Source organism: Saccharopolyspora sp. 6M, from assembly GCF_020176775.1.
Classification (GTDB): Bacteria; Actinomycetota; Actinomycetes; order Mycobacteriales; family Pseudonocardiaceae; genus Saccharopolyspora_C; species Saccharopolyspora_C gregorii.
In genome coordinates, this window is the sequence record NZ_JAIUJZ010000075.1 from 1 (window position 1) to 48,776 (window position 48,776).

Sequence of the window (48,776 nt, forward strand, 5' to 3'; positions counted from 1 at the left end):
GGTCGGCCCCGCCCCGTCCGCGGCCCTCGCCCCGGCGGTGGGCCGCCCCGTCCCGGTTGTGAGCACGGAGTCATGAAGCGCACCGACGACATTCCCGCCGACCCGATGGAACGCGCCCGCCTGCTGCGGCGGGTGCACAGCGCGGTGCTCGCCGGGGAGCGCGCGCCGCACGCCCCGCGCCCGGTGGTGTTCGAGTCCTGGCGCCGTTCGCTGGCGGCCAGCGTCGACCCGGACCGCGTCGAACCGCCGATGAGCTTCGACGTGGACCGGCTCGCGGAGATCCGCGCGGCGCACCCGATCGCGGCCTGCGTGCCGCTGCTGCGCCGCACGCTGCTCGACGCCGCCGACGGCACCACGCACATCATGGTGATCACCGACGCGGAGGGGAACATCCTCTGGCGCGAGGGGCATCCGAACGTGTGCCGGGCCGCGGACCGGGTGCGGCTGTCGGAGGGCACCACCTGGTCGGAGACCTCGATGGGCACCAACGCGATGGGCACCACGCTGGCCACCGGGCGTCCGGTGCAGATCCACTCCGCGGAACACCTGGTGCGCCGCTACCACTCGTGGACGTGCGCGGCCTCCCCGGTGCACGACCCGGAGACCGGCCGCATCCTCGGCTCGATCGACATCAGCGGCCCGCTGCACACGATGCACCCGGCGCTGGCGGCGCTGGTCGCGGCGGCGACGACGCTGGTGGAGAGCACGTTGCGGGAGTGGATGGCCCGGCGCGACGAGCGGCTGCGGGAACGGAACATGGGCGCGCTGCGGGCGCTGCGCGGTGAGCCGGGAGCGCTGCTGAGCGCCACCGGGCGGGTGGTCGCCGCCGAGCCGGGCGACCTGGCGCTGCCGGAGCGGGTCGAGCTGGACCGCCCGGAGGGCGCGCTGCTGCTGGGCGGCCGGGAGGCGCGGATCGAGCCGCTGGACGACGGCTACCTGCTGCGGGCTCCCCGGGCCGCCGCCACCGGTGCGCGGTCGTCGACCGCCGCGGGCCGGGACGGGCAGCTCCCGCCGACGCTGCGGCTGCGCTTCCTCACCTCCCGGCCGACCGCGGAACTGCGCGGTCGCGAGGTGTCGCTGAGCCCGCGCCGCGCCGAGCTGCTGGCGGTGCTCGCGCTCTCCCCCGACGGCCTCAACGCCGAGCAGCTGGCGCTGGCCCTGCACGGCGAGCAGGGCAACCCGGTGACCGTGCGCGCCGAGATCCACCGGCTGCGCACCCAGCTGGGCCACGACGTGGTGCAGACGAAGCCGTACCGGATCGCCGCCGAGGTGGACGCGGACTTCCTGCAGCTGCGCGCCGCGCTGCGGGCGGGCCGGCTGGACCCGGCGCTGGAGCTGCACCGAGGAGCGCTGCTGCCGAGCTCGGAGGCACCGGCGGTCCGCGAGGAGCGGGAGGACCTGCTGGCGGGGTTGCGCGGCGCGGTGCTCTCGGCGCGCGACCCGGAACTGCTGTGGCGGCTGGCCGACGGGGCCGCGGGCCGCGACGACATCGAGGTGCACGAGGCGCTGCTGGTGGTGCTGCCCGCGCAGGACTGGCGCCGCCCCACGGTCGCGGCCCGCCTGCACCGGCTGCTGCACGACCCGGCCTGACCGGGGTCGCGCAGCGGGTGCCGCGGCCGCGGGGCGGCGGAGGTCAGCCCGCCTTCGGCTCCAGCACCGACCACCACTCGGCGAGGCTGGGGCGTTCCGCCAGGTCGGCGAAGGTGACCTCGACGCCCTTGGTGCGCCACCGCTCCACCAGGCTCATGATCCGCACCGAGTCGAGGCCCCAGTCCAGCAGGTTCTCCTCGTCGCTGATCTCGGCCGGGTCCTCGTAGAGCAGCTCGGCCACGTCGGCCCGCACGTCGTCGAGGGTCAGCTTCCCGCTCATGTTCTCCTCCTGCACCCGTTCTCCACCGGCTTCGGCGAAGCCCGGTCCGTTCGTCGCGGCGCTCATGCCACCGCGGAAGGCTGCGGCGCCAGCGCGTCGACGAGCCGCTGCGTCGACTCCACCACGGCGCACCGCTTGGCCGCGTACTGCACCGCCATCCGGTGGTCCTCGGCGGAGAAGTCGGCGACGGCGTCGGCGGCCAGGAAGGCCTGCACCTCCTGCTGGAACGCTTCGGCCGCGGTCATCAGGCATCCGATGTGCGCGTAGATGCCGGTGATGATCAGCTGGTCGCGGCCCCAGCCGCGCAGCATCTCCCGCAGCTCGGTGCGCTGGAAGGCGCTGTAGCGCCACTTGGTCAGCCGCACATCGCCGGGTTCCGGCGCGAGCTCGTCGATGATCGCCTCCTGCTCGGCGTCGGCGACGCCGGGGCCCCACCACTCCAGCTGGAGACCGCGCTGCTGCGGGGTCTGCCCGCTGGGCTGGGCGCAGTACACGACGGGAACCCCGGCGGCGCGGGCGCCCGCGGCGAGCCTGCGGATGTTCGGCACCACCTCGGTGAGCGGTTCGGCGTCGGGCTCGAAGACGCCCACGAAGTGCCGCTCCATGTCGTGCACGAGCAGCACGGCCCGGTCCGCGTCCGGCCGCCAGTCCACCCGGTTGGCGGGCAGTTCGTCCTGCCGCGGAACCGGGTACGGCGCGATCGTCGGCAACCCCACCTGTGCGTCCTCCTGTCCTGCTCCACGTCCGGTCCGGGGCCGCCCCGGCCGGGAATCGCCGGGCCGGCCCCGTTCGCGCGGGGCCGCTCGGCCGGTCAACGACGTTCGAGTCCCGGCACCAGGTCGCGCTGGATCGCTTCGCGCAGGTCGCGCTTGCTGACCTTGCCGACGCCGGTCTGCGGGAACGCGTCGACGAACTCGACGCGGTCGGGCACCTTGTAGCCGGCGAGGCCGCGCTGCCGGACGAACTTGATCAGCTCGCGGGCCTTCGGCGCCTCGCCGCGCGCCACCACGAAGGCGCAGGTGCGCTCGCCGAGGTACGGGTCGGGCATGGACACCACGGCGGCGTCGTGCACGGCGGGGTGGGCCAGCAGGTGGTTCTCCACCTCTTCGGCCGCGACCTTCTCGCCACCGCGGTTGATCTGGTCCTTGGCGCGGCCTTCGACGACGATGTTGCCCTCGGCGGTGAACCGCACGACGTCGCCGGTGCGGTAGAAGCCCTCGGGGGTGAACGCCTTGGCGTTGTGCTCCTCGGCCCGGTAGTAGCCGCGGATCGTGTAGGGCCCGCGGGTGAGCAGGTGGCCGGTGCCGCCGGGGGCGACGGGCCGGTCCTCGTCGTCGACGACGAGCACCTCGTCGTCCGGGGAGATCGGTCTGCCCTGGGTGGTGACGATGACGTCCTCGGGGTCGTCGAGCCGGGTGTAGTTGACGAGCCCTTCGGCCATGCCGAACACCTGCTGCAGGGTGGCGCCGAGCACCGGGCGGACCCGGCGCGCGACCTCCTCGCTGCACTTGGCGCCGCCGACCTGCAGCACCTCCAGGCTGGAGAGGTCGTGCGCGGTGTTCGCGGCCGCGTCCAGCCACACCAGCGCCAGCGGCGGGACCGCGGCCAGCAGCGTGACCCGTTCCCGCTCCACCAGTGGGAAGACCTCGTCGGGGCTGGGGCGGCGGGAGAGCACCACCTTGCCGCCGGCCTGCAGGACGCCGAAGGTGCCGGGCGAGCTCATCGGGAAGTTGTGCGCGGCGGGCAGCGCCACCAGGTAGACGGTGTCCGCGGTGACGCCGCAGATCTCGTTGCTGGCGCGGAACGAGTAGGCGTAGTCGTCGTGGGTGCGCGGGATGAGCTTCGGCACCCCGGTGCTGCCGCCGGAGAGCTGGAGGAACGCGATGTCCCCCGGACCTGGACCGTCCACATCGGATGGTTCGGCGTCGATCCCGGACAACGCGGGGAAACCGGACTCCCCCGGGTCGCCCGCGATGAGCACGTGGCGCAGCCCGGGCACCTTCGCCCGCACCTCGGCGGCGAGCGCGCGGTGGTCGAACCCGGCCTCCACGTCGCAGGTGATGTAGGCGGCGGCCTCGGCGAACTCGCAGAAGTAGGCCACTTCGGTCAGCCGGTGCGAGGGCAGCGCGAACACCGGCACCGCGCCGAGGCGGAACAGCGCGAAGCACACCTCGAAGAACTCGGCGATGTTCGGCAGCTGCACCACGACCCGGTCCTGCGCGCCGATGCCGAGCTCGCGCAGCCCGGCCGCGAGCCGGTCGGCGCGGGTGTCGAGCTCGCCGTAGGTCAGCGAGCGCTCGGCGCCCACGACCGCGACCCGGTCGCCGTGCTCGGCGGCGCGGACGCGGAGGATCTCGCCGAAGGTCTCCCCGCGCCAGTACCCGGCTTCGCGGTACCGGGCGGCGTCCTTCTCGGGCCAGGTGGGGCATCCGGGCAGCATCGTCGTTCCTGTTCGTTCGGGGGTCGGCAGGGGCGGCCGGTGGCTACAGCGCGTCCGTCCAGCCCATCGCCGAGAGCGCGGTGCGGAACTTCGCGGAGGTCTCGGCGAGCTCGTCGGCCGGGTCGGAACCTTCGACGATCCCGGCGCCGGCGTAGAAGCGGATCGCGGAGTCCTCGATCTCGGCGCACCTGATCGTGACGACCCATTCTCCGTCGCCGGTGGCGTCGCACCAACCGACCATCCCGGTGTAGTAGCCGCGCTCGAACGGTTCCGCTTCGGCGATGGCGACCCGGGCGTCCTCCGGCGGGGTGCCGCACACGGCGGGCGTCGGGTGCATCGCGACGGCCAGCTGCAGCGAGGTGGTCCCGGGGTCGAGGAGTTCGCCGGTGATCTCGGTGGACAGGTGCCACATGGCGGCGGTGTGCACCACCGAGGGCCCGTCGGGGACGACGAGGTCGCGGCACAGCGGGCGCAGCGCGGCCACCACGGCGTCGACGACGGCGGCGTGCTCCCGGAGGTCCTTCTCGGAGTGCTGCAACTCCTCGGCGCGGCGGCGGTCCTCGTCCGGGTCCGCGCTGCGCGGCCGGGAACCGGCAAGCGGGTTGGAGCGCACCCGGGTGCCGTCCAGCGACACCAGCAGTTCCGGGCTGGCGCCGAGCAGGGTGCGGCCCGTCTCGGCCCGTTCGCCGAAGGAGTCGCGGGTGCCGTCCTGGCCGCGCCGCGGGAGGTCCACGGCGTAGGTGAAACCGCCCGGATCGGTGCCCGCGAGGTTGCGCAGCATCCGCCCCGGATCCACCGGCTCCGATGTGGACAGTTCGAGGGAGCGGGCCAGCACGACCTTGCTCATCTCCTCGTCGCGCAGCCGCTTGAGCACCCGCTCCACCGCGCGCTCGTACTCGGCGGGAGCCGGGACGTGCTTCACCTCGTAGTCCACCCGGGGCGCGTCCGGCGCGGCCACCGGTTCGGACAGCGGCTCGGCGCGGTCCACCGCGGCGGGCAGCACCAGGTGCGCGGGCAGGTTGTCGCCGAACGGCACGGCACCGACCACGACGGGGTTCACCCGGCCGAACTCCTCGGCGTGGCGCAAAAATTCGGCGACCTGGCCGGGGAGCCGGTCGCGTCCCCCGGAGCAGGTAGCCTTCGGCACCACGGCGTCGACGCCGCGCGCCAGCATCGAACCGCGCGGCGAGGCGAAGAAGAACGAGGAACCCGCCGAATACCGGTCGAGCAGGGCGCCCGGGGTGAGGCGCTCGCCGAGATCGTCGGATTCTCCGCGCATGGTGGTATCGCTGTCCGTGGTCATGTGTGCCTTCCGTGGGCGGTGGTCGAGGGGCGGCTCAGGCGCGCAGCGTCGCGCCGCCGTCGACGTACAGATCGTGCATCGTGATGTGCCCGGCCTGATCGGAGAGCAGGAAGACGACCGCCTCCGCGACGTCCTCGGCCGTGGCCAGCTTGCCCAGCGGGATGCCGGTCTTGTAGGTCTCCAGCGATCCGGCGATCACCGGGGCGGGTCCGCGTTCGTCCCACAGCCGGTGCTGCATCGGCGTGTCGGTGGAACCCGGCGAGACCACGTTGCAGCGGATGCCGTGCTCGGCGAGCTCCAGGCCGAGCGACTTGGTGAACAGCGTCGCCGCCGCCTTGGACGCGCCGTAGGCGGCCATGCCCTGGCGCGGGACGCCCGCGGCGTTGGAGCCGACGGTGACGATGGAACCGCGGCCGCGGGGGATCATCCGCTTCGACACCGAGCGGCACAGGTGGAACACGCCGGTGGTGTTCACCGCGAAGGTGCGGTGCCAGTCCGCCTCGTCGATCTCCTGCACGGTGCCGGGGCTCAGGATGCCCGCGACGTTGACCAGCAGATCCACCGGTCCCGCTTCGCGTTCGGCGCGCTCAATCACGGATTCCACGGCCGCGGAGTCGGCGACGTCGGCGGGGCAGGCCAGCACGCGGCGGCCCTTGCCGGTCGCGGTCGAGGCGACTCCGGCGAGTTCCTCGGCGTCGAGGTCGACGGCGACGACGGTCGCCCCCAGCTCCCCGAGCGCGTGCACCACAGCGGTACCGATACCGTGGGCGGCGCCGGTCACCACGGCGACCCGGCCGCTGATGCCACTGCGGTCCATCTCGTCCTTCCCCTCGACTGCTGCCACGACCGGGCGCGCTCTCCTGTACCGAGACCGGCTCAGCCCTGTATGGTTAGGCTAACCTGACCACAGCGAGGTTCGGTAGGGGATGACCATCACACCTCGCACCGCCTTGCCCTCTTGGCTCTCTTGCGAGCGCGCGACCGCCGTCGGTCACCGCGGCGGCTCGCCGAGGACGCCCCGGGCGAAACCGAGGTCCACGACGTCCTGGGGGCGCAGCCGCAACGACTCGGCCAGCTCCGGCACCTGCTCCGGCGGGCGTTTGAGGATCGACGCGGCCGATTCCGGGGCGATGACCGCGAAGTAGGCGTCCGCGGTGATCCACGTCGAGCCGGGCGCGGCCAGCGCCAGCGCTCCCCCGGAACCGCCCTCGCCGATCACGAGCGTGGTGATCGGCACCCGCGCCTCGGCGACCGCGGTGAACAGCTCGCCGATCGCGGGCCCGGCCCCGGCGAGTTCGGCGGCCGCGCCGTTCGCCGCGCCCGGGGTGTCCACCAGCGTCAGCACCGGCAGCCGCAGCCGGTCCGCCAGCCGCACCAGCCGGGCCGCCGTGCGGAAACCGGCCGGGGTGTTGGCGGTACCGGTCTGCGCGGCGTAGGCGACCGGACGGCCCTCGTGCTCGCCGATCCCGCACAGCATCCCCGGATCCGCACCACCCGCCCGGTCGCCGCTGAGCGCGAACCGGCTGGTGAAGAACCGGTCCAGGTAGTCGGTCGCGCGCGGGCGCTCCGCCGCGCGGGCGCGCCGCACCGCCGCCCACCCGCTGCCCGGGGCGGGGCCCGGCCGCGGCGGGACGGGCGGCGCGACGGGTTCCGGGACGGCGCGGCGCGGTTGCAGCAGGTCCACCAGGCCGGGGAGCACCGCGGGCAGCTCGTCCTCCGCCACCAGCCGGTCCACCTGGCCGGCGGCGAACTTCCCGGCCGCGGTGAACGCCGCTCCGGACTCCGCGGCGGGGCGCACCCGGCTGCCGCCGAACGCGACCTCGGCGCCGGGCACCGCGAGCACCACGTCGGCGCCCGCGCCCAGCGCCGCCCACATGCCGCCGGTCGTCGGATCGCGCAGCACCGCCACGTGCGGGAGGCCCGCCCGCCTGGTCCGCGCGCAGGCCCGCGCGATGGTCTGCAGCTGGGCGAGCGCGCGGATCCCCTCCTGCATCCGGCTTCCGCCGGAGGCCACCAGCGAGACCACCGGCAGCCGCAGCTCCCGGGCCCGGTCGAAGGCGTCCACCACCCGCGCCCCGGTCTCCTCCCCGACCGAACCGCCGAGGAAGCCGAACTCGAACGCGACCAGCACGGCGCGACCGGAACCGACCGCGCCGTGCCCGCACAGCACGGATTCGGCCGCTCCGGTGCGCTCGGCGGCCCGGCGCCGCTGCTCGCCGTAGCCGTCCCAGCCCAGCGGGCCGTCCACCGGGCGGGTTCCGGTGCGGCGCGGCGCGAACTCGGTGAAGTCCGCGCACACCGCGGTGATCAGCTCGCGCGCGCCCACCGGATCACCCCAGCGCCTTCTTCATGACCTTGCCCATCTCGTTGCGCGGCAAGGACCCCACGAACCGCACCTCGCGCGGGCGCTTGTGCGGGGTGAGCAGCCGGGCCACGTGCTCGGCGAGCTCGCGGCCGGTCTCGTCCGCGTCCGCGGGCTCCGCGGTCGGCACCACCCAGGCCAGGATCCGCTCGCCCAGGTCCGGATCGGCCTGCCCGGTGACGGCGACCTCGGCGACGACCGGGTGCTCCAGCAACGCGTTCTCGATCTCGCCCGCGCCGATCTTGTAGCCGCCGCTCTTGATGATGTCGGTGGCCTTGCGCCCCACGATCCGCAGGTAGCCGTCGGGCGCGCGGGTGGCGACGTCGCCGGTGCGGAACCAGCCGTCGGCGAACGCGGCGGCGGTGGCGTCCGGCCGGTTCAGGTAGCCGGTGAACAGGTTCCGGCCGCGGACCAGGATCTCGCCGACGGTCTCGTCGTCGCTGACCTCGATGTCGGCGCCCGCGTCGTCGACGAGCTTGATCTCCACCCCGTCGAAGGGCAGGCCGACGTAGCCGGGCCTGCGGTCCCCGGAGGCGCGCACGCCCGAATTCATGATCGTCTCGCTCATGCCGTAGCGCTCCACGACGCGCTGCCCGGTCAGCCGGGAGATCCGCTCGTGCTCCACCGCGGGCAGCGCGGCCGAACCGGACACCAGCAGCCGGGCACGGCCGACCGCCGCCGCCAGCTCCGGATCGCGTTCGGCGTCGTCGGCGAGGCGGTGGTACATCGTCGGCACCCCGAACAGCATCGTCGCCGCGCCGGCCAGCTCCGCGGCCACCGCCGCCGAGGAGAACCGGCCGAGGTGGTGCACGGTCCCGCCGAGCCGCACCGGCCCGAGGGTGCCGAGGATCAGCCCGTGCACGTGGAACAGCGGCAGCGCGTGCACCAGCACGTCCTGCGCGGTCCACTCCCACGCGTCGGCGAGCGCGTCGAGGTTCGCCCGGATGGCCCGCCGCGGCAGCACCACGCCCTTCGGCGGGCCGGTGGTGCCGGAGGTGTAGACGATCAGCGCCGGCTGCTCCTCGTCCGGTTCGGCGGGCAGCTCGCCGCCGGGTGCGAGGTCCACCTCGTGCAGCGGAACCTCGGCCAGCGCCGCCGGGATCTCGAAACCGGGCGCGGCGAGCAGGAGTTCCGGTTCGCTGTCCCCGGCGATGTGCGCGAGCTCCCGCTCCCCCACCTTCGGGTTCACCGGCACCACCGCGGCACCGGCAGCGAGCGCGCCGAGCACCGCCACCGCGGTCTCCAGCTCCGACGTGGCCCACACCGCCACCCGCCGGGCACCGCCGACGCGCTCGGCGACGCCCGCCGCGGCGGCGGCCAGCTCCGGGTAGGTGAGGGCGCGGTCGCCGAAGCGCACCGCCTCCTTCTCCTCCGGCCTGCGCAGCGTCGGGAACAGTTCCATGCCTACCTCCGGTTCCATGTCACCCCAGTCCGGGGACGACGAACACGAGCCACGCCAGCAGCGGGCCCACCGCGACCACCACCCCGCCGTAGACCATCAGGCGGCGGAAGAACACCTCGCGGTCCACGCCCTTGGCGTTGGCGAGCACGATCGCGCCGTTGGTGGAGAACGGGCTGACGTCCACCAGCGTCGCCGACACCGCCAGCGCCGTCACCACGCCGATCGGCCCGATCGTGCCGGTCGCCAGGAACGGCACCGCCAGCGGGATCAGCGCGCCCATCAACCCGACCGAGGAGGCGAATGCCCCCACGACGCCGCCGATGTAGCACAGCAGCAGCGCCGCCAGCAGCGGCAGCCCGACCCCGGCGACGGCGTGGCCCACGTAGTCGATCGTGCCCATCTCCTGCAGCACCCCGACGTAGGTGAGCACGCCGCAGATCAGCAGCACCGTCGGCCAGGTGACCTCGGCGGGCGCGTTCGCGGCGACCTTCGGCGACAGCACGGTCAGCACCACCGCGACCGTCATCGCGACCAGGCCCGCGTCGAGCTCGAACACCAGCGTGCACACCACCAGCGAGGCGAGTCCGAGCAGCGTCAGCATCCGGTCCCGGTCCAGGCGCAGCACCTCCGGTTCGTCGGCGGCGTCGTCCGGCTGCGAACCGGCCCGCGCGGTGCGCAGCCCGCCGAACACGACGAACACCACGCCCGCGATCAGCAGGTTCAGCGCGAAGCTGCCCAGGAACAGCACCAGCGGGCTGCCGGGCAGCGCGTTGTCGGCGACGACCCCGTTGACGATGACGCCGTAGACGCTGATCGGCGAGAAACCGCCTGCCTGCGCGCCGTGCACGACCATCGCCCCCATCAGCAGCGGGTTGATGCCGTGCCGGGCAGCGAGGTTCAGCGCGATCGGCGCGATGATCGCGCAGGCCGCGGGGCTGACCGCGCCGATGGCGGTGAGCAGCGCCGCGATGCCGAACATGACCCACGGGATCACCACGAGCCTGCCGCCGACCAGCCGCACCGCCCAGTGCACCAGCCAGTCGGTGGTGCCGTTGGCGCGGGCGATCGCGAACAGGTAGGTGACGCCGACGAGCACCACGAAGATGTCGCCGGGGAACCCGGCGAAGATGTCGTCGTCGGACAGGCCGCCGACGAGCTTGCCGACGGCGAAGGCCGCGGCGAACGACAGCACCCCCATGTTCACCGACATCGTCGTGGCCAGCACGAAGCAGGCCACGAGCGCGTAGATGGATATCAGCTCGGGCGACACCGTTGTCTCCTCACCGTCCATGCGCCTCGGGTGAGCCCGGACACAGTGGTTCACTGGCTGGACCACTGTGCGCCGACGCCCCCGGGGCGTCAAGACCCGAAGTGGTCCGGCGCGCGGACCACTGGACCGCTTTCCCGGTGCTAACCTGGCCATTCCGCGCCGAAGCGGGAGGGAGGCGCCGGTGTCCGACGCGCTGCGGCCGCTGACCAGGCCGAGGCTCTACGAGCAGGTCGTGCTGCGCCTGCGCGAGCACGTCGCCGCCTCCGGCCTGGACGTGGGCGACCGGTTGCCGCCGGAGCGCGAACTCGCCGAACGGCTCGGGGTCAGCCGCGCCTCCGTGCGCCAGGCCATCGTGGTGCTGGAGGTGCAGGGCCTCGTCGAAGTCCGCCACGGCGGCGGGACCTACCTGGCGCGCCGCGAGCTGGACGGCGAACCGGTGGACGAGCTGGTGGCCCGCCGCGACCGGCTGCCGGACGTGCTCGACGCCCGCGAAGGGCTGGAGACCAAGCTCGCGGAGCTCGCCGCCGAACGCCGCACCACCGCCGACCTCGCCGAGATCGACGCGGCGCTGGCCGACATGCGCGCCCAGGTGGAGCGCGGCGAACTCGGCGGGGAAGGCGACCGCCGGTTCCACGCGGCCGTCACCGCCGCCGCGCACAGCTCGATGCTCGCCGAGTTCATGCGCACCATCGCCACCGAGATCGCCGAGAGCCGCCAGGAATCGCTGCGCCAGCCGCACCGCCCGCCGAAGTCGCTGGCCCAGCACGAGCGCATCGCCGAGGCCATCCGCGCCGGGCAGCCGCGGGCCGCGGCCGCCGCGATGCGCAGGCACCTGCGCACGGTCAGCCGGGTCCGGTTGCTCTCCTGGAACCCGGACGCCGACGAACCGGGCTGACCGGCGCCGATCCGCCGCCCGGTAAGGTCGGCCCGTTCCCCCGTTCGAGGTCCGTTCCCCCGTTCGAGGTCCGTCCCGCGCCCGAGTTCCGTGGAGTACGTCCCGATGCCCGCTCGCCCTCGCCTCGGCAGCAGGCGCGCACCCACCTCCGGGTTCCCGCGATGATCGGGTGGCTGCTGGCCACGGCGGGCACCGCGCTGCTGGGCAGCGTCTTCCCGCTGGCCAACATCGAGCTGTACCTCGTCGGCGTGCTCACCACCGTGGACGGGCTGAACTGGTGGGCGCTGGCGCTGGCCGCCGCGGTCGGGCAGATGACCGGCAAGACGCTGTTCTACCTGGCGGGCCGGGGCGGGTTCAGCCTCGGCACCCGGCTCGGCCGGATGGCGGAGGCGCGCAAGGGCGGCCGCTGGGCGGCGTGGCTGGAGAAGTTCCACGCCCGCACCGAGCAGCACCCGTGGTGGGGGCTGGGCGTGCTGTTCGTGAGCGCGGTGGCGAGCTTCCCGCCGTTCACCGTGCTGTGCTTCCTCTCCGGCGCGGCGGGGTTGCCGCTGCTGGGCTTCCTCGGCGTGAGCCTGGCCGGCCGCGCCATCCACTTCCTGGTGCTGGCGGCGGCCCCGGAGATCATCCACCAGCTGCCGTTCTTCGGCTGACGCCGCCACGGATGCATGCCGGTCCGCCCGGGCGGGCACCCATCGGGCACGGACTACCCGTTCCCGGAGGCTCGGCATGACTTCTCACCGCGACAAGCAGGACCAGCTCGACGAAGTGCGGCACGACCCGCAGGACACCTACCTCACCACTCAGCAGGGTGTCCGCGTCGGCCACACCGACGACTCGCTGACCGCGGGCGCGCGCGGACCCACCTTGCTGGAGGACTTCCACGCGCGGGAGAAGATCACCCACTTCGACCACGAACGCATCCCGGAACGGGTGGTGCACGCGCGCGGCGCGGGCGCCTACGGCTACTTCGAGGCCTACGACTCCTCCCTCGCCGACTACACGGCCGCGAAGTTCCTCACCGATCCGCAGCGGCGCACCCCGGTGTTCGTCCGCTTCTCCACGGTCGCGGGTTCGCGCGGTTCGGCGGACACGGTGCGCGACGTGCGCGGCTTCGCCACGAAGTTCTACACCGCGGAGGGGAACTACGACCTGGTCGGCAACAACATGCCGGTGTTCTTCATCCAGGACGGCATCAAGTTCCCCGACTTCGTGCACGCGGTGAAACCGGAGCCGCACAACGAGATCCCGCAGGCGCAGTCCGCGCACGACACGCTGTGGGACTTCGTGCAGCTGCAGCCCGAGACGCTGCACATGATCATGTGGCTGATGTCGGACCGGGCGCTGCCGCGCAGCTACCGCATGATGCAGGGCTTCGGCGTGCACACGTTCCGGTTCGTCAACGCCGCGGGCACCGGCACGTTCGTGAAGTTCCACTGGAAGCCGAAGCTGGGCACCCATTCGCTGGTGTGGGAGGAGTGCCAGCAGGTGCAGGGCAAGGATCCCGACTTCAACCGCCGCGACCTGTGGGACGCCATCGAGTCCGGGAACTTCCCCGAGTGGGAGTTGGGCGTGCAGCTGGTCGAGGAGTCCCGGGAGCACGACTTCGACTTCGACCTGCTGGACGCGACGAAGATCATCCCGGAGGAGCAGGTGCCGGTGCGCCCGGTCGGCCGGATGGTGCTGGACCGCAACCCGGACAACTTCTTCGCCGAGACCGAGCAGGTCGCCTTCCACACCGCGAACGTGGTGCCCGGCATCGACTTCACGAACGACCCGCTGCTGCAGGCGCGGAACTTCTCCTACCTGGACACCCAGCTGATCCGGCTGGGCGGACCGAACTTCGCGCACATCCCGGTGAACCGGCCGGTCGCGGAGGTCTCCACGAACCAGCGCGACGGGTTCCAGCAGCACCGGATCCACCGCGGGCAGGCCAGCTACTCGAACAACAGCCTCGGCGGCGGCTGCCCGGTGCTCGCCGGGGCCGGCGAGGGCGCCTTCGAGCACTACCAGGAGAAGGTGGAGGGCGCGAAGATCCGCCAACGCAGCGAGAGCTTCCAGGACCACTACACCCAGGCGAGGCTGTTCTGGAACAGCATGGCCTGGTGGGAGCGGGAGCACATCATCGCCGCGTTCCGCTTCGAACTCGGCAAGGTCGAGCACATGCACGTGCGGGAGGGCGCGGTCGCGCAGATCAACCACATCGACCACGACCTCGCCGTCGCCGTCGCCGAGGGGATCGGTGTGACCCCGCCCGAGGCCGCGTCCGGACCGGGCCACGACGACCGCTCTCCCGCGCTGAGCCAGGCGAACTCGGTGCAGGACACCATCGCCACCCGCACCATCGCGCTGCTCGTCTCCGACGGGGTCGACCAGGCGGAGGTGGCGCAGCTGCGCGACGGCTTCGCCGAGCGCGGCGCGGTCGCGGAGGTGCTCGGCACCCGCGACGGCAGCGTGCGCGGCGCCGACGAGAGCCAGGTCGAGGTGGACCGCGCGATCCCCACGGTGTCCTCCGCGGTCTACGACGCGGTGATCGTGCCCGGGGGCGCCGACAGCGTGCAGGCGCTGTCCAAGGACGGCTACGCGGCGCACTTCGTGGCGGAGGCGTTCAAACACGCCAAGCCGGTCGGCGCCAGCGACGAGGGGCTCGCCCTGCTGCAACGCGCCGGGCTGGACTTCGTGCGGCACGCCGGCGAGGGCGACAACGTGGTCAGCGACCAGGGCGTGGTGACCGCGGTGCCCGGCGGCGCGGGACTGCCCGCCGAGTTCATCGAGGAGTTCGCCGCGGTGCTCGCCGGGCACCGGGCGTGGGACCGGGACACCACCCAGGTCGTGGCCTGAGCCCCCGATCGGCGCAGCCGCTGGCCCGCACGGGTCGCCGCGCTGCGCCGATCGGTCCCACTCCGGTACCAGGTCCATCACGCCGCGCCGGATGTTTCGCTTTCACCTCCGCGAGCTTCTACCGTGCTGCCCGTGGGTGTTCTGCGAACTCTTCCCGTCCAGCACGTGCTGGACCGCACCGAACGCAGCGGCCTCGCGCGGCGGCTGTCCGGTGTCGACCTCGTCGGCTTCGGCATCGGCATCATCATCGGGACCGGTGTCTTCACGCTGGCGGGCGTCGAGGCCAAGGAGCACGCCGGGCCCGCGGTGGTGGTGGCGTTCCTGATCGGCGGCGTGGTCGCCGCGCTGGCCGCGCTCTGCTACGCCGAGCTGGCCGCGGCGGTGCCGACGGCGGGCAGCGCCTACACCTACGGGTACGCGACGCTCGGCGAGATCTTCGCCTGGATCATCGGCTGGGACCTGCTGCTGGAGTTCGCGCTCGGCGCCGCGGTGGTGTCCCGCAGCTGGTCGGGCTACGTCTCCAGCCTGCTCGGGCTGCCGCCGGAGTGGTTCGGCGAGGAGGCGACGGTCAACGTCGGCGCCGTCCTCATCATCGGCGTGCTCACCATCGTGGCCGTGCTCGGCATCCGCGAGTCGTCCTGGCTGACCAACGTGCTGGTCGTGGTCAAGGTGTCGGTCTGCGTGCTGGTCGTCATCGCCGGGTTGTTCTTCTTCACCGGCGCGAACCTCACCCCGTTCGTGCCGCCCGCGCAGCCCGCCGAGCAGGGCGCGAGCGTGCTGGAGCAGCCGCTGGTGTCCGCGGCGCTCGGCATGGAGCAGTCGATGTACGGGTTCGGCGGGGTGCTCACCGCGGCCGCGATCGTCTTCTTCGCCTACACCGGTTTCGAAGCGCTGGCCAACCTCGGCGAGGAGACCAAGCGGCCCAAGCGGGACCTGCCGGTGGGCCTGCTCGGCAGCCTGATCGTGTGCACCGTGCTGTACGTGCTGGTGGCGCTCGTGCTCAGCGCGATGGTCGACTACCGGCAGATCGACGAGGCCGCACCGCTGGCCGCCGCCTTCCACTCGGTCGGCGCGCACTGGGTCGCCGCGCTCATCGCGCTCGGCGCCGTCACCGGCCTGACCTCGGTGATGATGGTGGAGCTGGTGACCATCGGCCGGATCGGGTTCGCGATGAGCCGGGACGGGCTGCTGCCGCCGAAGCTCTCCCAGGTGCACCGGAAGTGGGGGACCCCGCACCGGGTGACGATCGGCGGCGCGGTGCTGGTGATGCTGCTCGGCGGGTTCATCCCGATCTCCGAGCTCGCCGACATGGTCAGCATCGGCGCGCTGTCCGGTTTCGTCATCGTGGCCATCGCGATCCCGGTGCTGCGCCGCCGCGAACCGGACCTGCCGCGCCCGTTCCGGATGCCGTGGTCCCCGGTGCTGCCCGTGCTGACCGCCGTCGCCTGCCTGTACCTGATGTCGAACCTGAGCGTGCTGACCTGGCTGCGGTTCGCCGTGTGGCTCGTGGTCGGCCTGGCGATCTACCTGCTCTACGGGTACCGCAAGTCCCGGCTGGCCACCGCCGAACCGGTCAGCGACGCCGAGTCAGGATGAGCTGCTCGGCCACCGCCAGCAGCAGCGCCAGCGTCACGAACCCGACCGCGACGAGCAGCCCGATCGAGATCGCCGCGTCGTAGCCGCCGGTGGCGATCGCGCCGAAGAACAACCCGGACGCGGTGGCGGTGCCGATGGCCGTGCCGAGCCGCTGCCCCGTCTGCTGCACGCCCGCCGCGGTCCCGCCCCGGGCCGCGTCCACCTTGGAGAGCGTGACGGTCTGGTTCGGCGAGATGACCAGCCCGCTGCCGACCCCGGCCAGCAGCAGCGGTGCCGCCACCACCAGGCCCGCGGCCGCCCCCGGCCCCGTCGACAGCAGCAGATCGGTCACCACCAGTCCCGCCAGCGCCCCCACCAGCCCCAGCACCACCAGCGACCGGCCGAACCTGTTCACCAGCCGCCCGGTCACCGCCGAGGACGTGGCGGAACCGATCGCGAACGGCGTCATCGCCAGCCCCGCCTGCAGCGGCGAATACCCCAGCCCGCGCTGGAAGTACAGGGCCAGCACGAAGAAGATGCTGGTGAACCCGGCGAAGTACAGCATCCCCAGCGCGGTGCCGAAGCTGTAGCTGCGGATGCTGAACAGCCCCAGGTCCACCAGCGGTTCCCGGCCGCGGCCGCGGTAGTACCGCTCCCACAGCACGAACAGCACCAGCAGCACCGGCGCCGCGCCCAGCAGGTACCACGGCGTGCCCGCCCCGCTCTCCTGCTGGATGAGCGGCAGCAGCACCGCCAGCAACGCCCCGGCCAGCAGCAGCACCCCGACCAGGTCGAGGCTGCGCGGCCCTTCCTCCACCTCGTCCTTCGGCAGCACCTTCGCGGCGAACGCCAGCGCGAACAGCCCGATCGGCACGTTCACGAAGAACACCCAGCGCCAGCCCTGCTCGCTCCCCGCGAACTCGATGATGAGCCCGCCCAGCAGCGGGCCGATCGCGGTGGACACGCCGATGACCGCGCCGAACATGCCGAAGGCCTTCGCCCGTTCGGGGCCCTGGAACAGCTGCTGGATCAGGCCCAGGACCTGCGGGTTGAGCATGCCGCCCGCGACGCCCTGCACCAGCCGGGCGACCACCAGCCAGAGGGCCGACGGCGCGAAGCCGGCGGCCGCGCTGGCCGCGGTGAACAGCAGCAGCGAGAGCACGAACATCCGGCTGCGCCCGCGGTCGTCGCCGAGCCGCCCGGCGGGCACCAGCACCAGCCCGAAGGTCAACGCGTAGCCGGACACCACCCAGCCCAGCGCCACCGGCGGGGCGTCCAGCCCCTGCTGCATGGACGGCAGCGCGACGTTGACGATGCTGACGTCGAGGAGGGTCATGAATCCCGCCAGCAGGCACACCCCCAGCGCCTGCCACCGCTGCGTCGTCGTCGAGGCGGTAGTTCCCGTCATTCCCACATCCTGACGGTGCACCGACGGCTCGTCTCGGCTGAGGGGGGCCGATCAAGCGGACCGTGAGGTGCTAAGGAACGGTCCCCGGTCACCGTCCGGAACCGCCGCGCACGCAGTTCGAGGGTTTCCGCGGCGCTGGTAGCGTCCTGCCCGCGCGCCGCGCCTGACTCCCCGACCCCACGACCGCACGAGACGATGACCTCCGAACCGCCCGAAGACGCCGGACCCGCCGCCTTGCGCGCCAGGGTTCGCGAGGTGGTGGCCGCACACCAGGGCAGCCACCGGGAGTTCGCCGACCGGATCGGGCTGGACGCCAGCAAGCTGTCCAAGTCGCTGAGCGGGGTCCGGCGGTTCACGCCGGTCGAGCTCACCCGCATCGCCGAGCTCGGCCAGGTGACGGTGAACTGGCTGATCAACGGCCAGGACGACGCGGAGACGGTGGCCGCGGCACCGCGGCGGGCGGCACGTCCACCGGAACGGTCCGGCGGCGACCGCTACCAGCAGATCCTCGACGCGGCCTGGGAGCTCATCGCCGAGCGCGGTTACCACTCGGTGCGGGTCGCCGACATCGCCGAGGCGTGCGGGGTGAGCGCGGCCGCGATCCACTACCACTTCCCGGGTCGCGACGACCTGCTGACCGAGGCGCTGCGGCACTCGGTGCGCCAGGCCTTCGACCGGCAGGTCGCCGAGCTGCACAGCATCGACGACGCGCACCGGCGGCTGCTGCGCCTGGTGGAGCTCCAGCTGCCCGGCTCCCCGGAGCTGCGCCGCGAGTGGTCGATCTGGTTGCAGGTGTGGAACGAGAGCGCGCTGCGCCCCGAGCTGCGCGGGCTGCACGGCGATTCCTACACCCGGTGGCACGACACGATCGCGCGAACCATCCGGCAGGGGCAGCGGCAGGGCGTGTTCACCGGCGGTGACGCCGAGGAGCTCGCGGTGCGCTTGACCGCCCTGATCGACGGACTCGGCATCGGAGTCCTCACCGGCCGCCCGGAACGTTCGGTCCCGCGGATGCGGCAGGTCCTGCACGACTTCATCAGGCGCGACGTGGTCGGCGACCGCGGAGACCGAGCATCTCGTCCGCGCCGGAGCGATCACGGGTGGTGATCTCTGCTCGCCCGTCCGGGTCGCTCGATCGCCGGTTGAACCCCCTGGTGCGGCTCGGTAGTTTCCGAAAGCACTCGCCACGGAGGTGATCAGGTGCCGGAGGACGACGAGATCCTGGTCGAGCACCGGGATGCGGTGCTACTGCTGACCTTCAACCGGCCGGACCGGCTCAACGCGTGGACGCCGAGCATGCGGCGGCGCTACTTCGACCTGCTGGAAGAAGCCGACGCCGACCCGTCCGTGCGCGCGGTGGTCGTCACCGGTGCCGGGCGCGGGTTCTGCGCGGGCACGGACCTCTCCGCACTGGGCGACACCCCCGAGCCGGACGTCGACGAGCGGGCGATCTCGCTGTCGATCCGGATCCGCAAACCCATCATCGCCGCGATCAACGGGCCGGTCGCCGGGATCGGCCTGGTCGCGGCCCTGTTCGCGGACGTGCGCTTCGCGGCCGAGGACGCCAAGTTCACCACCGCGTTCAGCAGGCGCGGCCTGGTCGCCGAGCACGGCATCTCCTGGTTGCTGCCGAAGCTGGTGGGCGCGGGCGCCGCGCTGGACCTGATGCTCTCGGCCCGGACCCTGCCGGGCACCGAGGCGCACCGGATGGGACTGGTGGACCGGGTGCTGCCCGCCTCGGAGGTGCTGGCGGCGGCGCTGGAGTACGCGCACGTGCTGGCCACCGAGTGCTCCCCCGCGTCGCTGGCCGACATCAAGGAGCAGATCTACTCCGGCCTGGACAGCGGACTGGAGACGGCCCGGGCCGACGCGAACAACCGGATGGTCACCGCCTTCGGCCGCCCCGACGTGCGCGAGGGGGTGCGCAGCTTCCACGAGCGGCGCCGGCCGGACTTCCCGCCGCTCGGGGGCTGAACGCGGCCGGGACCGATACGGTGGCGTCGAGAAGCCCGATCCGCGGAAGGAGCGCCGTGAACCCCGAGACTCCGGAAGCCGACGCAGCCGATCAGAACCGTCCCGCCGAGGACACCGCGGGCGAGGACCTCACCGTCCCCGCCGAATCGTCCGCGGAGGCCGATCCGGCCGATCTCGCGGACCAGCAGCTGGTGGTCCCCGATGACGAGGACTACGAACGCGACTGACGGGATCCCCGCGCGCCGCGCGCCGATCACGACGAATGCCGGATTCCGGGGCGCGGCGCGTTGCGGACCCATTAGTCGCACCCGATACGGAGGTCAAGTTCTTTTCGGAAAGTTCCTAGAACTTGCCCCGCACCATTCCGGAACCCGGTAGCTTAACCACGATCACCTGCACCGCCTGGAACGAGCGATCCCGGCCTTTCCGCGCCACCGGACGCGCGAAAGCAACTCGCCATTTCCAGTGCGAACTCGCCCCGGCGCTCAGCCCGGCCAGAGGCCGAACATCGTCGCGAATCCCTCACGCCAACTGGGCCATCCCGGACGCCAGCCCAACGTCTCCCGGAGCCGGAAATTCGTCGCCCCCCGCTGCTCGGTCAGCCGGTGCACGGTGAGCCAATCCAGCTGCGCCCTGGCCTGGTCCAACGTCAGCGACAACGGCGCCGGGCCCCCGATCATCCGGGCGTACGCCGGTAACCACTCGGCGTATTCCGCGGGTTCGTTGTCCACCACGTTGTAGGTGCCGGTCTCCCCTGCCTCCAGCACTTCCACGACGGCGCTGGCCGCGTCCTCCACATGGGTGAACGAGGTGAGCCCGACCCCGTCCACGACCAGCGGCAGCGCGCTGCCCCGGACCTGCTCGTGCACCAGTCCGCCCGGCGCGTACCAGGTGTCCGGCCCGTACAGGGAACCGTAGCGCAGCACCACGCCTTCCAGGTCGGTGCGCTCCACGACCGCGCGCTCCATGTCGGCCACCGCCCGCACCACCTCGCCCCAGCGCCCCGGGGCGTCGATCCACAGCGGCGAGTCCTCGTCCAGCACGTCGTGGCCGTTCGGGCAGTACGCGGCGACCATGCTCTGCGCCACCACGCGGCGCACCCCGGCATCGGCCGCCGCCTCGACCAGGTTCCCGGTGCCCTGCTCCCACAGCCGCGAGGTGCGGGCCAGCGCGTCGTCGAAGTCCGGTCCGCGGAAGCCGGACACCTGCGCCACCACCACGTCCGGCTCCGCGCGCTGCAGCACCTGGCGCAGCCGCGGCAGGTCCAGCACGTCGGCCACCACGACCTCGTCGGCACCGGTCACGCCCTGCGCGCGGCCGGCGGTGCGCAGCAGCGCGGTCACGTGGTGCCCGCGTTCCCGCAGCTTCGGCAGCAGCGTCGTACCGACCACGCCGGTGGCTCCGGCGACGAACACACGAAGGGACACCCGGAACCTCGCAAAGATCGACTTCAGCGGGGTGGGCAGCCTACCGCGTCGCGGCCGGCGCCCACGACGAACATGCGAGAGGCCCACGCCTGGCAGGCGTGGGCCTCTCGCTATCGGCTTGACTCAGGCGATGCCGCGAATCTGCGAAGCTTGCGGACCCTTCGGGCCCTGGGCGATCTCGAACTCCACGCGCTGGTTCTCGTCCAGCGTGCGGAAACCGGAGGCGTCAATCGCACTGTAGTGGGCGAACACATCGGATCCACCCCCGTCGGGGGTGATGAAGCCGAAGCCCTTTTCAGCGTTGAACCACTTAACGGTACCGGTAGCCATTCTCTTTACTCCTACTTCAGATGGCCAGGGCCGACACTGCGTCAACCCCAAGTCGCCGAGATGATCACCCGGGCCGAACGGCCTCCGGCACAACAAAGCGCCTGCGCCACACTTGTCTCGCAGGCACTTTTTAGTACTTCTGGGAACCAAAACTGCAACCGCGGTCAACGCTAGCACCCCGACAGCGGGTTGTCACACACTTGTCACCCGAAGTCGTGGCGACCGAAGTCCGGTGTAACGCCCATCCGCATTCCGACGATTTCCCCGAAATGGGCGTGCGCGCCACCCCGGAGCCGGGATGGCGCCCACGTTCCAGTCTGATGCGGTGAGCCTACGGAATGCTGACCAGCAGCCTCCCCTCGGCCTCCGCCACCTTGTTCTGCTCGGTCTGCCAGTCCGCGAGCCGCAGCGCGGCCGTGCGCGGCGTGGTGCCGTCGGCGTCCCAGGCCGCCAGCAGCGGCGGGATCTTCGCCAGCATCTCCTCCCGGAGCACGCTGAACGACAGCACCGGGTCGGCGTCCACCCGGCCCAGCAGCAGCCACCACGCCCAGGCGACCGCGCCGGAGTTCGCCACGAAGTCCGGGATCACCGGCACTCCGCGGTCCGCCAGCTGCCGCTCCGCTTCGGCGGTGACCGGCGTGTTCGCCGCCTCGATGATCACCTTGGCGTTGACCTGGGCCACCCGCTCCGGGGTGATCGCGTAGGACACCGCGGCCGGGATCAGCACGTCCACGTCGATCGAGAGCACCGCGTCCCGCGGCAGCCGCTGCACGTCCGCGGGCACCTGGTCGCGGTCGATCTCGCCGAACCGGTCCCGGGCCTCCAGCAGCGCGGGCACGTCGAGCCCGTCCGGGTGGTAGAGCGAACCCGCGGCGTCGGCCACCGCGACCACCTTCAGCCCGGCCTCGTGCAGGTACCAGGCGGCACCGCCACCCATGGTCCCCACGCCCTGCACCGCGACGGTGGTGCTCGCGTGGTCCCAGGCGCGGGCGTGCACCACGCCGAGGCAGCACTGCGCCACGCCGTAGCCGCCGACCACATCCCCGAGCAGCAGCCCGCCGGGAACGGGCGCGTTCAGCCCGGCCCGCACCCGGCGCAGCGTGTGCTCCACGTCGGGCGCCCGGCGGATCGCCGCGTGGTAGGACTGCTGCAGCCCGGCCTCGACGAACACGTCGTCGATCAGGTGCTGCGGCACGCCCAGGTCCTCGGCGGTCACCCAGTGCGCGTCGATCCACGGACGCATGGCCTCGACGAAGCGGCGCAGCACGCCGTGCGCGTCCGGGTCCTTGGGATCGCAGTCGATGCCGCCCTTGGCGCCACCGACCGGCAGGTCGAACACGGCGGTCTTGCGGGCCATCCCCCGCGCCAGGTCCTCCACCTCCGACATCGTGCATCCGGCGCGCATCCGGGTTCCGCCGGTCGCCAGGCCTGACACCAGGCTGTGCACGACGAGGAACCCGTTCTTCCCCGTCACCGGATCTGTCCAGGTCACCCTCATCAGCGGGTCGCAGTCGACGAGTGCCACCGGCCGAACCTCCTCCCAAGTGCAGTGCATGGCATGGGCGCCGCGATGCCCCCCACCAGAGTTACCTACAGAAGGGGCGTGTTCCGGCGAGGGAGTTCGAGCACCGCTCAGGGACTGGTCCCGCGGGGCCCGGCTCGGCCGGCCGCACGCGCTGCGCGTCGTGATCACCGCCTCAAGCGGTGATCAGCCTCAATGTCGCAGCCAGAGCGATGAAGAAGCCAGCCAGCGGAGGGGACGGGGAAGGCCGTGCTCATGGGCCCGCATGGTCACCTCCACGTCTCGCCGGCGATGGATCGAAGCTAAACCCGAGCTGGATTTATTGTCAACAATCGTCGTATCCGACATTCGCGCCGTCATCCGAAGTTCACGGCGAAACCCGCCCGTGATGTGCCGGCAAGCCGCTGACCAGGCTAATCGGAGATCGCCGGGAAGGGGACAGCTGGCCGCCGACACTCACTCGTCCGGGGTCTTAAGCTCTGGGCGCGGCAGTTGTCCGCCCGCGGCTTCGCGCGGGTGAACGCAGGACGTCGGGCGCGCACGAGTTCGGGGAATCGGCTCCGCCGCCCGCGCATGGGCTGGGAGGATGCAGGCATGAGCCAACCGGGACTCCCCGAGCAGGGGCCCCACCGACCGGATCCGCAGGATCCGCCGGGTGCGCTGGACCAGGCGGCGCAGCAGAACCTCATCCAGGAGGTGGGCCGGGTGCTGCTGCGCTCCATGCCCCCCGCGTGGAGCGAGGTCACCGTCGAGTACCGCGCCGTGGGCGGGCACGCCGAGCTCGCCGCGCAACTGCTGGCTCCCAACGGCACCCCGATCCCGATCGCGGTCCCGGACGCGGTCGCGGGGCTGTTCGCCCGCCTCCGCCACGGCATGCACGAGGCCGACCGCGGGACCTGGATCAGCGCCCTCTACCGCCTGCAGCGGCCCAGCAGCTACAGCGTCGACTTCAACGGCGACCACGAGCCGGGCTGGAACCGCACCCCGCCGCCCGAGGAGTTCGCCGCGGAGCTGCGCACCTACCCGCGCGCGGGCGCGAACATCCCCGCCTGGCTCGCGCGGGGCGCGGGAATCCCGGACGCGACCGGCAGCGCCACCCGCACGCCCGCGCTGCGCACCGCGGAGGTCTTCGACTCGGTCGACGAGGACGGGCGCCCGCAGGTGGACCGGCCCGGGATCGACGACGCGGAGCTGCGCGGGCTCGTCGACTACCTCGACCGGGCGCCGGTGGTGCTGGCGGCGCGCAGCTACGACACCGACCAGCTCGACCCCGCCGCTCCCGCCGACGTGCCGCTGACCTTCCACACCGACGGCCGGTGGATCTGGCCCGGCGCGGTCGGCTACTACCTACGCAAGCACGGGGTCCCGCCGGACGCGGCGCTGGTCGACCACATCCGCGGCACCGGGTTCCAGGTCCCGGAGGTGGACGAGCACGACCGGGAGCTCGCGGTCTCGGTGATCACCGGCGAGGAGCATCGCTGACGGGCGCCGACCTGGCGTTCGTGGACGGCCCGGTCGTCACCTCGGACGCCGGCGGTTCGCGCACCGACGCGCTCGCCGTGCGGGCGGGCCGCGTCCTCGCGCTGGGCGAGCCGGCGGTGCGGCCGCTGATCACGAGCCGCACCGAGGTGGTGCGGTTGTCCGGGCGGCTGCTGCTGCCCGGGTTCCAGGACGCGCACGCGCACCCGGTGTTCGGCGGGCTGCGGCGGCTGCGCTGCGACCTCACGGCGGCGACGAGCGCAGCGGAGTGCCTGCGGACCGTGGCCGCGCACGGCGGTGCCGGCTGGGTGCTCGGCGGCGGCTGGGACTCGCCGCTGTTCCCCGGTGGCGCGCCGACCGCGGGCGAGCTGGACGCGGTGACCGGGGACCGGCCCGCGTACCTGCTCAACCGCGACCTGCACAGCGCCTGGGCGAACACCGCCGCGCTGCGCCTCGCCGGGGTGCGCGCGGACACCCCCGATCCCCCGGACGGCTGGATCGAGCGGGACGGGCGCGGCCGGCCCACCGGGACGTTGCACGAGGGCGCCGCGGACCTCGTGGCCCGCGCGTTGCCCGCCCCGGATCCCGGCGAGCACCGCGCGGCGCTGCTGGAGGGCCAGCGGGTGCTGCACGCGCACGGCGTCACCGGGTGGCAGGACGCGATCGTCGGCGCCTACTTGGGGCACGCGGACGTCTTGGACACCTACCGGGAACTCGACCGCGCGGGGCGGCTGCGCGCCAGGGTGCAGGGCGCGCTGTGGTGGGACCGCCGCCGCGGCGCGGAGCAGATCCCGGAGCTGGTCGAGCGGCGGCGTCGGGCGCGCGGCGAGCGGTTCCGGGCCGAGCACGTGAAGGTCATGCTGGACGGGGTGTGCGAGAACCGCACCGCAGCCATGGAAGCCCCCTACCTCGGCGAGCAGGGCCGCGGGCTGGCCCACCTCCCGGACGCCGAGCTGCGGGAGGTCGTCACCGCGCTCGCCGCCGCGGACTTCGCGGTGCACTTCCACGCCGTCGGTGACCGGGCGGTGCGCGCGGCGCTGGACGCCGTCGCCGCCGCGCCGGGTTCGGGGCTGCGCCACCAGATCGCGCACGTGCAGGTGGTGCACCCGAACGACGTGCCGCGGTTCCGGGAGCTCGGCGTGACCGCGAACGTCCAGCCGGCCTGGGCGGTCCCCGACGCGGCGATGACGGAGCTGACCATCCCGCGCCTCGGTGCCGAGCGCGCCGCGCGCCAGTACCCGTTCCGGTCGCTGCACGAAGCGGGCGCCCCGCTCGCCGCGGGCAGCGACTGGCCGGTCTCCGATCCCGATCCGCTCGCCGCGGTGCACGCCGCGGTGAACCGCCGCGAACCGGGCGGGGCCTCGGCGTTCCTGCCGGAGCAGGCGCTGCGGCTGGAGACGGCGCTGACCGCGCACACCGCGGGCGCGGCGCGCGCGAACGGGTTCGCCGCCGAGACCGGGTCGTTGGAGCCGGGCAAGGCGGCCGACCTCGTGGTGCTCGACCGCGACCCGTTCTCCCTGCCGCCGCAGGAGATCGGCCGGGCCCGGGTGGAACTGACCTTCGTGGACGGAGAACCCGTCCACCGGCGCTGACGACCGGCCGAGGACGTCACCCCAGCGCGTGGAACACGCGCAGTCCGAGGTCCGCGATGCGGTCGCAGGCGAGGCGGTGCGCGGCCCGCTCGTCGGCGAGCTCGTCCACCAGCACGGCCACCACCGCGCGCGGCCGGTGGTCGCCGATCAGCGCCACGTCGTGCCGGGAGTGCGCGATCTCGCCGGTCTTGTTCCAGCAGCGGACGCCCTCCGGCAGCAGCGCGGGCAGCCGATCGCGCACCTGCTGGCGGGAGAGCACGCGCAGCGCGTGCGCGGTCAGGTCCGGTGGCAGCGCCCGCGCGGTGGCGAGCCGGTCCAGGATCCGCGCCTGGTCGCGGGCGCTGGTCGTGTTCCGGCCCGGGGCCCGCACGTCCATCAGCCGCCGCTCCACCCGGGTGGCAGTGCACCCCAGGTCGGTGGCGCAGCGGGCGATCGCCGGGAAGCCCACGGCGTCGATCACCGCGTTCGTCGCGGCGTTGTCGCTGATCACGATCATGAGCGTGATCAGGTCGCCGAGGGCGAGCCGATCCACTCCGGACAGTTCGTGCAGCACGCCGGAACCTCCGGCTCGTTCCGCGGGAACCGGCATCTGGTCGTCCAGGGTGAACAGTCCACCGTGGACGCCCCGCAGCGCGCTGATCATCACGAGCACCTTGATGGTGCTCGCCGGGTGCACCTCGCGGTCGGCGCCGCTGAGCACCGGCACCCGCTCGCGCAGGTCCCACGCGGCGAACCCGAGGCGGCCCGGGAAGTCCGGGCGCACTCCGGCAAGCGAGTCCGCCAACCGCCGCGCGAAACCCATCCGAGCCCTCCTAGAGCGTGCCGAGCACCGCGTGCGCCGCGGCGGCGTCCTGCACCCCCACGCCGACGCTGTTGTAGAACACCAGGTCCTCCGGCGCGGTGCGGCCCGGAGCGCGCCCGGTCAGCACCTCGCCGAGCGAGCGCAGCCGGGCCCGGTCCAGGTCCCCGTCGCGCAGCGCGCGCACGATCGGGCCGGCGTGGCCGGCGGCGGTGTCCGCATCGTCGACCACGACCGCCCCCGCGCGCCGCACGAGCTCCGCGTCGACCTCGTGGCGGTGCGGTTCGAAGGAGCCCACCGACACCACCGTGGCACCGGGTTCCAGCAGGTCGGTCGCGACGACCGGCTCGGCGCTCAGCGTGCAGGTGGCGATGATCGCGGCGCCGCGGACGGCCTGCTCGGCGGTGTCCGCGGGGCGCACGTCGAGCCCGAGTTCGGCGGCGAGCTCGGCGGCGAGCGCCTCCCGCCGCTGCCGGTTCCGGCCGTGCACGCGGACGCTCCGCAGCTCCCGCACGCGGGCGATGGCGCGCACGTGCGCCCGGGCCTGGACGCCGGAACCGAGCACCGCGAGGTCGGCCGCCGCTCCGGGAGCGAGGGCGTCGACGGCGACCGCGCTGCCCGCCGCGGTGCGCAGCTCGGTGAGCGCGGTGCCCGCCAGGACCGCGCGCGGTCCGCCGGTGCGGGCGTCGAGCACCAGAAGGGTCCCCGAGATCACCGGCAGGTCCAGCTCGGCGTTGCCCGGGTGCACCGAGATGAGCTTGGCGACGGCGCCGTGCTCCGGCGAGACGGTGCCGAGGTAGCTCAGCGCGGTGCCGGTGCCGCTGGGCACCGAGACCTTCGGGGCGAGCCGCGCCCGGCCGTCGGCGAGCGCTTCGAACGCGGTCCGCTGCGAGCGGATCGCCGTGTCGAGGTCCAGGGCCGCGGTCACGTCCGCGTCGGTCCACATCAGGTCGGTCATCGGTTCCTCCGGTTCGCGGTTCCCCCGCAACCTGGCACGCGGGGCGGGGTGCTGGGAACGGGGTTCGGGCACCGGGCTCTCGGGATGCGGGCTCTAGGGACGCGGGGCCCCGGGACGCGCGGCGGACGATCTCGCGGAGCAATAGCATCGCTGTCGCTCAGAACGTCAGGAAATCACTCTTCTGATGCTCGATGTTCGAACGCCTGCGCGGTTACCGTGAGTTCCACGGCCGGTCGCACACCGCAGCCGGCAGTCCTCCGCGCTCCGGCGGCTCCCCGCTCCGCCCTGCCCGACGCCCCGGTACCCGATTTCCCGGTTCCCGACGAGCGACTCGCCGACCGGCCCCGGCCGCCGACGGCACGAGCGCGAGCACGCACCCGCAAGCACGCACGAGGAAGAGGTGGACCACGGTGTCGACGACGGTGAGTTCGGTGATCGGAGCAGGCGCGCACGAGGCGGCGACCGGGTCCGGCACCGGCGAGTACCTCTCCCGCAACCCCGCGCGGCTGGACGACGTGGTGGCGCGGGTCGAGCTCGGCGGAGCGGACGCGCTGCACGCCGCCGCGAAGGCCGCCCGCACCGCGCAGCGCGAGTGGGCGCAGGTGCCCGCTCCCGTGCGCGGCCGGGTCGTCGCCGAGCTCGGCAGGCTGGTCGAGGCGAACAAGGAGTCGCTCGCCCGGCTCGTGACCAGGGAGATCGGCAAGCCCTACGCCGAAGCGCTCGGCGAAGTCCAGGAGATCGTCGACACCTGCGACTTCTTCCTCGGCGAGGGCAGGCGGCTCTACGGGCAGACGGTGCCCTCCGAGATGCCGGATAAGCAGCTGTTCACCTTCCGGGTTCCGGTGGGCGTGGCAGCGGTGATCACCGCGGGGAACTTCCCGGTGGCGGTGCCGTCCTGGTACCTGGTGCCAGCCCTGCTCTGCGGCAACGCGGTGGTGTGGAAACCGGCCGAGTACGCCGCCGCGGCCGCGCGCGCCGTCGCCGAGCTGGCCTGGCGGGCCGGGGTGCCGCGCGGCGTGCTGAACCTGGTGTACGCCGACGGCGAGGCCACCTACGCCGGGCTGGAGACCGCGCTGCGCGACGGCCTGGTCGACAAGGTGGGTTTCACCGGCTCCAGCGCCGTCGGCTCGCGCATCGGCGAGCTGTGCGGCCGCTACGCCCAGAGCCCCTGCCTGGAGCTCGGCGGGAAGAACCCGATGGTGGTGGCCGCGGACGCCGACCTCGACCTGGCCGTGGAGGGCGCGCTGTTCTCCGGCTGGGGAACGGCGGGGCAGCGCTGCACCTCGCTCGGCAACCTGATCGTGCACCGGGACGTGCACGACGAGTTCGTGAGCAGGCTCGACCGCGCGCTGCGCGACGCGGTGATCGGCGACCCGGCGCAGGAGGTGCTCTACGGGCCGCTGCTCGACCAGAAGTTCGCCAACGGCTTCGAAGCGGTGCTGGACACCATCGCCGACCACCACCGGGTCCTGGGGTCCGAGTTCGTCGGGCGGATCCGCGGTGACGCGCCGCGCGCCGGATTCCTGGGAGACCCGGAGGCCGGGCTGTTCTACCACCCCGTGCTGCTGGACGGCTTGCGCCCCGAGGACCACGTGTTCGCCCAGGAGACCTTCGGCCCGATCGTCGGGGTCAGCACCTTCGACAGCCTGGACGAGGCGATCGAGCTCGGCGACGCGCCCGGATACGGCCTCTCCGCCGCCGTCTACACCACCGACCCGGCCACGGCCTTCCGGTTCCGCCAGGGCACCCGGGCCGGCATGGTCAGCGTGAACAACTCGACCTCCGGCGCGGAGGCGCACCTGCCGTTCGGCGGCAACGGGCGGTCCGGGAACGGCAGCAGGCAGTCGGGCATCTGGGTGCTCGACCAGTTCACCCGCTGGCAGTCGTTGAACTGGGACTTCTCCGGCAAGCTGCAGAAGGCCCAGATGGACGTGGCCACCGTCGAGCCGGACCGCGGCTACCGGTTGCCGCCCGAACTGGGCGGCACCGAGTGACCCCGCCGGGCCGGGCCGAGGTCGTCGTGATCGGTGGCGGGGCGATGGGCACCTCCATCGCCTTCCACCTCGCCGAGGCGGGAGCGGATGTGCTCCTGCTGGAACGCGGCGAACTCGGCTCCGGCAGCACGGGCAAGGCGGCAGGCGGGGTGCGGGCGCAGTTCTCCGACCCGGTCAACATCGAGCTCGGTGCGCGCAGCCTGCGCGCGTTCGCCCGCTTCGACGAACGGCCCGGCGGCTGCATCGACCTGCGCCGGAACGGCTACCTGTTCCTGCTCACCGATCCGGCGGACGTGGCGGCGTTCGAGGAGTCCGTGCGGCTGCAGAACGCCTGCGGTGTCCCCAGCCGGATGCTCACCGCACGGGAGGCGGGCGAGCTCTCGCCACCCGTGTCCGTGGACGACGTGCTCGCCGGCGCCTTCTCCCCCACCGACGGGCACTGCACCCCGGACGGCGTGGTGCAGGGCTACGCCGCCGGAGCGCGCCGCTGCGGCGCGCGGATCCAGCGGCACTGCGCCGTGACCGGCATCGAGGTCACCGGCGGTGCGGTGACCGGGGTGCGCACCGACGCGGGCCCGGTCGCCACCTCCGCGGTGGTGTGCGCGGCGGGCGCCTGGTCGGCGGCCGTCGGCGCGATGGCCGGGGTCGAGCTGCCGGTCCGGCCGCTGCGGCGGCAGATCCTGGTCACCGAACCGGCACCCGGGTTGCCCGACCGGTTGCCGTTCACCATCGACTTCGGGACCGGCTTCTACTTCCACGAGGAGGGGCCCGGCCTGCTGATGGGCATGCCGGACCCGCTGGACAGCGCCGAGCCGCACCTCGACGACGGCTGGCTCGAACTGCTCGCGGACACCGTTGAACAGCGGGCACCGGCGCTGGCCGCGCTGGGCGCGGCGCACCGCTGGGCCGGGCTCTACGAACTGAGCCCCGACCACAACGCGCTGATCGGCTCGGCGGCGGAGGTGCGCGGGTTCCTGTACGCGACCGGTTTTTCCGGGCACGGCTTCCTGCAGAGCCCGGCGGTGGGCGAAGTGGTCCGCGACCTGGTGCTGGACCGGCCACCACCGGTCGACGTCAGCGGGCTCGGCGTGGACCGCTTCGCCCGCGACGAGCACCGCCCGGAACGCAATCTCGTCTGAGCACCCCGTCGGCGGACCCCTCGACCTCCGCTCGCGCGCGGAACCGTTCGATCCGCACCGGTGGCCGACCGACCGGACCGCCGAGCACGCCCCGGAACCCGCGCGGTTCCGCCATCGCAGCACGACGACATCACGCTGGAGGCAGCCGTGAACGACCCGTTGCAGTCGATCGACGAATGGGGCCCCGAGAAGATCGTCTGCGTCTCCGACTCCCGGACCGGGATGCGCGGCGTGCTGGTGGTGGACAACACCGCCCGGGGCACCGGCAAGGGCGGCATCCGGATGAGCCCCGCGGTGACGGTCACCGAGATCGCCCGGCTGGCCCGGGTGATGACGTGGAAGTGGGCCGCCGCCGACCTGTTCCACGGCGGTGCGAAGGCGGGCATCGTCGCCGACCCGGCCGCGCCGGACAAGGAGCGCGTGGTGCGCGCGTTCGCGCGCAAGCTCGCCGACCAGATCCCCGCCAGCTACGTCGCGGGCCTGGACATGGGCATGACCGAGCGGGACGCCGCGATCATCCAGGACGAGCTCGGCGACCGGGGCGCCGCCGTCGGGGTGCCCGAGGTGCTGGGCGGCGTGCCCTACGACGAGCTCGGCGTCACCGGGCACGGCGTCGTGGCCGCGTTGGACGCGGCGCTCCGGCTGCGCGGCCGGCCGATCGCCGGGGCGCGGGTGTCGGTCCAGGGGTTCGGCGCGGTCGGCGCGGCCGCCGTCCGCCGCCTGCACGAGCTCGGTGCGCAGGTCGTCGCGCTGTCCACAGTGGACGGCGCGGTGCACGACCCGGACGGGCTGGACGTGCCGTGGTGGCTGGCGCGCCGCACCGAGCACGGCGACGCCTGCGTGCGCGACGCCCCGGCGGTCAAGCGGCTCGACCGCGGCGCCGAACTGCTCGTCGACTGCGACGTGCTGCTGCCCGCGGCCGGGCAGGACGTGCTCGGCGCAGAGCTCGCCGCCGAGGTCCGCGCCGACCTCGTGGTCGAAGGCGCCAACCTGCCGACCACGCCGGGAGCCCGCGCGGTGCTGGCCGACCGCGGGATCACCGTCGTGCCGGACTTCATCGCCAACGCCGGGGGTGCCATCGCCGCCGGATTCGCGATGGACGCGCGCCGGTCCGCGTTCCGCCCCGCCGCGGACCGGATCCTCGACGAGGTCGCCGAGCGCTGCCGCGACAACACCTCCCTGGTGCTGCGCTCCGCGCGGGACCGCGGCCTCGATCCGCGCACCGCCGCGCTGGACCTGGCGCAGGACCGGGTGCGGGCGGCGATGGAACTGCGCGGCCGGTCGGCGCGGGCCGAGGCGGAACCGATCGGCGCGGGTGGCTGATCAGCGTGCTCAACCCGATCCACCTGCGGACCCTGCAGGAATGCGTGCGCACCGGCTCCTTCGCGGAGGCGGGCCGGGCACTGGGCTACACCGCCTCGGCGGTGTCCCAGCAGATGGCGCTGCTCGAACGCGCCGTCGGGGCTCCGCTGTTCGAGCGCTCGGCGCGCAGCGCCCGCTGCACCGCGCTCGCCGTCCGGCTGACCGAACGCAGCCGGGACGCGCTGGGGGCGCTGGAATCCCTCGAACGCGAGGTGCGCGCGATGGTCAGCGGCGAGGAGGGCAGCCTGCGGCTGGCCGGTTTCGCCACCGCCAACGCCCGCATCCTGCCCGGCGTGCTCGCCTCGGTGCTCGAACGGCGCCCGCACGCGGAACTGCAGCTGGACGAAGGCGAACCGGACGAGGTGGTGGACAGCGTGCTCGACGGCGTGCTCGACGCCGCGGTGGTGTTCGAGTACGACCTGGACCCGCGCCAGTGGCCCGCGGAGCTGCGGGTGGACGAAGTGGTCTCCGAACCGATGCGGCTGGTGCTGCCCGCCGGGCACCGGCTGACCGGCGCGGCGGAGATTCCGCTGCACGAACTGGCCGACGAACCGTGGATCTGCACCCGCCGGGACACTTCGGGGGCGCGATCCCTGGTGCGGCTGGCCGCCGCGAGCGGGTTCGTCCCGCGGATCACCTTCCGCAGCAACGACTACTCGGTGATCCGGGACCTGGTGGCCCGCGGCATGGGCGTCGCGCTGCTGCCCGGACTCGCGCTCGGCGCCGGGTCGGTGCGGATCATCCGGCTCGCGGGCCGGCAACCGCAGCGCCGGGTGCGCGCGCTGTACCGCAAGGAGAACACCAACCCGCTGCTGCCGATCGCGCTGGACTGCCTGCACCGAGCGGGCGCGGACCTCGCCGAGCGCTGGGCGGGCGAGGGCGAGTTCCCCGTGTGGCCCGACGGCGCCGAACCCGGCCGAGAACCCGCCGCCCCGCCGGAAGGACCGGTCGACCTGCGGTGGCACGACACCGAACCGGAAGCGGGCGCGGGTCCCGTGGTCGGTGCCCGAGCGGAACGGAGTGATCATGAACCACGTCGGTGAGCAGGTCGAGCAGATCGACGAGCACTTCCGCACCGCGGTGGCGGAACTCGCGCCGGGCGACGAGCCCGGCCCCGCCGACGGTCCCGTCTCTGATACCGCACTGCTGGACCTGTTCGACGCGCAGGCCGGGAGCAGGCACCTGGACTTCGCCGCGCGGTCGCTGGGCCGCCGCAAGCTCGGCTTCTACAGCATCGGTTCCAGCGGGCACGAGTCGAACGCCGCGGTCGCGGCCGCGCTGCGGCCCACCGATCCGGCGCTGCTGCACTACCGCTCCGGGGCGTTCTACCTGCGTCGGGCCGCACAGGTTCCGGGGCACGACGCGCTGCGGGACGTGCTGCTCGGCGTCGTCGCTTCCGCGGAGGAACCGATCTCGGCGGGCAGGCACAAGGTCTTCGGGCACGGCGAGCTCGGCATCGTCCCGCAGACCTCCACCATCGCCTCGCACCTGCCGCGGGCCACCGGGCTGGCGTTCGCGCTGGGCCGCGCCGAGCGGCTCGGGCTGCGCTGCGAGTGGCCGCCGGACTCGGTGGTGGTGACCAGCTTCGGCGACGCCTCCGCGAACCACTCCACCGCGCTCGGCGCGATCAACGCCGCGGCGCACACCGCGCACCAGGGTCTGCCGGTGCCGCTGCTGCTGGTGTGCGAGGACAACGGGATCGGCATCAGCGTGCGCACCCCGCCGGACTGGATCGCCGCGGCGCGGCACCCGGCGCTGCGCTATTCCACTTCGGACGGTGCCGATCCGGTGCGCGGCCTGGAGATCGCGGCCGAGCTGGCGGACTGGGTGCGGGTGCACCGGCGGCCCGCGCTGCTGCACCTGCGCACGGTCCGGCTGATGGGGCACGCCGGTTCCGACGTCGAATCGGGCTACCGCACGAGGTCCGAGATCCTCGCCGACCACGCGCGGGACCCGCTGCTGGCCACCGCGACCGCGCTGGTGCGCCGCGGCGTCCGCTCCCCCGGCGCGGTGCTGGAGCGCTACGAGGCCGCGCGCGCCGCGGTCGCCCGCACCGCAGAGCAAGTGCTGTCCCGGCCGAAGCTCGCCGACCGCGCCGAGGTGATGGCCGCGATCGCCCCGGCGCATCCCGCGGCGGTGCGCGACCGGGCGACCCGCGTCGAACCGGGGCGCGCGACGCACTTCGGCACCGCGCCACCGGAATCGGAAGGCCCGCTCACCCTCGCCGAGTCGATCAACCGCGGGTTGGCGGACGCGTTGGCCACCGATCCCGGGGTGCTCGTGTTCGGCGAGGACGTGGGGACCAAGGGCGGGGTGTACGGGGTGACGCGCGGCCTGCGCCGGAGCTTCGGCGGGCTACGCGTGTTCGACACCCTGCTCGACGAGCAGAGCATCCTCGGCACCGCCCTCGGCAGCGGGCTGGCCGGGATGCTGCCGATCCCGGAGATCCAGTACCTCGCCTACCTGCACAACGCGGCGGACCAGCTGCGCGGCGAGGCGGCGACGCTGGGGTTCTTCTCCGACGGACGGTTCCGCAACCCGATGGTGGTGCGGATCGCGGGCTACGGCTACCAGAAGGGGTTCGGCGGGCACTTCCACAACGACAACTCGGTGGCGGCGCTGCGGGACATCCCCGGCCTGGTGGTGGCCTCCCCGTCCCGGCCGGAGGACGCCGCGGCGATGCTGCGCACCTGCGTGGCCGCGGCGCGCGAGGACGGGCGCGTATGCGTGTTCCTCGAACCGATCGCGCTCTACCACGAGCGGGACCTGCACGAGCCGGGCGACGACGGCTGGCGCGCCCGGTACCCGGCGCCGAGCGAGGAGCACGTGCCGATCGGCCGGGCCCGCACCCACGGCGACGGCGGCGAGCTGACCCTGGTGACCTTCGGCAACGGCCTGCCCAGGTGCCTGCGGGTGGCGCGGCGCCTGCGCCGCGAGGGCGCGGGTGTCCGGGTGCTGGACCTGCGCTGGCTGAGCCCGCTGCCCGCCGCCGACCTGCTCGCCGCGGCCCGGGCGACCGGCCGGGTGCTGGTGGTCGACGAGACCCGCCGCAGCGGCGGCGTCTCCGAACCGGTGGTGACGGCGCTGGTCGACGGCGGTTTCACGGGACCGATCGCCCGCGTGACCAGCGCGGACAGCTTCATCCCGCTCGGCGCCGCCGCAGGGCACGTGCTGCTGGACGAGCAGACCGTGGAGGACGCCGCCCGAGACCTCCTCCGCGGGCGACCGAGATGAGCTACCGCACCCGAGCCCCAGCAGAGCCGAGCGCGGCCCGATCGATCGACCGAGGCTGGGCGAACGAGGAGATCACCCCTCCGGCGTGCCGAAGACCTTGCCGGGGTTGAAGATCCCCGCCGGGTCGAGGCCGTTCTTCACCGCGTGGTGCATGCCGACCACGGTGGGCCCGAGCTCGTCGTGCAGGCCCGCCCGCTTGAGCAGGCCGATGCCGTGCTCGCCGCTGACGGTGCCGCCGAGGGCGATGGCGTCGGCGACGATGTCGTCGAACGCGCGTTGCGCCCGCGTCCGCGCCGCCTCGTCCCCGGCCGGGGTGATGATCAGCGGGTGCAGGTTGCCGTCCCCGGCGTGCGCGATGTTCGCGATGAGGGTGTCGTGCCGCTGCGCGGCCGCCTCGACCTTCGCGAGCATGTCCGGCACCAGGGCTCGCGGCACGCACACGTCCTCGGTGAGCAGCGGGCCGAGCCGTTCCAGCGCCGGGTACGCCAACCTGCGCGCGGCGAACAGGGCGTCGGCTTCGTGCTGGTCGGTGGAGGCGGCGCTGAAGGTGGCGCCGCCCTTCTCGAAGCACTCGACGAGCGTGGCGACCTCCTGCTCACCCGCCTCGCCCGGAGTGTCGGAGCGGCCGAGCAGCAGCACTTCGGCTTCGTCGCTGAGACCCATGTTCTTCCACTCGTCCACGGCGCGCAGGCAGTGCCGGTCGAGCAGTTCCAGCGCGGAGGGCACCACGCCCGAGGCCGCGACGGCGGCGACGGCTTCCCCGGCGGCGACGAGCGAGTCGAAGTAGCCGACGACGGTGCGTTCCGGGGCGCGCACGCCCGGCAGCAGCTTGACGGTGATCTCGGTGATGATGCCGAGGGTCCCTTCGGAGCCGACGAACAGCCCGCACAGGTCGTAGCCGGTGACGCCCTTCGCGGTGCGCCGTCCGAGGCGCACGACCTCGCCGCTGCCGACGACGGCTTCGAGCCCGAGCACGTAGTCCCGGGTGACGCCGTACTTCACGCAGCACACCCCACCGGCGTTGGTGGCGACGTTGCCGCCGATCGTCGACCAGGGCGAGCTGGCCGGGTCCGGCGGGTACCAGGCGCCGTGTTCCCGGCAGGCGGCCCGGAAGTCGTCGTTGACCACGCCGGGCTGGGTGACGGCGAGCTGCTCCCGCGGGTTGATCTCGAGGATCCGGTTCATCCGCTCGAAGGAGATCAGCACGCAGCCGTCGAGGGCGTTGGCACCGCCGGAGAGGCCGGTACCGGCGCCGCGCGGCACCACGGGCACGCCGAGTTCGTGGCAGACCTGCACGACCGCCACCACGTCGTCGGTGCTCTCCGGGCGCACGACGGCGGCGGGGGTGCCGTGCGGGGCCCACTCGGCTTCGTCGTGGGCGTACCGGCCGACGGAGTCCGGGTCGGTCACCAACCGCTGTTCCGGTACCCGTGCCCGCAGCGCCGCGAGCGTGCTCTCCGTGTCCATCACGCCTCCGTTCCCACCTGACTTTCCCCCCCCACGTTAACCCGGTGCGGTGACACCACCCAGCACCGTTCCGGAAAACGCGATCATGGTCTCCCGCGCGGACGCCCCCGGCCCCGCCGCAGGTGAACGGCGCACCGTCCGCTCTCGGCGAGTCCTACGAGCCCGGTTCCGGCACGACGGCGACAGGTGCGTTCGCCCATCGCCGTCGGACGAACGGGGTGCTCACCTGAGGCCGCGCAGCGGCCGCGACGGACGGGTCAGGGGTGGTGCCAGTGGTCGGAGCCGACGAGGTCCAGGAAGCCCCGCCAGCGTTCCGGGGAGACGCGCAGCCGCGCGCCGTGCGGTTGCTTGGAGTCGCGGATGAGGGTGACATCGGCGCAGCGGGCGACCTCGACGCAGTTGCCGACCGAGCCGCTGCGGCTGCTGCGGAGCCATTTCTCGGACATGCCGGCCCTCTCTGCTGGAGACGGGTGACAGGTCCATCTTCGTTGCTGCCGCGGCGTGTTCCAGTGGGCACCTGCAGTAACACCGTGCGCCGAGCGAAGACGGGCGCTGCACCGTTCGCCCGGCCCGGCGGCGCTGTCCGGTTCGGCCGGGCGAACCGACCGGCAGCCCCCAGCACCTGGCGGCACGAACCGGCGACCGCGCGACGCTCGACCGGACGACCCGGCGACCGCACGAACGCCTCGGCGGTGCGCACCACCTGGCCGCAGCGGTCGGGCCGGTCTTACCGGGTGGGGCTGCGGCGGCGGGCTGCGGCGTACGCGCGAGGTTCGCCGGCGCTACTGGCTGGCAAGAACGGGTGGACGCTGCCGGAGGTGACCGGCGATGCCGGCCCGGATGGGACGCAGCGGCTGCCGAATGTCGCGACCTCGGATGCCGACGGGTCCGCGATGACCTACGCGCGCACTCCGCATCCTCGGGTACGCCTGCCTCGCGACACCGGGCCGGGTTCGACGATCCACGACTTCGGCACTACCGGCGAAGACACGAACCAGATCACCGAACCCGGCTGGAGCACCAACGGTTCACAGGGACTCGCCGGGCGCCGGATAGCGGTAGTCGCTGTCGGTGGCTTGCGCGAGCCAGTTGTTGATGCTCCGCAGGCCGCGCTCGTTGAGCATGGCATCGTGGATCGCGAACGCGCGTCGCGGGTGCACAGCGTTGACGAACTCGACGGCTTCCGCGAGTTTCAGCCAGGACGCGTGGGCCGGAACGAGCAGCGTCTCCACCGGCTGCCCGGGCACGTGCAGCGAATCGCCGGGGTGGTAGAGCGAACCGTCGACCAGATAGCCCAGGTTCGCGCAGCCGGGCTGTCCGTTGTGGACGGCTGCGTGCGGGCTGCCGAACGCGAGCACCGGGAAACCCGCTGCGGTGAACGCTTCGCCGGAAGAGACGCCGACGAAGTCCACACCGGTGATGGCGGCGCCGGCCGGCGCGTAGACCGGAACGCGGAGCCCCGCCAAGCGGAGGACGTCGATGTGGTCCGCGTGCTCATGGGTCACGAGCACGGCGTCCGCGCCGATGAGCGCCCCCGGCTCACTCCAGGTCCCCGGATCGATGACCAGGACCCTGCCCTCGTGTTCCAGCCGTACGCAGGCATGGGTGAACTTGGTGATCCGCACGGCCGCAGTGCCGCATTCCTCGGTTACCGGTCGCGGCGGTTCTCCTCGCCCGAGACTGCGCGGAAATCCGGCGAGCAGGACCGTTCGGTCAGCCCCGTGCACTGGACCGGTTCGAGTCCGCTGCCCCGCTCCCGGACCAACGGCACGATCGAACGCTTCGCCCACACCCCGACCGCGGCAGCCGGGCCACGTCCGGCACCACCCCAGGCCGCTACCAGCAGCAATCCGATCACGAAAGGTGAAGATCACGAACTGCTGCTGGAGCATCGGCCGCTCGAACCACCGGACCGACGACCCGACCGGCAGCGCGAACGGTGCCGCCGCGGGTCAGGAGTTGCGCGCGATGATCTGGTCGATGAGCTCCCCGCCGGGGAAGTCCATCAGCACGACCCCGGTGCGCGGCACGTCGTTGCCCGCGAGGTGTTCGAGCGCGTGGTCGTTGACGCCGCGGATGCCGCCGGTGCCGCAGGCCACGGTCTTCGGGTCGGCGCCGAGGCTGGATCCGCTGCTGAAGTTCCAGAACATCTCGCCGGAGTCGGCGCCGTTCGTCTTGTCCCAGTGGTCGCGGACGTGGTTCCACTTGGTCTCGATGTCGCCGATGGTCGGCACCTGGTACTCGTCCTGCACGTACTCGCCCCAGTTGTCGTTGGTGAACTGGGACAGCCCGTACCCGTCGACGAGCCCGCCCTGCGCTTCCTGCAGCGAGCCGAGGACGATCTTCCCGCGCACCGAGCCGAGGTCCGGCATCCCGTCGTCGGCGGGGTTGAGCAGCCGCCCGCCGTTCGGGTCGTTGTCCCGGTACCAGTCGAGGATCTCGGCGGTGTCCTTGGAGCTGTTCTCGTCGGTGCAGGACCCGATGTCGCCGGTGCACTCGGCCTTGAGCCGCAGCACGATCGCCTCGCCGGGGTGCGCGGCGAGGAAGCCGTCGGCCTTGGCAAGCACGTCGGCGAAGTTGGCGTTCTGGTAGAAGGTGCCGTGGTGGATGGTGAACAGGTCGTCCACCTTCCGCACCCGGATGTCGATGGCGCGAACCCCGGCGTCGAGCTGCGCGGTGAGCGTTTCCGCGCTGTCGCCGTGGTCCTCCTGGGTCTGGGTGATGTCGCCGCCGTGCAGCGAGAGCGTGTCGTGGGTGCCGGGGATGGACAGCGCGGCGAGGCTGGTGTCGTCGGGCAGCCCGCCCATCCAGTCGGGGTGCGAGGCGTCGGTGAGGGTTTCGCAGTAGGCCGTGGCGGCCTGCGCGGTCCCGGCGGGCACGAGGGTCACGGCGAGCGCCGCCGCGAACGTGACGGCGATGCGGGCGGTGGTCGAGGCGGTGGTCATGCGGCGATGATCGCGCCACCACCGCCGCTCCCGGGCCCTCCTGGCGACATCCCGCCAGGCCGTTCACCCGCCGAAGCGCCCGCGCACCACCGAGTTCAGGAATCCGTGCCACCGCGCCGCCGGAATCCGCAGCCACGCGCCGTCAGGTTCCTTGGAGTCCCGCACCCGGGTCTCGGCGGGGGCGATGGCCACTTCGACGCAGTTGCCGTTGGAGCCGCTACGGGTGCTCTTGCGCCACACCTCAGCCATCAGACTTCGCCCAGTTCCTCGCAGATCCGCCGGATGAGCTTCGCAGAGCTCTGCTCGCACAGCGCTTTCGAATCGATATCTTCCACTCCGCTGATGAAGGGTCCAACGTCCTGGGGGGCGAGTCAGGAAGAGCCCGACTCGACGCGCTTCGACGTACACGTGGGGTTCGCGCGCCGGGAACTCGAGCACGACGAAAGCACCGTCCAACCCGGCGTGGACCCCTGCATCGCGCGGCACGACCTGAATTCGGACTCGCGGGTTCTCCTGAACCCGGTTCAGGTGCTCGAGCTGGTGGCGGGTGGCCGTGTTCCCGCCGATCACTCGGCGCAGCGCGAACTCGTCGACGAGGAAGCGCACCGACGGGCCGTCCGGCCGGGTCAACAACGCCTGCCGAGCCAGCCTCGTCGATAGCAGCCATTCGGCATCGTTCCCGGTTCCGATGACGGCGCGGGCGTACTCAGGTGTCTGCAGCAGTCCCGGCGCCAGGCCGAGGGAGACATCGGTGATCTCCGAAGCCCGCGTCTCCAACGCCACCAGGCTGGTGATCTGCTGCGCGGTGGCGGGTCCGGTCGCCAACCAGGCGGTGCTGAAGTCGGTGCCGTCCACGTGCTCGATCAGCTGGTCGCGGCGCCTTCCGGTGATGCCGTACACGGCGCACAGGGCGATGACCTCTTCCGGTTCCGGTGTCCGCGTCCCGAGTTCGGTGCGGGCGATGGAGGTGTGCGAGACACCGATCCGTTCGGCCACCGATCGGGTGGACATCCGGCATTCCTCGCGGGCCTTGCGCAGACCCGCGCCCAGCCCCACCTGACGCACCTTGCTCCCCGCCGCACCGGCCTACCTCCGCTTCCGCGCGTTCCGTAGGCACACTTCGTGAAACAGCTGATACACCAGCGATTCTCACCCCGATTTGCAACCGGCTGCCGTGCCGGCCGGAAGGCTTCTAGCGTGCGCTTCACGCAATCGGTTGATCATGAGGAGCGAGCGTGGCGAACGAGGGATGGCGCATTCCGGCAGAGATGGATCCGGCGAGCGCGGAGGTGGTGCTGAGCGTCGCGACACCGCGTTCGGTGGCGCTGCGGCAGGGAGAGGCGGCGATCGAGCTGACCACCGCGCAGCTCGGTGAGCTGGCCGACCGGGCGTTCTACCTGCACGAGCTGATGCGTGCCGAGCAGTCCGACGTGGCGGAGGGGTGGCAGCCCACCTGGTGAGAGCCGCGACGTGGGCGGCGGGAGCACGCGCGCCGGAAGGATTACCTTGCCCGTATGGGTGTCGGGGTGGACGAGCTGGTCGCGGGCGGTCCGCGGATCTTGGACGGCGGGCTGGCGACGGCGCTGGAGGCGCGGGGCGCGGACCTGTCCGGCGGGTTGTGGTCGGCGCGCTACCTGGTGGACGCGCCGGACGACGTCGTGGCGACGCACGAGGACTTCTTCGCCGCGGGCGCGGAGGTCGCGAAGTCCGCCGGGTACCAGGCGAGCTTCGAGGGGTTCGCGGCGCACGGCATCGGCCGCGAGCAGGCGGCGGAGCTGATGCGGCGCAGCGTGGAGCTCGCGCAGGAGGCCGCGCACCTGGCGCCGGTGCCGCACCGGGTGGGCAAGACCGCGGCGCACCGCACCGGCCGGTTCGTGGCCGCCTCGGTGGGCCCGTACGGGGCGGTGCTCGCGGACGGCTCCGAGTACCGCGGCCGCTACGGGTTGGGGCACCGCGAGCTGGTGGCGTTCCACCGCGCGCGGATGGAGGTCTTCGCCGAGGCCGCGCCGGACCTGTTCGCGCTGGAGACGGTGCCGGACGTCGACGAGGCGGCCGCGCTGCTGGACGCGTTGAGCGGGCTCGGCGTCCCGGCCTGGCTGTCGTACACGATCTCCGGGGAGCGCACCCGCGCCGGCCAGCCCTTGGACGAGGCGTTCGCGCTCGTGGCCGGGCGGGACGACGTGCTCGCGGTCGGGGTGAACTGCTGCTCCCCCGCGGACGCGACCCGCGCGGTGCCGGTGGCGCGGGCGGTCACCGGCAAACCCGTGGTGGTGTACCCGAACAGCGGCGAGGGCTGGGACGCGGTGCACCAGCGGTGGACCGGCACCTCGCGGTTCGACCCGGCGCTGGTGGACCGGTGGGTCGCCGACGGTGCCGCACTCGTCGGCGGCTGCTGCCGGGTGTCCCCCGCCGACATCGCCGCGATCGCCGAACGCCTGCGCTGACGAGAACGGACCGCTCGGCCCAAGGGAGTGGCCGAGCGGTCCGTTCGATGCGCGGCGCCGAACGCCGGTCCCAGAGTGGCGCACGACCAGGCATCAAGCCCGCGCCACCGTTCTCATCTGCTTCCCGTCAGCGGCGGAGCCGCTGAGCCGCCGACGACGTATGCAGCCGACCCACCCGCGGGTTCTCAGCGGTTCTCTCGCGAGGACAGCGTTTCCCTCGTGGCGGAGCCACTCGGGAAAAAGATCCCGCAGCAAGGGGGCCGCTGAGGTTCCGCCACCCGCCCACTACGGAGGAAGACCCGAGCAAAGGCCCCTCAGGCCGCCCGCTGGGCCGGCGCCCAGTAGTCGATCATCTCGGCGAACACCTCGAACGCGGGCTTCGAGTACCCGTACGGGGCTTCCAGGTGCAGGCTCAGCGGGAACCCGAGCCCCGCCACGCCATCGATGACGCTCTTGTACAGGTCGAGCAGCTTGCGCTTGCGCTCCTCGAAGCTCAACCCGGTGATGGAGGCGACGAACCGCTGCTCGGCTTCGACCGCCGGGTTGCCCGGGTCCTGGATGAGCCAGTCGATGAGGCCGCGCTTGGCCTCCACGCCCGGTACGAAGCCGAACGACAGCAGGATCTCCGGCCGGTGCGGTGTCTTCGCGGCGAACTCCCGCAGGAATCCGACGATGGCGTCCGAGTACAGCAGCTGCGTCATGCCGTAGTTGGCGCCGCGTTCGCACTTGAAGTTGAACCGGCCGTGCTCGCCCTCGCGGGTCGGGATGAGGATGGAACCGCGGTTCGGCACCACGTCCTGGAACTTGGCGAGCGCGTCGGTGGGCGGCACCCCGCCGCCTTCGCCGTCGGACATGGTGCGGGGCACGCCGACGAACGCGATGCCCTCCATGCCCGCCTTGCGCAGGTCCACCAGCCGGTCGCCGAGCTGCTGCTCGTCGAGGAAGGCGGTGACCTGGGTGCACAGCCCCTTCACGTCGCCGATCTCCGGGCGCACCGCGTTCCAGAAGTCGATGACGTCCATCTTCGGCTTCATCTCGATCGGGCGGTCGTCGTCCTCGGCGATGATGCCCGGGATCATCAGGTGGCCGATGCGGTCGGCGAGCCCGGCAGCGCGGCTGTTCTCGGCCACCTTGCGGCCTTCCGCCACGGCCTTCTCGTGTCCACCGTCGAGGTCGGGCGGTGCCAGTTCGAGTGCGATCGTGTCCATGTCGGCCTCAGGCCTTCCTTCCTCGCGGGTCCTCGCGAACCCGCCCGGCCGCGCGCGTGGGGGCCGGGCGCGTGCGGACCGCGACCGGAAATCGGGTTCGAGGGACGGGAGCGGGAGGGCGCCGACCCCTCGACGGGTCTTGTCGTGGCAGGCGGGGGCCGCCACCGCCCGGGACGAGGTCCGGGCGGTGGCGCCCACGCGGGGCTGGTCCGCGGTGGCGGATCAGTACCGGTAGTGCTCCGGCTTGTACGGGCCGTCCACGTCGACGCCGATGTACTCGGCCTGCGCCTTGGTCAGCTTGGTGAGCTTGACGCCGAGTGCGTCCAGGTGCAGGCGGGCGACCTTCTCGTCCAGGTGCTTGGGCAGCACGAAGACGTCCTTGCCGTACTCGCCGGGCTTCGTCCACAGCTCGATCTGCGCCAGGGTCTGGTTGGTGAACGAGTTGGACATGACGAAGCTCGGGTGCCCGGTGGCGTTGCCCAGGTTCAGCAGCCGGCCCTCGGACAGCACCAGGATGGAGTGGCCGTCGGTGAAGGTGAACTCGTGCACCTGCGGCTTGATCTCGACCTTCTTGATGCCCGGGGTCTTCTCCAGACCGGCCATGTCGATCTCGTTGTCGAAGTGGCCGATGTTGCCCACGATGGCCTGGTGCTTCATCTTCGCCATGTGGTCGGCGGTGATGATGTTGAAGTTGCCGGTCGTGGTGATGAAGATGTCGGCGAACTCGACGACCTCGTCGAGGGTCTTGACCTCGTAGCCCTCCATCGCTGCCTGCAGCGCGCAGATCGGGTCGATCTCGGTGACGATCACGCGAGCGCCCTGGCCGCGCAGCGACTCGGCGGAGCCCTTGCCGACGTCGCCGAAGCCGGCGATCACGGCGACCTTGCCGCCGATCAGGGTGTCGGTGGCGCGGTTGATGCCGTCGACGAGCGAGTGGCGGCAGCCGTACTTGTTGTCGAACTTCGACTTGGTGACCGAGTCGTTGACGTTGATCGCCGGGAACAGCAGCTCACCGGTCTTCACCAGCTCGTAGAGCTTGTGCACGCCGGTGGTGGTCTCCTCGGTGACGCCCTTGATCTCGGCGGCGAGCTTGGTGAAGCGGTCCTTGCTCTTCGCCAGGCTGTTGCGCAGCGTCTCCAGGACGACCTTGAACTCGTCCGGGTCGTCGTCGGTGGCCTGCGGGACCGCACCGGCGGCCTCGAACTCGACGCCCTTGTGCACGAGCAGGGTGGCGTCGCCGCCGTCGTCGAGGATCATGTTGGCGACCTTGCCGTCGCCGAACTCCCACAGCTGGTCGGTGCACCACCAGTAGTCGGCGAGGGTCTCGCCCTTCCAGGCGAAGACCGGGACGCCGGCGGGCTTGTCCGGGGTGCCGTTCTTGCCGACGACGACCGCCGCGGCGGCCTCGTCCTGGGTGGAGAAGATGTTGCAGGACACCCAGCGCACCTCGGCGCCGAGCTCGACCAGGGTCTCGATGAGCACCGCGGTCTGCACCGTCATGTGCAGCGAACCCGCGATCCGCGCGCCCTTGAGCGGCTTGGAGTCCGCGTACTCCCGGCGAGTAGCCATCAGACCGGGCATCTCGTGCTCGGCCAGCCGGATCTGGTGCCTGCCGGCCTCGGCCAGGCTCAGGTCGGCGACGGCGAACTCGATGCCGTTGGCCTTCTGCAGCTTCGCGCTCATGATTTCCTTTCTAGAGTTCCCTGCTCGGGTTTCATCCCTGTCAGGGCGCTTTCCCTGCTCGGGTTTTCCGCGGCACGCGCGCGGACCGCCGGTGATCGGCCCTGCGGTCCGCCCCCGCGGCCTCATGTGTTGAAGTACTTCGCCTCGGGGTGGTGGGCGATGATCGCGTCGGTGGACTGCTCCGGGTGCAGCTGGTACTCCTCGGACAGCTCCACGCCGATGCGTTCGCTCTCCAGCAGTTCGACGATCTTCGCCCGGTCCTCGATCTCGGGGCAGGCGCCGTAGCCGAACGAGTAGCGAGCGCCGCGGTAACCGAGCTTGAAGAACTCGGTCACATCCGACGGGTCCTCTTCGGACACCGCGCGGCCGCTGGACCACAGCAGTTCCCGCCGGACCCGGCGGTGCCAGTACTCGGCGAGCGCCTCGGTCAGCTGCACGCCCATCCCGTGGATCTCCAGGTAGTCCCGGTAGGAGTTCTTCGCGAACAGCTCGTTGGCGTAGTCGGCGATGGGCTGGCCCATCGTGACCAGCTGCATCGGCAGCACGTCGACCTGCCCGGTCTCCAGCGCCTTCTCCCTGGTGCGGAAGAAGTCGGCGAGGCTGAGCCTGCGGTCGCGCTGCTGGCGCGGGAACGTGAACCGGGTGCGTTCGGGAGCGTCCGGCTCCTCCTTGTCCAGCACGATCACCGAGTTCCCCTCGGTGACGACCGGGAAGTACCCGTAGACGACCGCGGCGTGCTGCAGGATGCCCGCGGTGGCCAGCTCGTCCATCCAGTAGCGCAGCCGCGGCCTGCCCTCGGATTCGACGAGTTCCTCGTACGACGGCCCTTCGCCCTTGCGGGCGCCGCGCAGCCCCCACTGGCCGAAGAACGTGGCGCGCTCGTCGAGCAGCGCCAGGTAGTCGGCGGTGGGCACGCCCTTGACGACGCGCGATCCCCAGAACGGCGGGGTCGGCACCGGAGCGTCACCGTCCACATCGGACCGGACGGTGTCGTCGTAGAGGTCGGGCAGCGGGCCCTGCTCGGCCTTGCGCTTCTCGGCGATGCGCTTGGAGCGCTCGTGGCGCTCCTTGCGCTCGGCCTTCTTCGCCTCCTCGGCCTCGCTGATCTCCGGGGAGTCGCCGCGCTTGATGGCCATCAGCCGGTCCATCAGGTTGAGGCCCTCGAAGGCGTCCTTCGCGTAGCGGACATCGCCCTGGTAGACCTCGTCGAGGTCGTTCTCCACGAACGAGCGGGTCAGCGCCGCGCCGCCCAGCATCACCGGGTACTTCTCGGCGATGCCGCGCTCGTTCATCTCCTTCAGGTTGTCCTTCATGATCACAGTGGACTTCACCAGCAGGCCGGACATGCCGATCACGTCGACCTTGTTCTCGTCCGCCGCGTCCAGGATCGCGTTCACCGGCTGCTTGATGCCGATGTTGACCACGTCGTAGCCGTTGTTGGACACGATGATGTCGACGAGGTTCTTGCCGATGTCGTGCACGTCGCCCTTGACCGTGGCCAGCAGCAGCTTGCCCTTGCCGCCGGAGTCGTCCTTCTCCATGTGCGGTTCGAGGTAGGCCACCGCGGTCTTCATCGTCTCCGCGGACTGCAGCACGAACGGCAGCTGCATCTGCCCGGAGCCGAACAGGTCGCCGACGACCTTCATCCCCGCTAGCAGGTTCTCGTTGACGATCTGCAGCGGCGCCTTCTCCTGCATGGCGGCGTCGAGGTCCGCCTCCAGGCCATTGCGCTCGCCGTCGACGATGCGCTTCTCCAGCCGCTCGAACAGCGGCAGCTTCGCCAGCTCCTCCGCGCGGGAGGCGCCTGCCGAGGACGCGGTCTTGCCCTCGAACAGCTGCATCAGCTTCTGCAGCGGGTCGTAGTCCTCGGTGCGGCGGTCGTAGACCAGGTCCAGGGCGACCTGGCGCTGCTCCTCGTCGATCTTGCTCATCGGCAGGATCTTGGAGGCGTTCAGGATCGCCGAGTCCAGGCCGGCCTCGCGGCACTCGTTGAGGAACACCGAGTTCAGCACCTGCCGCGCGGCCGGGTTCAGGCCGAACGACACGTTGGACAGGCCCAGCGTGGTCTGCACCCGCGGGTGGCGGCGCTTGAGCTCCCGGATGGCCTCGATGGTCTCGATGCCGTCCCGGCGCACCTCCTCCTGACCGGTGGTGATCGGGAAGACCAGGCAGTCGATGATGATCGCCGACTCGTCCAGGCCCCAGGTGCCGGTGATCTCGGCGATGAGCCGCTCGGCGATCCGCAGCTTCCACTCGGCGGTGCGGGCCTGGCCCTCCTCGTCGATGCACAGCGCGACGACGGTGGCGCCGTGCTCGCGCACCATCGCCATCACCTTCTGGAACCGCGAGTCCGGCCCGTCGCCGTCCTCGTAGTTCACCGAGTTCACCGCGCAGCGCCCGCCGAGGTGCTCCAACCCCGCCTGGATCACGTCGGCCTCGGTGGAGTCCACCATGATCGGCAGCGTGGAGGCGGTCGCGAGCCTGCTGGCGAGCTCCCGCATGTCCTCGGCGCCGTCGCGGCCCACGTAGTCCACGCACAGGTCGAGCATGTGCGCGCCCTCGCGGGTCTGGGCCTTCGCGATCTCCACGCAGTCCTCGTAGCGGCCGTCGAGCATCGCTTCGCGGAACTTCTTGGAGCCGTTGGTGTTGGTGCGCTCGCCGACGTTGAGGATGCTGGCGTCCTGCTCGAACGGCACCGACTGGTACACCGAGGACACCGCGGGGATCACCTCGGGGGTGCGCGCCTGCGGGGCCAGTTCGGCGACGGCCTCGGAGACGGCGCGCACGTGCTCGCCGGTGGTGCCGCAGCAGCCGCCGACCAGCCGCGCGCCGAAGTCGGTGACGAAGCCGGCCAGCGCCGTCGCCAGCTCGTCGGGTTGCAGCGGGTACACCGCGCCGTTCGGGCCGAGCTCGGGCAGGCCCGCGTTCGGCATCACCGAGATCGGGATCTGCGCGTGCTGGGCCAGCACCCGCAGGTGCTCGCTCATCTCGGCGGGGCCGGTGGCGCAGTTCATGCCGATCAGGTCGATGCCCAGCGGCTCCAGCGCGGTGAGCGCGGCGCCGATCTCGGAGCCGACCAGCATGGTGCCGGTCTGCTCCACCGTCACCTGCGCGATGATCGGCAGCCAGCGGCCGGTCTGCTCCATCGCCCGCTTGGCGGCCACGATCGCCGCCTTGGTCTGCAGCAGGTCCTGGGAGGTCTCCACCAGGACCACGTCGATGCCGCCGTCGATCATGCCGAGCACGTTCTCGACGTACGCGTCGCGCAGGTCCGCGTACGGCGCGTGACCGAGGGTGGGCAGCTTGGTGCCCGGCCCCATCGAACCGAGCACGAAGCGCGGCTTGTCGGCCGTGGCGTACTCGTCGGCGGCCTCCCGGGCCAGCCGGGCGCCCTTCTCCGCGAGGTCGCGGATGCGCTCCGGGATGCCGTACTCGCCGAGGTTGGCGAGGTTCGTGCCGAACGTGTTCGACTCGATCGCGTCCGAACCGGCTTCCAAGAAGCTCCGGTACACCCCGGAGACCACGTCCGGCCGGGTCTCGTTCAGGATCTCGTTGCAGCCCTCGAGGTTCGCGAAGTCGTCCAACGACAGGTCGTAGGCCTGCAACGCGGTACCCATGCCGCCGTCCGCGACGAGCACGCGCTCCTGGAGCGCGGTCAAGAATCCGCTCGGGTCGCGCCCCGAGCCGTCGCCGCCGTTCGTGTTGACCCCATTCATCTCGCTGCCTCTTCCCACGCTACCTGCGCCACGCCCGAACCCAGTGTGCTCGCCGGGGGGGGGCCGCGGGGGCCCCCCCCCCCCCCCCCCCCACCACAACAAGAACAAAAAGAGCCAAAAAACCGGGCGGCGGGGGTGCG

39 protein-coding genes are annotated in these 48,776 nt (G+C 72.5%); 17 read left to right on the forward strand and 22 right to left on the reverse strand.

Translation table 11 applies throughout. From position 1 onward, the window contains the following. Positions 1-72 precede the first annotated feature (72 nt). On the forward strand, positions 73-1,590 hold the full coding sequence (locus tag LCD31_RS12155) for a helix-turn-helix domain-containing protein (RefSeq protein ID WP_224958069.1): 1,518 nt from the start codon (positions 73-75) through the stop codon (positions 1,588-1,590). A 43-nt stretch (positions 1,591-1,633) separates the two neighbouring features. Here the strand turns inward: LCD31_RS12155 and LCD31_RS12160 are convergent, their stop codons facing one another. The 8 genes from LCD31_RS12160 to LCD31_RS12195 form a co-directional block, all read right to left on the reverse strand. Further along, on the reverse strand, positions 1,634-1,936 hold the full coding sequence (locus LCD31_RS12160) for a phosphopantetheine-binding protein (RefSeq protein WP_374108035.1): 303 nt from the start codon (positions 1,934-1,936) through the stop codon (positions 1,634-1,636). Then, positions 1,933-2,586: an isochorismatase family protein gene (locus tag LCD31_RS12165; RefSeq protein ID WP_224958070.1), complete on the reverse strand. Its 654-nt coding sequence runs from the start codon at positions 2,584-2,586 to the stop codon at positions 1,933-1,935. The genes LCD31_RS12160 and LCD31_RS12165 overlap by 4 nt, the downstream gene beginning before the upstream one ends. 95 nt (positions 2,587-2,681) lie before the next feature. Continuing rightward, entirely contained in the window at positions 2,682-4,310 is a 1,629-nt protein-coding gene (locus tag LCD31_RS12170; protein WP_224958071.1) for a (2,3-dihydroxybenzoyl)adenylate synthase, read from the reverse strand. 43 nt (positions 4,311-4,353) lie between these two features. After that, a complete protein-coding gene (gene dhbC, locus LCD31_RS12175) occupies positions 4,354-5,613 on the reverse strand; it encodes an isochorismate synthase DhbC (protein ID WP_224958072.1) in 1,260 nt (419 codons plus the stop codon). A gap of 34 nt (positions 5,614-5,647) precedes the next feature. Further along, positions 5,648-6,430 carry a 2,3-dihydro-2,3-dihydroxybenzoate dehydrogenase gene (locus tag LCD31_RS12180; RefSeq protein WP_224958139.1) on the reverse strand — a complete coding sequence of 261 codons (783 nt, stop codon included), beginning with the start codon at positions 6,428-6,430 and terminating at the stop codon, positions 5,648-5,650. A 174-nt stretch (positions 6,431-6,604) separates the two neighbouring features. Next, on the reverse strand, positions 6,605-7,939 hold the full coding sequence (locus tag LCD31_RS12185; protein ID WP_374201651.1) for a carboxyl transferase domain-containing protein: 1,335 nt from the start codon (positions 7,937-7,939) through the stop codon (positions 6,605-6,607). 4 nt (positions 7,940-7,943) lie between these two features. After that, complete coding sequence (locus LCD31_RS12190; RefSeq protein WP_224958073.1) at positions 7,944-9,395, reverse strand: acyl-CoA synthetase; 1,452 nt, start codon at positions 9,393-9,395, stop codon at positions 7,944-7,946. A gap of 1 nt (position 9,396) precedes the next feature. Then, complete coding sequence (locus LCD31_RS12195) at positions 9,397-10,647, reverse strand: SLC13 family permease (protein ID WP_224958074.1); 1,251 nt, start codon at positions 10,645-10,647, stop codon at positions 9,397-9,399. Positions 10,648-10,828: 181 nt separating this feature from the next. On the opposite strand from LCD31_RS12195, the gene LCD31_RS12200 reads away from it, so the two are divergent. The 4 genes from LCD31_RS12200 to LCD31_RS12215 all read left to right on the forward strand — a co-directional run bounded on the left by LCD31_RS12200 (position 10,829) and on the right by LCD31_RS12215 (position 15,976). Then, the gene (locus LCD31_RS12200) at positions 10,829-11,542 is read left to right on the forward strand and encodes a FadR/GntR family transcriptional regulator (RefSeq protein WP_224958075.1); all 714 of its coding nucleotides are present in this window, start codon (positions 10,829-10,831) and stop codon (positions 11,540-11,542) included. 161 nt (positions 11,543-11,703) lie between these two features. Then, the gene (locus LCD31_RS12205; RefSeq protein WP_224958077.1) at positions 11,704-12,192 is read left to right on the forward strand and encodes a VTT domain-containing protein; all 489 of its coding nucleotides are present in this window, start codon (positions 11,704-11,706) and stop codon (positions 12,190-12,192) included. A 76-nt stretch (positions 12,193-12,268) separates the two neighbouring features. Next, the gene (locus tag LCD31_RS12210; protein ID WP_224958079.1) at positions 12,269-14,380 is read left to right on the forward strand and encodes a catalase; all 2,112 of its coding nucleotides are present in this window, start codon (positions 12,269-12,271) and stop codon (positions 14,378-14,380) included. 132 nt (positions 14,381-14,512) lie between these two features. Further along, on the forward strand, positions 14,513-15,976 hold the full coding sequence (locus LCD31_RS12215; protein WP_224958081.1) for an amino acid permease: 1,464 nt from the start codon (positions 14,513-14,515) through the stop codon (positions 15,974-15,976). On the opposite strand, the gene LCD31_RS12220 is transcribed toward LCD31_RS12215, so the two are convergent. Beyond that, positions 15,954-17,363, reverse strand: a complete 1,410-nt coding sequence (locus tag LCD31_RS12220) for an MFS transporter (protein WP_224958083.1) — start codon at positions 17,361-17,363, stop codon at positions 15,954-15,956. The two genes, LCD31_RS12215 and LCD31_RS12220, sit on opposite strands and share 23 nt — an antisense overlap. A gap of 195 nt (positions 17,364-17,558) precedes the next feature. Here LCD31_RS12220 and LCD31_RS12225 point away from each other — a divergent pair, with 195 nt between their 5' ends. The 3 genes from LCD31_RS12225 (at position 17,559) to LCD31_RS12235 (ending at position 19,564) form a co-directional block, all read left to right on the forward strand. Then, positions 17,559-18,470: a TetR family transcriptional regulator C-terminal domain-containing protein gene (locus tag LCD31_RS12225; RefSeq protein ID WP_224958085.1), complete on the forward strand. Its 912-nt coding sequence runs from the start codon at positions 17,559-17,561 to the stop codon at positions 18,468-18,470. Between the two features lie 93 nt (positions 18,471-18,563). Next, positions 18,564-19,337 (forward strand): enoyl-CoA hydratase-related protein, encoded by a 774-nt coding sequence (locus LCD31_RS12230; RefSeq protein WP_224958087.1) that lies wholly within the window; start codon positions 18,564-18,566, stop codon positions 19,335-19,337. 56 nt (positions 19,338-19,393) lie between these two features. Then, positions 19,394-19,564, forward strand: coding sequence for a hypothetical protein (locus LCD31_RS12235; RefSeq protein WP_224958089.1), 171 nt, complete (start codon positions 19,394-19,396; stop codon positions 19,562-19,564). A gap of 258 nt (positions 19,565-19,822) precedes the next feature. Here the strand turns inward: LCD31_RS12235 and LCD31_RS12240 are convergent, their stop codons facing one another. The 3 genes from LCD31_RS12240 to LCD31_RS12250 form a co-directional block, all read right to left on the reverse strand. Further along, complete coding sequence (locus tag LCD31_RS12240) at positions 19,823-20,764, reverse strand: NAD(P)-dependent oxidoreductase (RefSeq protein ID WP_224958091.1); 942 nt, start codon at positions 20,762-20,764, stop codon at positions 19,823-19,825. A gap of 123 nt (positions 20,765-20,887) precedes the next feature. Continuing rightward, complete coding sequence (locus tag LCD31_RS12245; RefSeq protein WP_224958093.1) at positions 20,888-21,094, reverse strand: cold-shock protein; 207 nt, start codon at positions 21,092-21,094, stop codon at positions 20,888-20,890. A 331-nt stretch (positions 21,095-21,425) separates the two neighbouring features. Continuing rightward, positions 21,426-22,649, reverse strand: a complete 1,224-nt coding sequence (locus tag LCD31_RS12250; protein WP_224958095.1) for a Glu/Leu/Phe/Val dehydrogenase dimerization domain-containing protein — start codon at positions 22,647-22,649, stop codon at positions 21,426-21,428. A 561-nt stretch (positions 22,650-23,210) separates the two neighbouring features. On the opposite strand from LCD31_RS12250, the gene LCD31_RS12255 reads away from it, so the two are divergent. Next, positions 23,211-24,098: a hypothetical protein gene (locus LCD31_RS12255; protein WP_224958097.1), complete on the forward strand. Its 888-nt coding sequence runs from the start codon at positions 23,211-23,213 to the stop codon at positions 24,096-24,098. Between the two features lie 20 nt (positions 24,099-24,118). Beyond that, positions 24,119-25,687 (forward strand): amidohydrolase, encoded by a 1,569-nt coding sequence (locus LCD31_RS12260; RefSeq protein ID WP_224958099.1) that lies wholly within the window; start codon positions 24,119-24,121, stop codon positions 25,685-25,687. Between the two features lie 16 nt (positions 25,688-25,703). Here LCD31_RS12260 and LCD31_RS12265 read toward each other — a convergent pair whose 3' ends face one another. Both LCD31_RS12265 and LCD31_RS12270 read right to left on the reverse strand, forming a co-directional pair. Beyond that, positions 25,704-26,489, reverse strand: coding sequence for a serine hydrolase (locus LCD31_RS12265; protein ID WP_224958101.1), 786 nt, complete (start codon positions 26,487-26,489; stop codon positions 25,704-25,706). A 10-nt stretch (positions 26,490-26,499) separates the two neighbouring features. Then, a complete protein-coding gene (locus LCD31_RS12270) occupies positions 26,500-27,444 on the reverse strand; it encodes an ornithine cyclodeaminase family protein (protein WP_224958103.1) in 945 nt (314 codons plus the stop codon). Between the two features lie 410 nt (positions 27,445-27,854). On the opposite strand from LCD31_RS12270, the gene LCD31_RS12275 reads away from it, so the two are divergent. The 5 genes from LCD31_RS12275 (at position 27,855) to LCD31_RS12295 (ending at position 35,173) form a co-directional block, all read left to right on the forward strand. Continuing rightward, positions 27,855-29,438 carry an aldehyde dehydrogenase family protein gene (locus LCD31_RS12275; RefSeq protein WP_224958105.1) on the forward strand — a complete coding sequence of 528 codons (1,584 nt, stop codon included), beginning with the start codon at positions 27,855-27,857 and terminating at the stop codon, positions 29,436-29,438. Next, entirely contained in the window at positions 29,435-30,577 is a 1,143-nt protein-coding gene (locus LCD31_RS12280; RefSeq protein ID WP_224958107.1) for an FAD-binding oxidoreductase, read from the forward strand. Before LCD31_RS12275 ends, LCD31_RS12280 begins: the two co-directional genes overlap by 4 nt. Positions 30,578-30,724: 147 nt before the next feature. Next, a complete protein-coding gene (locus LCD31_RS12285) occupies positions 30,725-31,900 on the forward strand; it encodes a Glu/Leu/Phe/Val dehydrogenase (protein ID WP_224958109.1) in 1,176 nt (391 codons plus the stop codon). Positions 31,901-31,905: 5 nt separating this feature from the next. Further along, complete coding sequence (locus LCD31_RS12290; RefSeq protein WP_224958112.1) at positions 31,906-32,982, forward strand: LysR family transcriptional regulator; 1,077 nt, start codon at positions 31,906-31,908, stop codon at positions 32,980-32,982. Beyond that, positions 32,966-35,173 (forward strand): transketolase C-terminal domain-containing protein, encoded by a 2,208-nt coding sequence (locus LCD31_RS12295; protein WP_224958114.1) that lies wholly within the window; start codon positions 32,966-32,968, stop codon positions 35,171-35,173. The genes LCD31_RS12290 and LCD31_RS12295 overlap by 17 nt, the downstream gene beginning before the upstream one ends. A gap of 72 nt (positions 35,174-35,245) precedes the next feature. On the opposite strand, the gene LCD31_RS12300 is transcribed toward LCD31_RS12295, so the two are convergent. From LCD31_RS12300 to LCD31_RS12320, 5 genes are all read right to left on the reverse strand, one after another. After that, a complete protein-coding gene (locus LCD31_RS12300; RefSeq protein ID WP_224958116.1) occupies positions 35,246-36,640 on the reverse strand; it encodes an FAD-binding oxidoreductase in 1,395 nt (464 codons plus the stop codon). Between the two features lie 257 nt (positions 36,641-36,897). Next, entirely contained in the window at positions 36,898-37,086 is a 189-nt protein-coding gene (locus LCD31_RS12305) for a DUF397 domain-containing protein (protein ID WP_224958118.1), read from the reverse strand. 582 nt (positions 37,087-37,668) lie between these two features. Then, complete coding sequence (locus tag LCD31_RS12310; protein WP_224958120.1) at positions 37,669-38,265, reverse strand: MBL fold metallo-hydrolase; 597 nt, start codon at positions 38,263-38,265, stop codon at positions 37,669-37,671. Between the two features lie 327 nt (positions 38,266-38,592). Then, complete coding sequence (locus LCD31_RS12315; RefSeq protein ID WP_224958122.1) at positions 38,593-39,585, reverse strand: phosphatidylinositol-specific phospholipase C; 993 nt, start codon at positions 39,583-39,585, stop codon at positions 38,593-38,595. A 63-nt stretch (positions 39,586-39,648) separates the two neighbouring features. Continuing rightward, a complete protein-coding gene (locus tag LCD31_RS12320) occupies positions 39,649-40,650 on the reverse strand; it encodes a Scr1 family TA system antitoxin-like transcriptional regulator (RefSeq protein ID WP_224958123.1) in 1,002 nt (333 codons plus the stop codon). 170 nt (positions 40,651-40,820) lie between these two features. On the opposite strand from LCD31_RS12320, the gene LCD31_RS12325 reads away from it, so the two are divergent. Next, entirely contained in the window at positions 40,821-41,045 is a 225-nt protein-coding gene (locus tag LCD31_RS12325) for a hypothetical protein (protein ID WP_224958125.1), read from the forward strand. Positions 41,046-41,099: 54 nt separating this feature from the next. After that, positions 41,100-42,029 carry a homocysteine S-methyltransferase gene (gene mmuM / locus LCD31_RS12330; RefSeq protein ID WP_224958127.1) on the forward strand — a complete coding sequence of 310 codons (930 nt, stop codon included), beginning with the start codon at positions 41,100-41,102 and terminating at the stop codon, positions 42,027-42,029. 314 nt (positions 42,030-42,343) lie between these two features. On the opposite strand, the gene LCD31_RS12335 is transcribed toward mmuM, so the two are convergent. The 3 genes from LCD31_RS12335 to metH all read right to left on the reverse strand — a co-directional run bounded on the left by LCD31_RS12335 (position 42,344) and on the right by metH (position 48,636). Beyond that, positions 42,344-43,237 carry a mycobacterial-type methylenetetrahydrofolate reductase gene (locus tag LCD31_RS12335; protein ID WP_224958129.1) on the reverse strand — a complete coding sequence of 298 codons (894 nt, stop codon included), beginning with the start codon at positions 43,235-43,237 and terminating at the stop codon, positions 42,344-42,346. 222 nt (positions 43,238-43,459) lie between these two features. Next, the gene (gene ahcY, locus LCD31_RS12340) at positions 43,460-44,920 is read right to left on the reverse strand and encodes an adenosylhomocysteinase (RefSeq protein ID WP_224958132.1); all 1,461 of its coding nucleotides are present in this window, start codon (positions 44,918-44,920) and stop codon (positions 43,460-43,462) included. 122 nt (positions 44,921-45,042) lie between these two features. Next, positions 45,043-48,636 carry a methionine synthase gene (gene metH / locus LCD31_RS12345; protein WP_224958134.1) on the reverse strand — a complete coding sequence of 1,198 codons (3,594 nt, stop codon included), beginning with the start codon at positions 48,634-48,636 and terminating at the stop codon, positions 45,043-45,045. Positions 48,637-48,776: the final 140 nt, after the last annotated feature.

Coding starts and splice junctions, on each gene's coding strand:
- LCD31_RS12255 (WP_224958097.1), top strand. CDS start 23,211: ATGAGCCAACCGGGACTCCCCGAGCAGGGGCCCCACCGACCGGATCCG.
- LCD31_RS12190 (WP_224958073.1), bottom strand. CDS start 9,395: ATGGAACCGGAGGTAGGCATGGAACTGTTCCCGACGCTGCGCAGGCCG.
- LCD31_RS12265 (WP_224958101.1), bottom strand. CDS start 26,489: ATGGGTTTCGCGCGGCGGTTGGCGGACTCGCTTGCCGGAGTGCGCCCG.
- LCD31_RS12335 (WP_224958129.1), bottom strand. CDS start 43,237: ATGGACACGATCGCACTCGAACTGGCACCGCCCGACCTCGACGGTGGA.
- dhbC (WP_224958072.1), bottom strand. CDS start 5,613: ATGACCACGGACAGCGATACCACCATGCGCGGAGAATCCGACGATCTC.
- LCD31_RS12270 (WP_224958103.1), bottom strand. CDS start 27,444: ATGACCGACCTGATGTGGACCGACGCGGACGTGACCGCGGCCCTGGAC.
- LCD31_RS12300 (WP_224958116.1), bottom strand. CDS start 36,640: ATGGACACGGAGAGCACGCTCGCGGCGCTGCGGGCACGGGTACCGGAA.
- LCD31_RS12220 (WP_224958083.1), bottom strand. CDS start 17,363: ATGACGGGAACTACCGCCTCGACGACGACGCAGCGGTGGCAGGCGCTG.
- ahcY (WP_224958132.1), bottom strand. CDS start 44,920: ATGAGCGCGAAGCTGCAGAAGGCCAACGGCATCGAGTTCGCCGTCGCC.
- LCD31_RS12170 (WP_224958071.1), bottom strand. CDS start 4,310: ATGCTGCCCGGATGCCCCACCTGGCCCGAGAAGGACGCCGCCCGGTAC.
- LCD31_RS12245 (WP_224958093.1), bottom strand. CDS start 21,094: ATGGCTACCGGTACCGTTAAGTGGTTCAACGCTGAAAAGGGCTTCGGC.
- metH (WP_224958134.1), bottom strand. CDS start 48,636: ATGAATGGGGTCAACACGAACGGCGGCGACGGCTCGGGGCGCGACCCG.
- LCD31_RS12205 (WP_224958077.1), top strand. CDS start 11,704: ATGATCGGGTGGCTGCTGGCCACGGCGGGCACCGCGCTGCTGGGCAGC.
- LCD31_RS12305 (WP_224958118.1), bottom strand. CDS start 37,086: ATGTCCGAGAAATGGCTCCGCAGCAGCCGCAGCGGCTCGGTCGGCAAC.
- LCD31_RS12155 (WP_224958069.1), top strand. CDS start 73: ATGAAGCGCACCGACGACATTCCCGCCGACCCGATGGAACGCGCCCGC.
- LCD31_RS12225 (WP_224958085.1), top strand. CDS start 17,559: ATGACCTCCGAACCGCCCGAAGACGCCGGACCCGCCGCCTTGCGCGCC.
- LCD31_RS12250 (WP_224958095.1), bottom strand. CDS start 22,649: ATGCACTGCACTTGGGAGGAGGTTCGGCCGGTGGCACTCGTCGACTGC.
- LCD31_RS12180 (WP_224958139.1), bottom strand. CDS start 6,430: ATGGACCGCAGTGGCATCAGCGGCCGGGTCGCCGTGGTGACCGGCGCC.
- LCD31_RS12315 (WP_224958122.1), bottom strand. CDS start 39,585: ATGACCACCGCCTCGACCACCGCCCGCATCGCCGTCACGTTCGCGGCG.
- LCD31_RS12295 (WP_224958114.1), top strand. CDS start 32,966: ATGAACCACGTCGGTGAGCAGGTCGAGCAGATCGACGAGCACTTCCGC.
- LCD31_RS12160 (WP_374108035.1), bottom strand. CDS start 1,936: ATGAGCGCCGCGACGAACGGACCGGGCTTCGCCGAAGCCGGTGGAGAA.
- LCD31_RS12210 (WP_224958079.1), top strand. CDS start 12,269: ATGACTTCTCACCGCGACAAGCAGGACCAGCTCGACGAAGTGCGGCAC.
- mmuM (WP_224958127.1), top strand. CDS start 41,100: ATGGGTGTCGGGGTGGACGAGCTGGTCGCGGGCGGTCCGCGGATCTTG.